The following is a 57671-nucleotide window of genomic DNA, read 5'->3' as shown; positions in this document are numbered from 1 at the left end:
TCGACACCTCGCTTTACTCTTATCATAACACATACCCCAATAAACAAGAAAATATTCCATCTAAACCTTGATTCTTTAAAAACAGTTTGTGGCAAATTGATGAAACCTGAACTACACCTGCATCCATTGCAGAATGTCAGGCATAGTCCATTCACGCAAGCTCAAGTAATCAACTTCAGACTTAAACGCCCGCTTGGCTGCTGACAAGCTGTTCAACGAGCGCTAATGCATCCTGCAGCTTATCTGCATTTTTGCCCCCAGCTTGTGCCATATCCGGTCGTCCGCCCCCGCCTCCGCCAGCGACTGCGGCAATCTCTTTAATCATTTTACCAGCATGGAATCCTTGCTTCACTAGCTCAGGCGCTACAGATACTACAAAGTTAACTTTGTCTTCATGAGCCGCACCTAATACCACAATTGAATTAGGAAGCTTAGACTTTAATTCATCTGCAGTTGTCCGCAGCGCGTCCATGCTATTCGCATTAACAGCTGCTGTTAATACAGATACACCTGCAACAGTTCGAATCTGATCTGTCAATTGACCTGCTTCAATGCTGGACAACTTGGCATTCAAAGATTCATTCTCACGTGCTAATTCTTTCTCGCGTGTGAACATCGCTTCCACACGTTTAGGTACATCGTTGATGTTGGACTTTAACAATGCTGCCGCTTGTTTGAGCACATCTAATTGCTGCTCCATATATTCATACGCATGACGACCGGTTACGGCTTCAATTCTTCTTACGCCAGAACCAATTCCGCTTTCGCTAACCAATTTAAACAATCCAATTTCGGAAGTGTTAGACACATGACATCCACCACAAAGCTCAATGCTGTATCCTCCCACTTGTACGACACGCACCACATCGCCGTATTTTTCACCGAAGAGAGCCATCGCCCCCATCGCCTTAGCATCGTCGATAGACTTTTGCTCAATAACGACAGGCGTACCTTTCCAGATCTGTTCATTTACGCGGCGTTCAATATCTGCCAGTTCTTCTGGCTGTATGCTGCCAAGCTGTGTAAAGTCAAAGCGCAAGCGCTCAGACTCCACCAGAGAGCCCGCTTGGTTGACATGCTCTCCCAGCACGTCTTTTAACGCACGATGCAGCAAATGGGTTGCTGTATGGTTCTTGATAAGTTCCTCGCGTTCAGAACGATTAACAGCAGCCTCAAGCATGCTGCCCGAACGAAGTGTTCCAGCTTCTACTTTAACAATGTGAACATGCTGCCCATGAGGTGCTTTTTTCACACCAGTCACAACCGCCTGCAAATCTGACGCTGTTAGTGTACCATTGTCACTTACTTGACCGCCGCTTTCCGCATAAAAAGGAGTGCGATCTAAAATGACTTGAACCGTTGTTCCAGCAACAGCTTCCTCAACAAGCTCATCATCCAAAATAAGCGCCAATACATGGGCGTTGGTTACCAATTCATTGTATCCAACAAACTCACTTTTAGTCGTAAATTCTGCCAACGGGCCGCCTTGTACTTTCATGCTCTCCGACTCTTGACGAGCCGCGCGAGCGCGATCACGCTGCTCCTGCATCGAAGCGTCAAAACCCTCGCGATCCACAGTTAGACCATGCTCACTTGCATAATCTTCTGTCAGATCAAGCGGGAAACCGTACGTATCGTACAACTTAAACGCTTCTGGTCCGCTAATTTGGGAGCGACCTTCCTTATTCGCTGCCGCTGCCATCTCGGACAAAATCGACAACCCATCTGTTAACGTCTCATGAAAACGTTCTTCTTCGTTTTTAATTACTTTCTCGATAAATTCACGTTTTTCAACGACTTCCGGGTAGTACACACCCATCACATCGCCTACCGTTTTGACGAGTTCTACCATAAATGGGCGTTCAATACCTAGCATTTTACCGTAGCGTACTGCGCGGCGAAGTAAGCGACGAATAACATAACCACGACCTTCATTAGACGGCAGTACGCCATCGCCTACTGCAAATGCAACCGTACGAACATGATCCGAAATAACCTTAAAGGCAACGTCCAATTCCGGATTTGACTTGTATGCGATACCCGCAATTCGGCTCGTTTCTTCAATAATCGGCATAAAAAGATCCGTATCGAAGTTTGACTCTACATTTTGCAAAATGGAGGCAAAACGTTCTAAGCCCGCACCTGTATCAATATTTTTGTTCGGAAGTGGTGTGTAACTTCCATCTTTATTATGATTATATTGTGAAAATACTAAGTTCCACACTTCCAAATAACGTTCGTTTTCTCCACTTGGATAATTTTCAGGATCGTTAGGGTCACCATACGATTCTCCACGATCATAGAAAATCTCTGTACAAGGTCCACATGGCCCTTCACCGATATCCCAGAAATTGTCCTCTGTTTTTACGATATGATCAGCAGGTACGCCAATCTTCTCATTCCATAGACGGTATGCTTCTTCATCATCAGGATGTACAGTAACATACAACAAACTTGGATCAAAGCCGATCCATTCTTTGCTCGTCAAAAACTCCCATGCCCAAGTAATCACTTCTTCTTTAAAATAATCACCGATCGAGAAGTTACCTAGCATCTCGAAAAATGTATGGTGACGTCTTGTCTTGCCTACATTTTCGATATCATTGGTACGGATGCACTTCTGTGAATTCGCAATCCGAGGATTGTCAGGCTTAACACGTCCGTCAAAATAAGGCTTCAACGGAGCCATTCCGGCATTAATCCAGAGCAAGGAAGGATCATTATGGGGAACAAGCGACGCGCTTGGTTCAACATGATGCCCCTTGCCTTCAAAAAACGCTAACCATTTAGCACGAATTTCACTAGCTTTCATTTGGAATTCCTCCTATGTGAGCAAAAAATAAAAAACGCCCCTGTATATACAGGGACGATGTGTAATCGCGGTACCACCCTGGTTATCGCTGTGACTCACCATAAATGGTGTGTCTCCTCCTGTCATTGCAGTAGGGTCTCCAGATCGAATCCGACTGGAGAATAATGAGCGATCGCCTCAGCGTTAATAACGGAACGACCCGGTGAAGTCCATTCACTCTCCGAAACTAGCCTTCGGCTGCTCTTCATGGCAAGGATTCTCTCAGCCTGGCAGTTGATGACGTTCCACTTACTCGCACGCCTACATACGTATGAATACGTATTACTGCTTAGGAATCCCCTCTCTGATGTCAGGGCTGCTGCCTACTCGGTTTCTTCAACGATTTTGCATGTTGTATTCAAAATAATAGTATATCCAATCATGTTAGCTTGTCAAATATTCTGTTTACTTATTCCATACTTTCAAAGCCTATCGTTCTGAACATATGTAAGCCATTACATTAGACATCTATTTTACAAAATAAGAAGCCGTGTTACACAGGCAGGTTCAACCACCAAATACCCGCACATTCCGGTACCTGTTTTATTTGTTTCCGCAAGATCTCATCTGCCGTTGCATCTCCAAAAAACCATCGTGCTAGCCGCTCTGCTTGCTCCGTGCTTTCAAACGTATAATCTAATCGTATCCATTTATGAAAGAAACCATACTTCTCTACTAACTGCTCATAATAAGCGCTCAAAAATGTAGGCGGAGAAGGAACTTCAGTTCCTGTTCCCATCGTTTCCATAATGATGATAGTACCCCCTGGACGCACAACACGACGCAATTCCTCCATAACCTGCTGTAATTTCTCCTCCCAACAACTCTTTTGACAGTTGGAGTTTGCTATATAACATAAGCTCCAGCCTGCTACAATAAGATCTGCACTATCATCCTCAAGCGGCATCGATACATAATCTGATTGAACTATACGCCAGTTGGTCAATTCTAGTCTGCACAACTTAGATGAAGTAATCTGTAGCATGGCTTCAGAGGCATCAAGTGCTACAATAGTCTTTGCTTCAGGGGCCATCACCGTCGTTAATCGGCCTGTACCTGCCCCTACATCAATCACATCAAGACCTGCAAATGATCTAATTTCGCGGATAACTGAACCCACCTCGGGCTGTTTAGAAATCATAAGGTCATATTGAGCTGCATCAAACTTGTAAATATAATCATGCTCTGCCACTTCATTGCCTCCTCATCATCCTTATGGTTAGAACATAATAAGCATAAAGATTTACACTGCGTAAAGGTCAAGTATTGGATCTGCACGGTTTCCATCGATGTGTCCATGTTTTTAGCTTTATGTATACATGTCGTTGCATGGTCTTTATATAGGTGTGATTCAATCCTTCTTTACAGCCATATAAGCCATTTTAGCTTTAAAGCAGCTATAAGTAGCTGTTCTCTTTAATCTTCCTTAGCAACACTATCCCAATAACTCAGAACATCCAAATAGATTCGATACGAACACAATCCGTTTACATGAACTCACAAATCCTGTTACGCACGATCCGTTTATTCAAATTTATAAAACTGACTAAATAAGAATCGTTCGATCACCAAACATTCCTTGTTATGCAAATAGTTTAGTGAGACATCTTAGGTATGCACATTCTAACGTTTCACTAGACAAAAGAACGTATGTTCTGTATAATTCATTAGTAGGAACATACATTCTCATGATTGTTGTTATGTCACGCAAGGAGGCGACATTCAGTTGAAGGCACTCCATACATATGCTTCACTTGAACATTTCCTGCAGCACTTTCATAGTGAAGATGCTTGCATTCAGTACTTATTTCATCAGAAGTGGCCTGATGGTTATAGTTGTCCACGGTGCCAACACACAGATTGTTATACTATTGCCTCCCGCCGAATCCCTCTATATGAATGTCAATCTTGCTCACATCAGACTTCTCTCACCGTTTCAACAGTGATGGAGCGGAGCAGAACAACACTGCGCAAGTGGTTTACTGCTATCTGGTTCGTTTCTCGCAGCGATAAAGGTGTTAATGCTGTGGAGTTAAGTTCACTCCTTCACGTGACTTACAAGACCGCATGGTCTATGCTACACAAGATTAGACGTGTAATTTCCCAACATGACACCCAACATACACTGAACGGGCATATAGATGCTGCATTTACTTTGTATGGTCAATCACATCGGCATGTAGCCAGCACCGCCATATCCTCCAAACAACATCCCTTCATTACTGCTGTCAGTCATCCATTAGAGCGGAATAGTAATACTATGGTCAAAATGAAGTTAGTTTGTCGCGAATTGATTACGGGGAGACGATTATCCCCTATTGCTTATGAGCAGTTCGACACGCAGCATTCTTCCGCCAACAAGATTCGCTTTATTCCGTTAACTTCTTATCATCAGCGTACTCAAGCTGTCCCTATACAGAATTTAGCTAAGCACATGTCAACATGGCTAAACAATACTTTTCATGGTGTTGGTGCATTACATCTACAAATGTACCTAGATGAGTATTGCTATCGTTTGAACTTAGAAGCGCATCATATATCCACCTGGAGACATCTTTCCATGCTCTGTTGCCAAATTTGTTAAGTCAACACTTCACTTCAACATGCATCTAGCTCGAACGAAATGACTTATTTAGTTTTGGCGTTAAATATATTTTCTCGGTTATTTTCATTTTATGAGCCACTATGAAGTGCCTGTCGCTTGGTCTTTTGAGTAAATTAATTCGCTTATGATGGATCAAATCTGCCAATCCTGTAATATTCTTTAAATTTTGTCAGTCCATTTTGTATGTTCAGTTTGTCTGTCCCGTCTTTTTGATGCTGTTTTGTTTGCTCTGTTTTGTTTGCTCTGTTTTGTTTGCTCAGTTTTGTATGTGCAATGCTTTCTGATCAGCTCTGGCGATCCGGTTACATTTGTTCAGCTATGATGGATGGGGTTGCTCTGTTTATTCATATCCGCTTATTCATTCCTATTTAATCAACTATGGTAGATAGTTTCTATTTGTAAAGCGGGGCATTGATGGTGGATTAGTTTTATTAGGTCAGTTCCGACTGGTCAGTCTGTTAATTTATTTTTGTTAATTCCGCTTTGGTGGTTCGGTTATGTTTGCTCAGTTTACTTGGCACAGTATTATTTGCATTGGTTGTAAAAAACGTCATTTACAGCACTGTCTTAGCTTTTTTATGTGTGCTGATTTTACGATTTTACGTTTGTATGGTTGTGTGTTTATGTGGTTGTGCCTCTATGCGAATTTATGTTTGTATTTATCTATATTTCTACGTCTACATGTCTGAGATATTCACTCACGTGATAGACGGCCATCATATTCATCTCCTGAGCAAAAGGGATAGTGGAACTAAGATCACGAAACGGCACATACTTTACCATGGGAGAAAATCAAAGAAGTTCAAAACCAGTAACTAGGCTCTCAAATATAACTTACTCCCTTTATAAAGATCACCATAACCACAAAAAAAGAAGCCCCCATCATAATTGGAGCTTCTTCATCAATGAAATGAACTTTAAGTAGTTTTTCGCCTCACATAATAAGTAAACACATGTTGCAGTACTACCTTCATAGCCGCAAAGAACGGAACTGCCAATATTAAACCTGCTACTCCCGCTACTTCCCCCCCCACCAGCAAAGCAAATATGATGGCCAGTGGATGCATATGCAGTGTACGACCAACAACCTGTGGTGAAATGATATTTCCCTCGAGGATTTGGCATATGGTGTTTACAACAGCAACCATAATCATCATCTTGATTGATATTGTAGATGCCGCAATTAACGCTGGAGCAGCACCAAAATATGGCCCTAAATATGGAATAATGTTAAATACCGCAACAAACAGCGCCAACAGCAAAGCGTACGGCATTCCAATAATCAAATAACCGATATATGCCAACACCCCAATAATAACACATACGATAAATTGTCCTCGTATATAGTTTCCAAGCGCTGTATCAATGTCCTTAAACATCATAACCATATGCTTCCGATGACTTTTAGGCACATACGCAATCACAGTCCGTTCAAACACATCAAAATCTTTTAATATATAAAAAATCAGGAATGGAACAATTAGGGCTATAAAAAGCATGTTTAGTGTAGCGCCAATGTTGTCCATAAATTCAGATATACCCTTAGCCAACCTTTCCTCCAGAGCGTACATCCATGTGTTAACTCCCGAACGCACGGACGGTGGAAGCAGCGATGAACGATTTAAGCCGTTCATTAAATTTTCTGCTTTGGCGTTAATATGAGGCATTTGGGTATTTAATTCTTCCAATTGCTTCAACAACATCGGTATAACATTCATAAGTATAACGGTCACTGAAATAATAAACACCGCATATATAAGCAGTACAGCCATCGTACGTGGCACTTTGCGCTCGTTTAACAGTGTAACCACTGGGTTTAGCACATACGCTATAATCATCGCCAAAAAGAAAGGCGCAAGTATCGCCTTCAGAAAGTCATAAACTTCCCCGATCATTGGTCTTAACAAATAGAGCATATATAAAATGATAAGACCAAGCAGCACGTATATACCGCTGACAAACAATTTATTTTTCCATAATCGCTCCACTGCGCCTTCACACCCCGCTTCGGACATGCTCATACAGTAGAGTATATGTAGACTAGGGAAAAATTAACCCGATTGGTTCCCCATTCTTCAATTGCCAGATGCGTTGGTTTGCACTACCTCTATACATAAGCCCTGCTCGTTTTTTATCTAATTCGAACGGACCATCTACAAGCACATCAATTTCTCGTAGCAATTCGATCTTATCACGACTTGCGCCTTGCAACTGTTCAATGGTATACCCTGTATATGCCCAAATATGCTTACCTGCCGCACGAAGCTTGCGCGCCAATAGCTTCACTTCCTTCGCCTGCACAAACGGCTCGCCTCCAGATAACGTCACATCTGTTATAGGGTTAGAAAGAAGTTCATTTGCAATTTCATCTACTGACATCGGGGTCCCACCCATTAAAGCCCAGGACTGAGGATTATGACAACCTAGACATTGGTGGGGACAGCCACTAAAAAAAACAACAGACCGCAAACCGTCTCCATCCACCACGCTGTCATGAATAATATTCATCACATATAAGCTCATCTGTGCTTCACTCGTTGCGATTCTTCGGCACGTTTAGCTGAGTTCCATTTGTTCATATCACCAACCAAATATCCTGTAATACGTCGTATACGTTCAATATCGTGATCCGGTGCACCACATACCGGACAATCCGTTTCAATGATGGCTTGATGACCACAAGATCGGCAGCGGTCAATTGGGTGGTTGATTGAACCGTACCCTACGCCGTTTTCAGCCATTGCCCGAACCAGCTTATCTAAAGCTCTCGGATTTGCACGCGCACTTCCATCTAGTTCCACATACGTAATGTGTCCTGCATTACACAACTCGTGAAAAGGCCCTTCAATAGCGATCTTATCATACGCCTTCATCGAATAATAAACAGGAACGTGAAACGAGTTCGTATAATAATCACGATCTGTAATTCCTGGAATCAAGCCGTAATCCAGACGGTCCTTACGTGTAAATTTGCCTGACAGGCCTTCAGCAGGTGTGGCAATTAATGAGAAATTGTATCCCGTACGCAATATAGCTTCATCCATACGTTGACGCATATGGCGAACAATGCGCATACCCAACTGACGTGAATCCTCTGATTCGCCATGATGTGAACCCGTTAACTGAACGAGGGCTTCAGCAAGTCCGATAAAACCAATGCTAAGCGTCCCTTGTTTTAATACATCATGGAGTTTGTCCTGTGGAGCAAGGTTTTCACTCCCTCGCCACACCCCTTGTTGCATCAAGAAGGTAAAATCCTGTACCAGCTTTTCACCTTGGTACTTTAAACGATCCAACAGTTGACGTTCAGCAATATCAATTAAATCATCCAAGTGAGTCATAAATTCAGAGACATTATTCGACATCAAGGCTATCCGCACAAGATTAATAGAGGTAAAAGAAAGGTTGCCTCTTCCGATAGCTGTCTCTTGACCATTTACATTGCCCATCACACGTGTGCGGCATCCCATATAACAAGCTTCGCTCTCGGGAGTACCATCCTGATACTGAGCGTTAAACGGTGCGTCTAAAAACGCAAAGTTAGGAAATAAACGCTGAGCCGTCGTTTCCAGTGCAAGTTCATACAGATCATAGTTCGGATCATCTGATTGAAAATTAACACCCGACTTTACTTTAAAAATTTGAATCGGGAATATTGGGGTTTCTCCTTTCCCTAATCCTGCTTGCGTAGCCAACAGAAGTTGCCTTACTAGCATTCTGCCTGCGCGACTAGTATCCGTCCCGTAATTAATTGAAATAAATGGAACCTGACCACCACCGCGAGAATGCATCGAGTTGGCATTATGGATAAATGCCTCACATGCTTGGAAAGTATCTCGTTCCGTTAATTTCCATGCCTCCTGATCAATGTCAAACCCCGTTTGGAACGGAAGTGTACTTAAATATTTTAAATGTCTATCATGTGTTCGCGTAATGTATGGAGCAAGGTCGTAATCAAATAACGGGTACGCTTGACCTCCATGCTGCTGATTTTGATTAGCTTGCAATATAATAGAAGCCAGTGCCAAAGCACTCTTAATATCTTGTGGTTCCCGCATATGCCCATGTCCCGTGTTAAAACCACCTTTAAGCAGCTTTCCTAAAGGCACCTGACAACACGTTGTTGTACCTGTAGAATAAAAATCAAGGTCATGTGGATACAACAAATTTGCTGCGATCGCTTCTTTAGTCTCATCACTCAGAAGGTGCTGCATGACGTACCATCTCGAGCTTTCACTTGCCATTTTCCCCATAACTCCCATCGGAGAACGCCCATCTACATTTGCATTTTCCTGCATTAAATCGCGGTCTGAACCTTCCAATATACGGTCAATGGAAGATACAAGATCCAGTTCGTTCTCCGTAAACTTTACTATGCTCTGAACTCGTTGTTTGGAATTTGATTGTATATGTAGCATTCTTTGTTTGTCATGTGAAGTTATAATAGGAGCTAATGTCACTTTTATCGCCACCCTTTCGTTATAAACACAATATATAGTATGCATAATATTAAAAACATACAATATGTATAATGTCACACTTTTAATTTTAAACTTCAGCACAACAAAAAAACGCCTTATCCGGGCGAAAACAACCCAGACAGGCGCTAAACAACACTACGATATATTAACAACCATGTGACCATTTATGATGATGCATGTGTCTCAGGATAAGCAGAAGCACCCCAGTCATCACCAAAAAACAAATCATCCAGTGAACTCAATGTCCCGTCTTCTTCTACCTGATATACATTCATCTTATCACCGTTCACCGTTAATTCAATAAAACAACCCCAACAATAAAATTGATGGGAACCGATCTTGCCTATATCCTTGGAATTGCAGTTCGGGCATCGCAACATATTATTCACCATTCCGTCCATTAACAGATTTGATATACCGATCCAAGTAACCTTAAAGGTGACTTCCTGTGGGGTTAGCCAGATCAGACACTACAACAGTGTCTTGTCCTAATCGCATATGACGATTTGCCTCGTCCAACTGCCGTCTGCCTTCAAGCAGGTCTGCAAGCAATCCGTCTGAAATTTCCAGTCCTGTTATTGTATTGCCCAAATTTGGCTGAAAATAAACATCTGCTACCCATCCAAGTTGGTTTCCTTCTTGTGTTACGACCGGCAAATCTTTAACCCGTTCTGGACCTGTAAGAAAAGCGCGTGCCCGTTCTATGTGGACAGCTTCCGCTTCGCGGACCGCAAGACTATTCTCGATCATAATCGCGTCTTCACCACATGCCTTAATATCCTGCCAAGAAATAATGTGTCTAACACGTGAAAAACGCGTAGGTTCTTCTAGTTCCACATGTGTCATCAGCCAATCATCTGTAATCCAGACATCTTTGATCTTCGATACACGCTTCCCTGTAGCAATGTCATAAACAGGTAATCCTATCAATTCAAGCACTTTCATGAAAGAGCCTCCTTCGAGCGTCAGGCACTGCATCGCTCTCGGTTCTCTTTCCGTTCCTATGGAGACCCTACTGTCTACTACGGATACGGTGAACGATGGTTGCAATTCGCGTAACAACTTCCTGCGCTTCATTGATAGTATTGCCCAATCCGAAGCTAAATCGAACAGCAGTCTGTTGTCTTTCCTCCGAAAGTTGCATGGCACGCAGTACATGCGATACTTCCAATGAACCAGAAGTACAGGCAGAACCACTTGCCGCCATCACACCAAGCATATCTAAATTCATGAGCAGCTTTTCAGTAGGTATGTCCAAAAAGCTAACATTTAAAATATGCGGCAGCCTGACGTCCGGGTGTCCGTTCACAACTACCCGTTCACCTAATTCACGTTGCAATCCTTCCAATAGTAAAGTTCTTACTTGATGAATCTGCTGCAACTTTGCTTCACGGTGCTGCGATGCTTGAACTAACGCCTCACAAAATCCGACAATACCTGCTATATTCTCCGTCCCTGCGCGACGCTTGCGCTCTTGATTACCGCCATAAATAAGCGGTTGCCATGCACTGCCATGCCTTGCATACAAAAGCCCTATCCCTTTAGGCCCATTTATTTTATGGGCTGAGAAGCTGACCAAGTCTAAAGGAAGCTCTTGTAGCTTTATATCAATCATACCCAAGGCCTGAACTGCATCCGAGTGCATTAATATGCTGCGTTCACGAGCTAGAAGGCCAATCTCCTCAATCGGTTGCAAAGTGCCAACCTCGTTATTCCCGTACATCACACTAATCAGACAAGTGTTAGGCTGAATGGCTTGCTCTATCTGAGTAGTGGACACCATTCCATACTCATCAGGCTGGACAATAGTAACTTCAAATCCAAGCGATTGCAAATGCTCAGCAGCATGAAGAACAGCATGATGTTCAATTGCAGTCGTAATCAGATGCGGCATCCCTGAATGTCCCTGCTTATCCATACGCTGCTTTGCTGCCCACATCGCTCCAAATAAAGCTGTATTATCGCTCTCACTGCCTCCGCTAGTAAATATTAACTCTTGCGGAGAACAACCTAACTCTTGGGCTATCCTATCCCTCGCTTGCTGTACAACCGCCTTAGACTCACGCCCAAATGCATGGATGCTGGACGGGTTGCCATACACCATTTGCATGTTGGCAGACATTATTTCCCATACCGCCGGATGCAACGGTGTTGTAGCCGCATGGTCCATATAGATTCTTTCCATCTATGCCCCTCGTCTCTTCTCTGGATGATCCCATACTCGCCACAGTGATATTAGATGTAAAACATATAACTGTCTTGGCTTCCTTCATCCTTGTATTGAATAAGATCGTGTAATGTTGTGGAATCCAATACAGATGCAATACTATCTCTTATACGTATCCATAAATCTCGTTTCGCAGGATCATCTTCTTCCGTAAAATCAACCGGAGAGATTGGTCCTTCCAGCACACGAATAATTTCACCTGCGCTTAACGTCTCAGGCTCACGCGACAACACATACCCGCCATATGCGCCACGAACACTTTTAACAAGACCCGCGTTACGCAAAGGAGCAATAAGCTGCTCTAAATAATGTTCAGACAGTTGATTTTTTTCCGCAATACTTTTTAAGGATGTTGGCCCCTCACCAAAACTTCTCCCAAGCTCCATCATAATCGTTAGGCCATAACGTCCTTTAGTAGATATCTTCATATAAGCACCTCTAAAATGTTTGTTTTCATAAATTCATTGTATTCCTATATGCCACCCTGTATATCGTATCACAACTATCCACGTTATGGACAATTTTCTCCTTATCTATTCATAACAATCCTTGACAAGATTCAGACATTTCGGTATAAAAGGGCGATGTGTTACAATAAGGATAATTTTCAACGAAGAAAGGTACAACGGTGATGATGATGACAACAACTCCAGCTTCGACACGTGTCGTTGTCGGTATGTCCGGAGGTGTCGATTCGTCAGTGACAGCTTTGCTATTAAAGCAGCAGGGCTATGACGTAGTCGGCATCTTTATGAAAAATTGGGACGACACGGATGAATTTGGACAGTGCACAGCAGAAGATGACGCGGAGGATGTCCGCCGTGTCTGTGAACATATTGGCATTCCTTACTACACTGTCAACTTTGAAAAGCAATATTTTGATAAAGTATTTACTTATTTTCTTGACGAGTATCGAAATGGGCGCACACCAAATCCAGACGTAATGTGCAATCGTGAGATTAAGTTTGGCGAGTTCTTACAAACTGCTCTTGACCTCGGTGCAGATTATGTAGCTACAGGACACTATGCAAGAGTAGTGAATGACGAAGGTCAGTTTAAGCTGCTTCGCGGTGTAGACAATAATAAAGATCAGACTTACTTCCTTAATGCACTAAGTCAGCAGCAATTATCACGGGCGATGTTCCCCATCGGTCACCTGCCGAAGCCTGAAGTACGCCGCATCGCGGAAGAAGCAGGGCTTGCAACTGCAAAGAAGAAAGACAGTACAGGAGTCTGCTTTATCGGTGAACGTAACTTCAAACAGTTTCTAAGTCAATTTCTTCCTGCTCAACCAGGCGATATGATCGACATTCGCACAGGTGACGTTAAAGGAAGACATGATGGCCTTATGTATTATACATTTGGTCAGCGGCAAGGACTAGGCATCGGCGGTTCTGGATCAGGCGAACCTTGGTTCGTAGCGGATAAAGACTTAACCAACAACGTTTTGTATGTTGTCCAAGGCGATATCCACCCTAGTCTGTATTCTACAGGACTGACGGCAACAGGTGTTAATTGGATTGCCGGCAATATGCCGGAAGGTTCCATCCGGTGTACGGCGAAGTTCCGTTATCGTCAGCCAGACCAAGGCGTTACTTTAACATATTTGCCAGACGGGCAAGTGGATGTTCAATTCGACGTCCACCAACGTGCAATTACGCCTGGACAAGCCGTTGTATTCTACGACGGAGAAGTATGTCTCGGTGGCGGAACGATTGATAAAATACACAAACTACAAGCTGTTAACCAATAAACAACAAAGTGGCATCACTAAATAAAGGGACCCTGCTACCAGTTAGCGGGCCCCTTTTATTGTGTATAAGTGCTGTATACTGTGACAACAATAATGAAGTATTAAGAAGCTTCAACTGGAATATCTTCAGATAACGTCAGCTTACGAACAAGCAGGCGTGTAATACGAAGCTGTTGTGCTTCTTCCACAATAAATTCCAATTGATTGTCATAATCAATACGTTGACCTTTCTTAGGTGGTATCTCAACTTGTGAATACACCCAGCCACCAATAGTATCAAAGTCTTCAGATGAAATATCACTTCCAAAATGATCGTTAATCTCTTCAATTAACATCTTTCCATCTACAGAAAATGAATAGTCGTCATGCTTTACGATCTCAGGTAACTCTTCATCAAATTCATCCTGGATCTCGCCTACGATCTCCTCCATAATGTCCTCAAGCGTAACGAGGCCTGCCGTGCCTCCATATTCATCAATCAGCAGTGCAATTTGCGTCTTGTTCTTCTGCAACATCTTCATAAGTGCACTAATGGACATCGATTCTGGCACACTTAGGATCGGCCGCAATATATCACGTAAATCAGCATCATCCGAATTAATCTTGACCAAATCTTTAATGTGCACAAATCCTAGAATGTTATCTTTATCGGGATCACATACAGGATAACGGGTATGCATCTCGCTATAAGCGGTCTGCCTATTGTCCGCAAATGAATCATTCGTATAAAGGCAAATCATCTCTGTACGGGGTATCATAATTTCACGTGCATGTGTCTCTGAAAATTCAAATATATTGTCCATCAATGTCAATTCCGTATTATTAATTAGACCGCTCTTATGGCTTTCCTTCATCAGAATCCGAATCTCTTCTTCCGTATGAGCCGAATCATGTTCAGAAGCTGGTTCCACATGAAACCACTTCAATAACGTATTCGCCATACCGTTAAGGAGCCAAATAAACGGATACATCACCTTATGAAAAACCATTAAAGGCATTGCTGTCAGTAATGTAACACTTTCCGCCTTGCGAATCGCTACTGTCTTAGGTGCTAACTCACCTAATACAATATGCATCATCGTAATGACGATAAATGCGACAACTGTTGCAATCGTATGAATAAGAGCGGGTCCAGCCCCAAGTGCCGCCAATGGATCATGGAGCAATTGAGCAATCGTAGACTCTCCAATCCAGCCCAAGCCGAGTGATGCTAATGTAATACCTAGCTGACATGCCGATAAATAAGCATCTAAGTTGTTGGTCAAATTCCTCGCGAATTTGGCTTTGGCGTTCCCTTCTTGTACGAGTGTGTCGATTCGGCTGCCTCGTACTTTTACCATGGCAAACTCTGCCGCCACAAAGAACCCGTTCAAAAACACAAGTAAAATGACTAACAACAATCCCCATACTATCGGTAACGGATCACTATCCAATAGAATCCCTATCCGCCTCCCATAAAGCGGACAGGTACACCTCCCCATTGTTCAATTTAAACTTAAAAAGAATGACGCTTATTAATCATTATATACCTTCTTACATAACCGTCAAATCCTTGCCTAGGAAATTGCTCATCGCAGGCCGCAGCACCTCCGGTATTGGGGATTGACTATATATATTCAAACACGTCATCGTCCTATCACCATCGGTTAAGCCTAAAATATACAATTTAGGCTTGCTCGCTCGAAGCGTAGCGAACCGCTTCATTCAGGAGACCTATAATATGAGCATCATCGCAGGAATACAGCATATTTTGCCCCTCACGGCGATAACGCACAAATCTGTATGCACGCAGCGTCTTTAACTGATGGGACACAGCTGATTGTGATAATTGAAGCGCATCTGCGATTTGATTAACCGCACATTCCTCTCGTGCTAACAACGTCAAAATCCGTATTCGTGTCGGGTCCCCTAGAGCTTTAAATGTCTGTGATACACGTTCTAGCACTTCTGATTCCCATTCTTTCCCTTCTAATACATCCATTGCATCCGACTCCTTATCGTACATTCCATACGCCTTGTCACTATGCTTAGCTAAGACAGTGGTTCGTAACGAGTATACTCCTTACGTACATGTTTCCCCCTTAGCTTGTCCTCCACCGTCTGAACATAACCACATATGAGGGGAGAATTTATTCCAGTAGGATGCAACATTGACCCGAAAAATAAACATCAATCATCAGAAAAATGTCCCCCTAATAGCTTGAAGGACAGAATCGGATTAGGTGTGCATACAGTCCCCCGTTACACGCTACCCCAAATTTACATGGTTGGCATCGTTGTTGGTGTCGGTGCTGCATACCCTTCACGATATTTATCATCTATTACCTTCCGTACAGCATCAAGCGATTTCCCCTCTTGTTGCAACTTGACCGCCTCCACGGCGATCCGTTGACATACACCGCATCGAGTTCCGTGATCATCCCACTGAACACTGCCGTCCTCAAGCCTCTCATGAACGAAGCAATCCAAATTACTTCGATGGTTTGCGCTGTCCCCACAGCCACAATAACAAGGCATCCATTGCAACAAGTGCTCGTTTTCAGCAGCAAGCTTGTATACAAGTCGAAGTTCCTCTTCTCCATTATCCAGAAATGGAGGCAGTTCATTCACCGATGAGGTGCATTGGCGCAAATCCCCATTTGGCAGCAAATGATCCTGCTTATGTTGCACAGTTCCTTGCCCCTCACTTACTGTTGTAGCACCGCAGGCTGATAACAGCATGAGCATAAGAAGAACCATTACAATTTGCACCAGTCCTATTCGACGTTCGGGCTTACTAGCCATTCCGCTTTCATTTGTATGTAGCATGTCATCACAGTCCCCTCTGCTCACCTCTAACATGTACGCCACCACGAGTTACTCGGAATCACTTGTTTTATTGAGAAGCATCACCATTCAATTAGCCAAAACATTATTACCCTTATCCCTGCCATGTTAAACGAAAAACATATAACCCAATGGCGGCCACAGCTATATTAATCAACGCGGTACTACCGATATAAGTAAGTGCCGTTACGATCCGCCGCTGCTGAATAAGGAGCCATGACTCAACCGTAAATGTAGAAAACGTTGTAAAGGCTCCGCAAAATCCAATCCCTAACCATGCATAAACATAATCAGGCATTGCAGTATGGAGCCCCGCCAACACTCCGAGCAGCATCGATCCCATCAAATTAATAACCCACGTCCCCCACGGATAAGAGGTGGAATGTTTGGCCATTACACTGGTGATGATATACCTTAGCCACGCTCCTCCAGCTCCCCCAATGCTGACTAGCCAGATATTCATCACATGAAGCCCCTTTCCGTTCGTTCAGCACGCTGTCCAAGCTTATAGCCAGCGTATGCGCTTACGAGACCGCCCACAAGGCTGAGAATCTGATAGCTAATTGCCGTACCAATTCGATTAATTTCCAGCAATCGAACCGTTTCCAGCGCAAAAGTAGAGTAAGTCGTCAGCGCTCCTGCCATCCCCGTACCAAACGTTAACTTCCACAAGGGGGAACAATTCAGCCTAGTCGCTACAAATGAAGTTAGCCAGCCTAAAAAGCAAGCGCCCGTTATATTAACGAGCAACGTAGCCACCGGGAAGCCACCTACCGTGTCAAACGGGAAGATTAGACTGCATCCATATCTAATATTCGCGCCTATCATTCCTCCTATCGCTACGGCGAGTCCATGCCGTGGATTCCAATAACTGCTTGACATTGCCACTCTACCTCTCTGCTTGAAAATGGATACTTGTTGCTGCATCAGATATGCTATTTGTGAAAAGGAAACGGTTAACGCCCCTTCTGCCGCCGAAGCTCCTGATTCACCTTCATCTTCGCCTCCATGCCTTGCTCGTTTGCCATAAAGAACACACGGTTCTGAATAGCATCCGGCAAATACTGCTGTGCCACATAGTGGCCAGCATAATCATGAGGATACTGATAGCCCTTATGGCCCAACTTGTCGGCCCCTTTGTAATGCGTGTCCCGCAGATGAAGCGGAACTTCAGCAGATCGAATATCATCCATCGCCTGCATCGCACGTTGTATAGCAAGCGGGATTGAATTGGATTTCGGACTCTCTACCGCAAACAAAATTGCCTGGGCAATAATGTATTGCGATTCCGGCCATCCGATGCGATGATAAGCTTCTAGCGCACTGACAGCCTGTACCATGGCTTGCGGATTGGCCAAGCCGATATCTTCACTGCACGCAACCGTTAGACGGCGTATAAACGTCATCGGGTCCATTCCAAGCTTATCTACCGCATAAAAAAACCAGAACAACGCTGCATCACTCGATCCGCGAATACTTTTATGAAAGGCGGATAGTACGTCATATTGGGTCGATTCATCAGCACGGACGATAGGTCTGCGAACAGACTCTTCTGCTTCTGTCATGGTGACAATGACTTGGCCATCTGACTGTGGCATGGTCGTCATCGCAGCTAGCTCAAGCGCATTCAGTGCACGGCGTATATCACCATTCGCCATCTCGGCAATATGCAAGAGCGCATCCTCGTTCACTTGAAGCGGCATAAAGCCCAAGCCACGTTCCTTATCAGCCATCGCACGCTGCATCGCAATCAGGCAATGTTCTGATGTTAATGCCTTTAGCTGAAATAAGGTGGACCGGCTAATTAAAGCTCCATTCACATGATGAAATGGATTCTCCGTAGTTGCGCCGATAAAAATAATCGTTCCTTTCTCAACCGCAGGCAGCAACGCATCCTGCTGTGACTTGTTAAACCGATGCACCTCATCCAAGAACAGAATCGTCTTGGCTGCGTACATATTTTTGCGATTCTCCGCTTGTTCTATAACGGCCCGAACGTCTTTAACGGATGCGTCTACCGCATTTAGCCGTACGAATTCCCCTTGCGTGCGCTCCGCAATGATGTTGGCAAGCGTTGTCTTGCCACAACCAGGTGGTCCGTACAACAAAATTGAGGATACACGGTCTGACTCTATCGCCCTCCTTAATAGACGCTGCGGCCCCACAATATGTTCCTGTCCTACATATTCATCCAATGTGCGTGGACGCATGCGATCAGCAAGCAACCTCATCTCAGGTTCCTGATCCGATTGATACGAAAATAAATCCATTTCTTATCACCACTCTAGTTGATTCGAACTTTGGTTTCCTGTATTCTAGCTGACACCCCTAGTTAGTACATCCAGCATGTCCTCGTGATCGACATTTCCATGATCCCTAATTGTCATCTTATCATCATGTCTTATCATTTATAAAGATAACGTAACGTCACACTTCTCACGACGTTTCATATATCTTCTATTAACAATCATTTTATCATACGTATATACAACCTGCATATCCATTAGGAACATACGTTCTTTTTTTCGCACTAAAAAAAGACTGCATCACCATGAGGTTTTGCAGCCTTCTCCCCTATTATGTTACGGGTTGCATCCATCTTTAAAGTCTTTATTTCTGCTCTAGCTGCTTTAACAAATCTTTGACGGCCACACTAACCATAATCAGTCCTGCTACAGGCGGAACAAACGCATTACTCGCAGGAGGCTGTTGTACTTTGCGTCGATCTGGTGCGTTCTCTGGCACAATCTTCTCGGTCACATCTACACGTGGCTTCATCGGTTCCTCAGTGGAAAACACTACTTTAACACCCTTTTTGATCCCTTGCTTACGCAGCTTCTGACGAATGACACGGGCAATCGGATCTACCGTCGTCTTAGAAATATCAGCGACCTGGAAACGAGTTGGATCCATCTTGTTAGCAGCACCCATGCTTGAAATCATCGGGATACCACGCTTTAAACATTCTTTAATAAGATGAATCTTATAAGAAACGGTATCTGATGCATCCAATACATAATCGAGTTTATATTTGAACAACTCTTCATACGTCTCTTCTGTGTAAAACATATTAAGAGTAATTGCATTACATTCTGGATTGATGAGCTTAATTCGCTCTTTCATCAATTCGGTTTTCTGTTGACCTACCGTAGTCGTTAGGGCGTGAATTTGACGGTTCACATTTGTAATGTCCACAACGTCCTTATCGATCAAAATGATCGTCCCGACACCTGTTCTTGCCAGTGCCTCGGCAGCAATCGAGCCTACTCCTCCGATGCCGAGTACCGCAACCGTACTATTTTTCATCAGTTCCAAGCCTTCTGGCCCAATGGCAAGCTCTGTTCTTGAAAATTGATTGAGCATAAAGTACCTCCTTCATTCATAGTTGCTTTGTATGTTTGAGTTAACATAACATGTACCCACTTACAATACTTGCACGCTGCCGCTTATTAAGTAACCATAAAACACCCTCGCCCCATAGCCAACTGGCTGAGACGAGGGATGCATTTACCTTTGGCGGTGAAGAAAGACTTCGGCTTATTCGCCTTGCTTCTCTTCTTTCTTCTCTTTTTTCTTCGTTTTGATATGCAGTTGATCCAGCTGAGCTGTGTCCACCACATTCGGTGCGCCAACCATCAGATCTGTTGCACTTGCCGTTTTAGGGAATGCAATCGTTTCGCGCAAGTTGGTGCTGCCTGCAAGCAGCATCACCAGTCTGTCGAAGCCAAACGCAATTCCGCCATGCGGAGGCGTGCCATATTCGAATGCGTTTAACAGGAAACCAAATTTCTCTTGTGCTTCCTCTGGAGAGAAGCCAAGTGCGTTGAACATTTTCTCCTGAACTTCACGCTTGTAAATACGCATCGAGCCTCCACCTACTTCGTAGCCGTTCAGCACGATATCGTAGGCTTGTGCACGAATCTGACCAGGATCGGTATCAAACAATGCCAAATCCTCATCTTTCGGGCGTGTGAACGGATGGTGCTCCGCCACATAACGTTTTGCTTCTTCATCATATCCAAGCAATGGGAAGTCAACTACCCATGCAAACTTATATTCATTATCGTTAATCAAGTTCAAACGGCGGCCAACGAGCAAACGCAAGTTGCCAAGTACATCAGCCACGACTTTTTTCGTGTCCGCGGAGAACAAGAGAAGATCGCCTTCTTCAGCTCCGAGACGATCACGCAAAGCCGCAATTTCTTCCTCGTTGAAGAACTTCACGATCGGCCCTTTAAATTCGCCATCCTTCACTTGAATCCACGCCAAGCCCTTAGCACCATAACGTGCAGCGAATGGTGCAAGATCGTCAATTTCTTTCCGACTCCACGTACCACAGCCTTTTGCGTTTAAGCATTTGACGACGCCACCCTTCTCGATGACCGACGCAAATACTTTAACACCAGAGGAAGCTACAATGTCACATACATCAACCAGTTCCAGACCAAAGCGAAGATCTGGCTTGTCAGAACCATACTTGTTCATTGCATCTTGATAAGTGATACGTTGGAACGGTGTAGAGAGCTCAATTCCTTTCGTTTCTTGGAACAATCGAACCATTAGCTCTTCCATCATTCCAAACAATTCCTCTTGCGATAAGAACGACGTCTCAATATCGACTTGGGTAAATTCAGGCTGTCTATCAGCACGCAAATCTTCGTCACGGAAACAACGTGCTATTTGATAATAACGCTCCATGCCAGATACCATTAGCAATTGCTTAAAGATTTGTGGGGATTGTGGCAACGCATAAAATTCACCTGGATGTACACGGCTAGGCACAAGATAATCACGAGCACCTTCTGGCGTGCTGTTTACCAGAATAGGCGTTTCCACCTCAATAAACTCCTTGTTGTCCAAATAATCACGGAACACTTTGGCCGCTTTGGAACGCATCATTAAAGTTTGTTGCATCTCTGGACGACGAAGGTCCAAATAACGATACTTGAGACGAAGCGTCTCATCAATCTCAATGCCATCCTCAATAAAAAATGGCGGGTTTTTCGCTGCGTTCAGCACCTCAATCTCAGTTACACGCACTTCGATTTGGCCTGTAGGCAAATTCGGGTTAACTGTCTCCGCATCACGCTCGACTACTGTACCACGTACAGCAACTACATACTCGTTGCGGACACGATCCGCAATATCATGTGCTGCTTGTGAGAACTCCGGATTAAATACGGCTTGCATAAGTCCACTGCGGTCACGCAGGTCAACGAACAATACTCCACCCAGATCGCGGCGTCGTTGTACCCAACCATTTAATGTGACCGTTTCACCAATATTGGCCGTTGTAAGCTTTCCACAGTGATGCGTCTTGTACATCATAAAAGGCACTCCCCATCTTCTACTAGATCTTTTTTTCAATTCGAATTCAAACTCAATTTAAGACGACTGTTGAATCGTTTGGATCAGCTCATCCAGCTTCACCATACGCTGTTCGCCAGTCGATAATTGCTTTAATGCGATTTCTCCGCGAGACCATTCATCCTCGCCCAAAATAGCTGCAAACCGCGCCTGCATCCGTTCAGCCGACTTCATCTGTGCCTTCATTTTTCGGCCCTGATAGTCCTTCTCGGCTGCGATGCCAGCTACCCGCAATTGATTCAGCAGCTTAGCCACTTCATCCTCTGCCTGCTCACCCAAGCCAACTAAATACACATCAAGCGGAGCTTGCTCATTACACGAAATGCCCTGGTGCTCCAGCAATAAAGCAATCCGCTCCATCCCCAAGCCAAAGCCGATGCCTGGCTGATCCGGTCCGCCTATACTCGCAACCAGACCGTTATATCGACCACCACCGCCAACTGTATCAATAGCGCCAATCCCTTGCGCTTTGTACTCAAATGCGGTGTGCGTGTAGTAATCGAGTCCACGTACAAGCCGGTGGTTAATCCGATATTCCACACCCATAGCACTTAAAAGCTGCTTCACCTTTTCAAAATGAGTCGCACATTCCTCATCCAAGCTGTCCAAGATGGACGGCGCGTCACCAAACTTCTCTTGATCTACCTTACAATCCAGCACACGCAGCGGATTACGCTCCATGCGTGATTGACAGTCTTTACACAGCGTCTCTTTCATAGGTGTCAAGAAATCAAGCAACGTTTGGCGGTATGCTGCGCGACTATCTGCATTGCCTACAGAGTTAATCTCCACAAGAACACCAGACAAGCCGATTTCTTTCATAAAGTGATACCCGAGCGAAATAATTTCCGCATCCAAACTTGGGTCCACTGCGCCTAACGCCTCCACACCGAATTGGTGAAACTGACGGTAGCGTCCCGCTTGCGGACGCTCGTAACGGAACATAGGCCCAATGTAATACAGCTTCGTGACGTCAGGGTCCCCATACAGCTTGTTCTCTACGTAGGAACGAACAGCACCTGCTGTTCCTTCAGGACGCAAAGTCATGCTGCGATTTCCTTTGTCACTAAAGGTGTACATTTCTTTTTCCACTACATCCGTCGTCTCGCCTACTCCACGCTCAAACAATTCAGTTGATTCGAAAATAGGTGTACGAATTTCCTTGTAATTAAATCTGCGGCACATCTCACGCGCCTTTTGCTCAACGGTTTGCCAAATCTCAACCGTTCCTGGCAAAAAGTCTTGTGTACCTTTCGGCTTCTGGAATGCCATCTACAAAACCTCCTATACTTATGAGATAAGCCTTGATTCATAAACTCCGTCATCCCAAGCTAGAACATAGGCTCCGATTCTCGTCTTCATCTCGCCTTAACTATCAGAAAACAAAAAAACTCCCGTCCCGCGTTAAAATAACGCAAAGGGACGAGAGATTGGTTGTTGTTCCATTCACCCGTGGTGCCACCCACATTCCGGACATGTCAGCAACTTGCTTGACTACAGGCATCTGAGGAAAAAATATCCTACCGAATACCATACATGTTCCGCTTCATTCGCGTATAACGTCCGCGCTACGCCTAACGTCTACTGCTATGGCAAATATCGCCAAGTCTCGCCGCAGGTTCTCGGGGGTGTCATTCGTTCGTCCTTCATAAAGACCCTTCCAGCCAAGGGGCCTCTCTCTGAGTAAGAGGGTTCGAAGTACTTGTTCCCGTCATCAAATCAAATATCATAAAAAGATTATATGAAGAACATTGTAATAATTTACTCCATTAAAGTCAAGAGGCATCACAAAAAAAGAAAAAAACCTACATCATCAAATGTAGGTTTGTCAAAAGTATATATTCTTAAAAGGGGGTCATGTCACTTATTATAGGGATTGATTGTTAAAGGAACATGAAACGCAGGTTACAGAAAGATTACAAATAAGAAAACGCTTCATTTACCTATTTATGATGGTGATTGCATCGGAAACAATTTCTCCATCATTTCGATCTTCTTCCGTGTCACTTCTACGTAGTTGTCGTTGTATACTTTAGGTTCTTTCGGGTTCGCGAATCGAGAAATGGCCCCTGTCTCCGGATGCACCCACTTTGTTGTTGCCCCACAGCCTAGCCCCAAAATCGTTTGAATTTCTTCGATAATTAAAATGTTATATAAACTTTCAGTGCCTGGAATGGAATAACCGACATTTTCAAGGTTGCCTAAAATATTTTTTTGACGGTACAAATAATATGGAACGTATCCATGAGCATCTGTCCATTCGCTTGCAGCGGTCATCATCTGCGCGATCTCATGTCGATCGGCAACTTTAAACTTTTCTTCGCCACGGTGCTGTGTCATTTCAGATGCTCTTTTAAAGGACAAGGTATGAACCGTTAGTGATTCTGGCATCAGCTTCTCTGTCTCACGTAAAGTATGGGCGAACTCCTCGACACCTTCACCTGGCAAACCAATGATGAGATCCATATTGATGTTGTTCATGCCCATTTCGCGTGCAAGTTTATACTTATCAATCGTTTCCTCCACAGTATGATGTCGGCCGATAATATCCAACGTTTCTTGAATGTATGATTGTGGATTAATGCTGATCCGGTCGATATTCCATTTGCGCAGCACATCCAGCTTCTCTGGTGTAATCGTATCAGGCCGACCCGCTTCGACTGTAATTTCTCGCACCATTCCTACGTCTGGAAATGATTCATACATTTCCTCATACAGCATATCCATTTCTTCTGCCGTAATGCTTGTTGGTGTGCCGCCACCATAATAAATGGTCGTAATTCGTACCCCCCGCTCCTTCAAAAAGCGACCTATCTCGCGTATTTCATAATGAAGCCCACCTAAAAAGGAGTTCACAGATCCTTGGCGCCCATTAATATCATACGCAGGGAACGTACAATAAGCACACTTTGTCGGACAAAAAGGAATGCCAATATAAATACTAATTTCCTTTTGCAAGTGATCCAAGTCTGGTAGAGCCGTTAACTGACGCTCCACGATCCGCTCCATTAAAGCTACTTTTTGATCCGTAACCAAGTAGTCTTCCTTTAATTCCTTACGTGCGGCATCCGCAGCCAAACCCCTTCTACGGGCATCATGCATCAGCTTAGTCGGACGCACTCCTGTTAGAATCCCCCATGGCTGCTCGATCCCTGTCCACTCTGTTAATACACGCAGCAGCGCATGGCAAAGACCGTTTTTAACCTGCTTGCGAAATTGTTCATGTGTTGCATCAGCCGCTACAGCTCTTGTATGCTCAGCTTCATACCATTTTACACTGCCATCCTCCAGCCTAATCTGCAAGGAGCCATAGGACCGTAAACTACAAGGCGCACTGTTCTGGCACTCTGCTCTTGTACTGCTATCCGTACGCAGCGTTAACACAGCATCAAACGTCTCCCACTCCGTTTCCTCGACGCCCGCCATCCCATCTGTAACTACATACGTCACTTCGGGTTGTTCGACATATAATTGAATAATATGAACAAGCGAGCGCTCAAACGCTGCTTCATTAGCATTTAATTGAATACGCATCAGTAAATCCTCCTACCGTTACACCTGACAGTAAAATAAACAAAAATAAAAGCCCCTAATCGGAGCTTTATCACTTCTTGATGAATTGTAACATAGGTCACAGGGAGAATAAAGAAATCTGTAGTCAACCTCGTTTAACGGTGCCGTTTATCTGCGGTGGGTTGGATACACTCGTCTCATGCTGCGCTCCTCCGCATGCTCCTGACTCATATTGGCTGATGTTTCACGCATAGACTGCGTCAAAGCTATATGTCCATACTGAATAGCTAGCTGCTGCAACGATTGACGCATAATTGGCACTCCTTCATGTTGAGATGCCCATAGTATGCGTGATATCTATCCTTGTCTATTCATCCTATTGCATGACCTTTTGCATGACGCAAATGCACAACCAATTCATTCATGGATGACTTAACGTGACTGGCTGTCCAGTATTAACGTCACCGGCCCCCAATTCGTAAATTGCACATCCATCATCGCACCAAAAGTGCCTGTCGACACGGGCAAGTTATGCTTGCGCAAACATTCATTAAAGAAGGTATACAATTGCTCTGCCTGCTCAGGACGTGCAGCTGCCATAAAGTTAGGACGTCTGCCTTTTCGACAATCACCAAACAATGTAAACTGAGATACAGATAAAATAGCACCACCAATGTCTTGTACAGAGAAATTCATCTTCTCGTGCTCATCCTCAAATATACGAAGGCCCGCGATTTTATCTGCTAACCACTGCGCATCCTGCTCTGTATCCTCGTGTGTGACGCCAACCAGCAGCACCAGTCCTTTATTAATTTCACCTACTGTCTCCTGATTGACAATAACTTTTGCAGCTTTAGACCGCTGTACGACTATTTTCACGTGCGTAACTCCTCTCCCAATTAAGCATCTCCATTATTTGCGGCACTCATATGACAACAGCCGCCTCGCGGGCGGCTGCTCTGGCTATTGCATAATGCGTTGTACTGTATATACATCCTTCACACGCTTAATCTTCTCGACAACGGAATGCAAATGCTCCGTATTTCGGATTAGTACCGTCATATGAATAAGCGCTAGCTTGTTTTTGTCGGAACGTCCTGAGACTGCCGCAATATTTGTCTTGCTCTCTGACACGACTTGCAGCACTTCATTCAAAAATCCGCGTCGATCCATGCCCGTAATCTCGATATCTACGCTATAGTTCGCCTCAATCGACTCTTCCCACTCGACCTCGATAATACGTTCAGCTTCCTCGCCTTCAATCTCCTTCGGCAGGTTCAGGCAATCTGAGCGGTGCACAGATACGCCTCGACCACGTGTAACATATCCAACGATGTCGTCTCCTGGCACTGGATTACAGCAGCGCGCAAAACGCACGAGTAAATTATCGATTCCTTTCACACGAACACCATTGGTCGGCCGTGATTTCCGCTCATTGGAATCTTTCTTCATCTCTTTGATCTCGTTTGTAAGCTCAAGATGTGCTGCCTGCGCCTCTTCTGCTTCCTTACGGAGCTTTTCGGTCAAGCGTGTACAAACTTGTGCTGCTGTAAGGCCTCCAAAACCAATCGCGGACATCATATCCTCAACGTCGTTAAAGTTAAACTTCTTGGCCACTTCCATTAGCTTATCTTCCGACATCCAGCCTTGCGGATCAATACCTAGTCGTTTTAGTTCACGCTCAATCGAGTCTCGACCCTTTTGAACGTTCTCTTCTCGCTTCTCCTTCTTGAACCACTGTTTAATTTTGGAGCGAGCATGCGAAGACTGAGCAATCTTAATCCAGTCTGCGCTAGGACCATACGAATGTTTAGAGGTCAATATTTCTACAATATCGCCCGTTTTTAACTTGTGATCAAGCGGCACGATGCGACCGTTCACTTTAGCACCAATAGTGCGGTTTCCGACCTCCGTATGAATCCGGTACGCAAAGTCAAGTGGAACGGAGCCTGCCGGAAGCTCGATTACTTCCCCTTTTGGCGTAAATACAAATACAAGATCGGAGAAGAAATCCATTTTAAGTGATTCGACAAATTCGCTAGCATCTTTGGTCTCCTGCTGGAGATCCAAAATCTCACGCAAAAAGGTCATCTTCTCTTCAAAGCTGCCGCCTATAAGGCTCTGATTACCTTCCTTATAAGCCCAGTGCGCAGCAATACCGTACTCGGCTGTACGATGCATGTCCCAGGTGCGAATCTGCACCTCGGTCGGCTCGCCTGTCGGACCGATCACCGTCGTATGGAGCGACTGATACATATTCGCCTTCGGCATTGCAATATAATCTTTAAACCTGCCAGGCATCGGTTTCCATAAAGTGTGAATAATGCCTAAAGTGGCATAACAGTCTTTGATGTTGTCTACTAAAATGCGGATCGCGAGCAGATCGTAAATCTCATTAAACTGCTTATTTTTCACCGTCATTTTCTTATACACGCTGTATATATGCTTAGGTCTGCCGGACAAGTCCGCTTCGATGCCCATCTCGTCCAGCTTCTCGTTAATCCGTAAGATAACGTCAGAAATAAATTGCTCCCGCTCAGCCCGCTTCTTATGCATCAAATTAGCAATGCGATAATACTGCTGCGGGTTCAAGTAACGAAGTGCAATATCCTCCATCTCCCACTTGATTGCGGATATACCTAGACGATGCGCAATCGGACAAAAGATTTCGAGCGTCTCATAGGCTATCCGGCGCTGACTCTCCTCCGATTGGAACTTCAACGTACGCATATTGTGCAGACGGTCCGCAAGCTTGATCACGATAACACGTATATCATTTGCCATCGCGACAAACATCTTACGATAATTCTCATTCTGCTGTTCTTCCTTTGAGCGAAACTGAATACGTTCAAGCTTCGTCAAGCCATCGACCAGCATTGCACATGTCTCGCCGAACTTCGCGCGAATCTCATCAAGTGAAACAGAGGTATCCTCCACGACATCATGAAGCAGAGCTGCGACGATGGACGTTGGATCCATCTGCATGCCCACAACAATGTCTGCTACAGCCAAAGGATGTAAAATATAAGGTTCTCCAGATTTCCTGATTTGCCCGTAATGGGCTTTGTCCGCGAATTCGTAAGCTTCACGTATGCGGTTCAAGTCTGGCTCTTTCATATAAGTAGAAGCTTTAGTTATCAATTGGTCGATGCCCATTGGACTCGTCTCGATTCCTTTCTATCCGGGTCGTTCGTCGTCCCTCTTTACAGATTATCCTATAATTATGCCTTTGAACCGTATTGCCGTCAATGGCTATCGCTGTTATTCCACGGATATGTCTGTCGGTTGTTGTCGAATATAAGAGAATAATTACAAAAACAGGGGGTCATGTTATCTTTTTTAACACGATTATGAAAAAAGTTGTTGTCATTCGGCGCTAGTTCGATGTAGATTATATAGTTAGGTTTACAATTAAATATGAATTAAAGGAGTGCATCTGCATTGCAACGCGAAATCCAAGTGCTTGAAAAGCCCGCTCTCATGCCCGGTCTGCTGCTGAGCATTCAACATCTGTTCGCTATGTTCGGCTCCACGGTACTCGTGCCGAATCTGTTTCAGGTCGATCCGGGTATTGTCCTATTGATGAACGGGATCGGAACGTTATTTTACCTCATCTTATGCCGGGGATTGATTCCAGCGTACCTAGGCTCCAGCTTCGCATTTATTTCACCTGTACTCGTTGTGCTAGCTGGCAAAACGGATAATTATCCGCAAGCATTAGGTGCTTTTATCATATGCGGTGTTGTCTTTATTATAGTCGCTCTAATCGTAAAGTGGGCAGGTACACGGTGGCTTGACGTACTATTTCCACCGGCCGCTATGGGCGCAATCGTAGCTGTTATCGGTTTAGAGCTTGTTCCAGTAGCTTCTAACATGTCAGGATTTATACCTGACGCAAATGGCAATTTGAATTATACGAACATCACACTGGCAATTATTACGTTAGCCGTCACGGTTATCGGTAATGTCATGTTTCGTGGGTTCTTTAAAATTATACCTATACTCATTGGAATCGTTGTCGGTTATGTGTCCGCCTACTTTATGAATGCTGTTGATATGAGCAAAGTAACATCAGCTGCATTTCTGAAGCTGCCTACGATTACATATCCTGAATTTAATTGGACAGCAATCTCCATCATTTTACCAGCAGCATTAGTCGTTGTTGTAGAACACGTTGGTCATTTGATGGTAACGAGCAATATTGTGGGCAAGGACCTGTCGAAAGATCCTGGACTTCACCGCTCTTTGCTTGGCAACGGCATATCAACTGTTTTTTCTGGGTTTTTCGGTTCAACACCAAACACAACATATGGCGAAAACATCGGTGTAATGGCGCTTACTCGCGTATATTCTGTGTACGTCATCGGCGGAGCAGCCGTCATTGCCATTATTATGTCTTTCTTTGGTAATGTGTCCGCGCTAATCGCTAACATTCCTGTGCCAGTCATGGGTGGCGTCTCGCTGCTCCTGTTCGGGGTCATCGCAGCGTCAGGTCTGCGCATTCTGGTTGATTCAAAAGTCGATTTCAGCAAGCCTAAAAACCTGCTCCTGACTACACTTGTTATCGTGATCGGAATTAGCAATGCCTCTTTAAAGCTTGGCGATGTGGAGTTAAAAGGGATGGCACTTGCGACGGTGCTGGCTATCGTCTTGAACCTGTTCTTTATATTGATTGACAAGCTTGGGTTATCCAATGATCATGAGAGTTCAGTTCCTGACAAGTCAGCTCATTAAATGAATGAATAATCCCCCATTCCAACCTCTTTTCAAAGTTAGTCAAAAGAGCGTTTTATGGGGGATTATTGTTCTTATTGTGCTATTGTTCGTTCATCACTTTAAATTCAGGATCTGTTATGTTCAGCTTTCCTTTTAATCCATCCGTCACATAAATATGTTTGTTATTCGTAATAAAAAACGCCTCCATCCCCTCTACACGGTTCATATGTGCAAGACCTGCCTTCAGGCCCTCCAGAAATACAGCGGTTGACAGTGCATCAGAGTCTGTAGCGTTGTCTGCAATAATGGTAACACTCATCAATTCATTCTGCTCGGGGTAACCTGTCTTGGGGTTGAGCAAATGGTGGTATCTAACTCCATCCTTCATAAAGAATCGTTCATATACACCCGAGGCGTCAATCGTTTCTCCCTTTAGCTTAATCGTACCTATCTGGGTACCCCGACTTTTGTCCGGATTTTGGATGCCGATCACCCAAGCACTTCCATTTGGCTTCTCGCCGATGGTCACAATGGAGCTGCCTCCCAGATTAACGAGGGCATGCTTAATCCCTTGTTTCTTTAAATAATCAGCTACTCTGTCAGCCGCATATCCTTTTCCAATTCCCCCTAAATCCAGTACCATGCCCGACTTTGTTAGGCGTACCGATCTGTCCCCTTTGTTTAATTCAATATTGTTGTAGTTTACGTTTGAAATAGCAGCCTGTAGTTCTGCTTTAGCTGGAACCTCGGCATTATCATGTCCGATATTCCACAGATTAACGAGTGGTCCTATACTGGGATCAAATAATCCATCGGTCTCTTTCCCGTACTGGACAGCCAGCTCAATAGCTTCAAAAGTATCCGCAGACACACGTACCGCTGACCTGCCAGCCGCTTCATTAACAAGTGCTAATTCACTGTTATCCTTCGTACGGCTCATGTGGCTGTCTATACTTTTCATAATGCGATCGATTTCCTGAAAGTGCTGCTTATGATCTCCCTGATCATAAATTTTAATGTTAACGACGGTACCAAAAATAAAATAACTTTTATCTTGATAGGCTGGAGGAGGCGGCGCCGCTTCAGGCGCTTTCACTTCTTTAGTGTTCCATTTCACTGCAAACAATGCCCCAACGACAAGAATAATTACTCCAAGTCCAATTATCGTCGTATTTTTGTTCATGGCCGTCCCTCGCTCTTTGCTTTATGTATGCCCTGAAATCAAAATTAAGCTGATACCTCCCTAAGAGAGATATCAGCTCGTCGTAAAGCACATCTGTCATGTGCTAATCATGTGCTTAATAGGTCATCAACGAACGAACTTCAATACCTTGAAGCTTCTCGCGTCCATTTAAATAACCAAGCTCGATCAAAAATACCGCACCAACAACTTCTCCGCCCAATTGGCGAATCAGCTCGATCGTTGTGGAAATCGTCCCGCCTGTCGCAAGCAGATCATCGGCAATCAGAACTTTCTGTCCTGGCTGAATCGCGTCACGGTGCATCGCAAGCTTATCTTTGCCGTACTCCAAATCGTATCCTGCCTCAATTGTATCTCCTGGCAGCTTTCCGCTCTTACGAATAGGTACAAAGCCTGCACCAATCGCCAATGCCAAAGGTGCGCCTACAACAAAACCACGCGCCTCTGGGCCTGCTACCAAGTCAACCTCCATACCTTTAACTAAATCATGCATGGCGTTAATGGATTCACGATAGGCAGCTCCGTCTTTAAGCAGCGTTGTAATGTCCTTAAAGCGGATGCCTGGCTGGGGAAAATCAGGAATAACACGAATATAAGACTTAAAATCCATAAGTCAATTCCTCCTCGAACGTGATCGTCTCTACGATCATTTAGAAATATAATAAATTTCATAAATGCCTTGCTTTAGTCTGTCTGCTTATTTAACGGCTTGTCCCATGCGGCAAGCAGCAGCTGCCTGAGCGCATCGGTCGAACCGTCATACCATGCAGATTCCCACTCACTTACCTGTTCCCACTCTCTGTACTTTGGGGAAGCATCTAAAGATGTCTTCCTCGGCTCTTCAACCATAAAATAAGTAGCACCTGCTGCGCTAGCTTCTACGGTCACAAATTCCAGATCGCGAAATACATCCAGCAGCACCGATAGTTCGCGCACCGTTAGGCCTGTCCGGCTCGACAATGACATCAACGTCCCTTTGTTGTCCTGCCAAGTCCGCAAACGCTTGAGCTCTGCAAAGGCAGGTACAATTCTGCTGCGATCTGGTGAGCGCAGCACCCCTTCCTCTGGCTTGCGTGGCAAAAACAGATGCACACGTTCCACATGGGGATAGTATTGACCTAGAAGCGACCAACTCGCCGCGGACTCCATTGGGATGCAGCTCAATATAATGTCACGGACCTGCTCTCCCGCCGTAGACTGACTGTGTTTGAGACTGTCTGCGTCCGTCAATTGCACATAAGGCTCTGCCGCGTATATGCCCGCTTCCTGACGTGAAGTGAGCCAAATGGCTTCACCTGCACGACTTGCATTCAGCTTCCGAGTCAGTTCAACAGCAGCGCTAATCGGGTCACGCGTTCCACGTAAATCAAATAGCTGTCGTTCCCGAATACGAATATCCTGCAACATAAGCTGTGGTTTACGTGAACCATTCCATTCATTGATAGACAATTCACCGAGCACATCGGTCACTACATTAGGCGAAATTCGATCTGCTAACGTACCTTTATGAAAGGCCACAGCATCCAATGTAGCACGGTCTTGCTTCAACATCAACTTTAAATGTTGAGCCTCTTTCCCCATCGTGCGTTTTTCTTGTACACGTGCATCTGTAATGATGATTTTTGGCGTGGAATTCCCCATGCCATACGGCTCCAGACAGCGCAGTTCATCAATGACCTGAAGCGGAATGTCATGCAGGCTGCAAGCAGCGTCTGCATCCGTACAAGGCACATAATGCTCCGCGGTTAATTGTTCATCAGCGATGCGCTGTAGAGCTTGCTCCAGCTGAGGCAGCTTCTCATACGCAATCGTCATACCGGCTGCTGCCTGGTGACCACCATAATGCTCAAACCATTCGCCAAGCTGCGACATCGCACCGTACAAGTCAAAGCCGTCAATTGAACGTGCAGAGCCTTTACACATGCCAGTATCTTCATCATGCCCCAGTACGAATGTAGGGCGATAATAACGCTCCACAATTTTGGAGGCGACAATGCCGATAACACCTACATTCCAGCCCGCCTTTGCCAACACGATAACGTTAGGTACTTTACCCGCAGCCTCGATCTTGTCAGCAAGCTGCTGCTCCGCTTCCTTAACGATCTGCTCGACAATCTTCTGTCGTTCCTTATTCAGTCGATCCAGTTCCTCCGCACATGCAAGCGCTTCATCCAGTTTATCAGTCGTTAGCAACTGAACCGCAATGTTTGCATGATCTAGCCTGCCGCTTGCATTAATACGCGGTGCCATTGAAAATGCAATATGAGTTGAAGTTAAGGTGCTTGCATCCACATTACCGATCTGTAGCAGCGCCTGAATACCTGGATAAGCAGAATTGCGCATACGCATAAGCGCATGCTTGACGATGATGCGATTCTCACCTGTTAGCGGCATTAAATCGGCTACCGTCCCAATAGCTGCTAGATCAAGCAAGTGCTCCGGTACGCGGTCTAACAGCGCATGAGCCAGCTTAAAAGCTACGCCTACACCTGCCAAGCCCTTGAAAGGATAAGGGCAATAATCAAGCTTAGGGTTAACAAGTGCATAGGCATTAGGCAGCACTTCAGGCGGCTCATGATGGTCTGTCACCACAACATCGATCCCGCAGCTAGCTGCATGTGCAATTTGATCCACAGCGCTAATTCCAGTATCCACGGTGACAATGAGGGTCACACCCTGTTCCTTTGCCTGATCAATTGCCGTCGTATTCAGTCCATATCCTTCATTCGTGCGATGTGGAATATAGTAGTCAAAGTCAGCATCTAACTCACGCATCAGATGGATCATTAACGAAGTACTAGATACGCCATCCGCATCATAGTCACCATATATCCATATTCGTTCGTTATTAGCAATCGCTCGGCGGATACGTTCTACAGCCTGAGACATTCCTGCCAACTGATACGGATCCAGCATATCTTCAATCGTATCATTTAAGAAATGACCAACAAGTTGTGCATCGTCTATGCCGCGGACGATAAGAAGCTTCGCCAGAAGAGGTGAAATGCTTACTTCGGCCGCCAGCTTCGCCACACGTTCTTCTGACACTTCAGCACAACGCCATCTTGTTCGTGGTTGAAGCATTACAGCCTCCTTCTTTTAGAAAAAGTTATTTCGTATTCCAATACGTTTGTTGCTATTATTGCAGCCACTTTGGCGAACGATCTCTAACGTCTTGCTGCTGTCCTTGAATCGGATAACCAGGGTCAAAAGGATTAATATGCACAAACACATCCGCAACGTGCAAAAACTGCTGTAACAAATGCTGTTTGACCCGTTTACCGACACTGTGCCCCTCCGCAACAGTTAGCACAGGATTAACACTAATCTTAATATCCACGATCACATAATGACCGTGCTCACGAGCCCGAAGCTCATCCACCAGTATGACCCCATCCACCGTCTGCACTGCCTTTATAAGCGGGTTCGCTTCTTCATCATGAAGAACATGATCCATTGTAGAATGGATGGAGTCCATCACCAGTGTATAGCCCATCTTAAGAACTAACAAGGCTACCACCAGCCCTGCCACCGGGTCTAGGTACAAAAGCCAACTCATTCTGAACTTGCCGCCAAGCATGGCAGCCCCTACACCGATTAAAGCGGCAATCGAAGAATAGACATCGGAACGATGCTCCCATGCATTGGCAATTAGCGCTTGTGAAGATAATCGCTTTCCTAAACGAAATTTGTATTGAAACATGCCTTCCTTCACTACAATGGACAATAGCAACACCGCAAGCGCATACCATTCAGGTATATCCACATGACCACCATAGATCGCTTTAATAGCTGAAATCAGGAGTTCCAGACCTACTACAAGCAGAAGCACGGATACAATGATTGCTGCAATAGATTCTGCTTTTCCATGTCCATAAGGGTGATCCCGATCAGGAGGACGTTTCGCAGCTTTAATACCTACAAGGACGGCAAAAGAGCCAGCTACGTCGGAAGCAGAATGAAACGCATCCGCAATCAGCGCATGGCTTCCTGAGAAAAATCCAGCAACCCCTTTAAGACCTGCTAATAAAATGTTACCGATTATGCCCACCCATGCACCAGTCTCGGCTTGTGCAAAACGGTCAGTTGCCATACTACATCCCTCGTTTACTCAACAATTCGACTCTACTCGCACATCGACAGGCCTAACACGCTAAAACCGCGTCGCAACGGACGCGGCTTCAACGAATAAACAGGCCAAGCGCTTAGAGCAACAATGGACATTTATTCCTGCTATATCAGTTTACGCAGCAAGCACGCAAACTATCATAAAAAACAAAATTAAGCTTGTTGAGGCTTTTTAGCCGTGCTTGTCTTCTTTTCCTTATTCTTAAGTACAGCCCACAACGGGCTAGCAATAAAGATAGAAGAGTACGCACCAAAGGCCAGACCGATAATAATTGCAAGCGAGAACATCCGAATAGATTCACTACCGAATATAAACAAGCACACAGCTGCCACAAGCACCGTTAACACGGTATTGATGGAACGTGTAAGTGTCTGATACACACTGTCATTAACGAGATGTGCAAGATCATTCCAGTTGCGTAATTTAGCAAATCGAAGATTCTCACGGATACGGTCAAAAATAACGATTGTATCATTGATGGAATAACCGATAATCGTCAAAATTGCAATAATAAACGGCAGGTTGACTTCGAGTCGGAAAATTGAAAATACGCTTATTACCATAAAGGCATCATGTAATAAGGCAATAACCGCAGCAATTGCAAAACGCCACTCAAAGCGAATACTGACATAAATAATAATCCCGATCGAGGACAGCAATACAGCCCAAATCGCATTACGTTGCAATTCCTTCGCAATCTCCACATCAACCGTGTTCACTTCGAACGAAGAACCTGGAGACACTTTGCTAAAGTCATCCTTTAGCTGCTTCTCCATCTTATCGGTGAGCACTTCGTTAAAGCGAATATTGATTCGCTCGCTGCCCATCGTAACTTGAGGAGCCTTGGACATTTCGTACTTGCTAAGCAGCTTGTCTACTTCTGTTTTCTCCACTTGTTTCTTAATGGTAATATCGACATTTGTACCGGAGCTAAAATCAACCCCGTAGTTTAATCCGAAAATGCTAAGTGTTGCAACACCTAGTATCGTTACTACAATCGAGAAAATAAAGAAATATTTACTGCTGTGTACAAAGTTAAACGTTCCCTTAAAGCGCACGGATATCACGCTCCTTCACACCGTAATACCCAGGCTTGTTCCAAATATTAGCCTTGATGACCAATTGAAGCAACAGGCGCGAAATGTACACGTTCGTAATTATCGTACAAGCTACCGTCATCATCAAAATAAGCGCAAAGCCTTTAACTTGGCTCTCACCAAGGAAGTACATGACAACAGCAGCGATAACCGTCGTCACGTTGGCATCGATAATGGTACGGAATGAATTCTTCGAACCAGCTCGTAGTGCCGACATAACCGATTTGCCGCTCTTCATCTCGTCTTTAATACGTTCATACGTAATGATGTTGGCATCAACTGCCATCCCTAATCCTAGTACAAAGGCTGCTATCCCCGGTAAGGTAAGCGTTATATCGGACATCCAGAATACAAGGAGCAACAACCATGTAAATAGAATGAGACAGAAGCTCGCAATAATACCTGGCAAACGGTAAATGGCCAACATAAAGATCAAAATTAGCACAGTGCCGATAACGCCTGCTTTAACAGTCTGATCCAATGACAATTTACCAAGCGTAGCAGCTACACTTTGTGTGTACTTCTCGGTCAGCTTCAGCGGAAGCGAGCCCAAGTTGATCGTATCACGCAGCTCATTAGCCTCAGCGTTTGTACGTTGTCCAGTAATCGTTGCTTCGCCGCCGGAAATCTCAAAGTTAACCGCCGGGTCCGATATCATCTTCTCGTCCATATAGATAGCCAAGTGATTGCGTCCATCGCTTACTTTAGAAGCAAGACGCTTCGTAATCTCAGCAAATTTGTTCGCATCCTTTAGCTTGATGGAAACGACAGGGCTCTTTAGCTCGTCATATACGACCTTCGCGCCACCCTCTACAAAGTCCGTTCCTTTTAGTTCAACCTTACAATAATCCGTGGCAGTCTTACAGCCATCTGAGCTTCGGAACGTTAACACCGATGGTTCCTTCAACTTCTCGCGTACAGCCTGTTCATCACCAACAGCCGCAATCTTCACTCGAATGCGGTTAGTTCCTTCTGTCGTAATTTCAGGCTCGCTAGTACCTTGAGCGTTAATCCGTTTTTCCAAACTCTTCGCAGTCTGTGTTAAGGTTTCAGAAGTAATCTTTCCACCCGGCTCAAGAGGTGATGCTTCATAAAGAATTTCGAAGCCGCCTTGTAAGTCCAGACCGAGACGAATGTTGTTCAGTATCGAAGGGCTAGTCCAAACCATAACACCTAACGATACAACAACGATGAGCAAAAATGCCATCATCCGTTTCATTTCGTCCCATTCCCCTTTCATATTCAATATTCCTATTATAATAGCCGTCAAAAAACGAGTCAATTTGCATATTAAACATAGGAAAGCATTTACACAACCATTATAACAACATCTAACCTCTTTAAATCCGTGAAAAAAGTCTCACCTTAGGAAAAGGGAGACCCGCGATAAGCTGACATCGTCATGTAATTCATAAACTTGGTCACTTTTAACGACAAAATATCATTGACCACTTCATGAAGTGCTGGTTCGCCACTTTTCTTATACTTCTCACTGACACACTCCCATATTTCAGCTGCCGTCACATATTCATAGCCAATTAAGTGAAACTCCTCCGCTTTGCTCTTGCATAACAACTCTACATCTTCATCCTTCAACTTATCGATCTCTGCTGTTAACTCCAGTTCAACCCCCAGCTGTTCCACCATAACGGCCTCTCCCTTCCGTTCACTCTTCTTTCATTCGCGCCTCACAGCACCTGTTCCTGCTTACTAACAGCCTAGAAGTAAAAAAGTGCGGCATGTAATGTGGACAACCGCATATGAATGAAGTAATGACAATAGGTACAAGTTACCTCAAGCGAGGGATCGTCGGTGAAAAAACAATCCTTTATCCAAGGCACTCTTATACTGCTAGCTGCCGGTATCGTCAATCGTATACTCGGCTTCATCCCGCGCATCACACTGCCTAGAATCATCGGTGCGGAAGGAGTCGGCATTTACCAGCTTGGCTACCCTTTCCTTATCGTTATGATTACCATCATTACAGGTGGCGTACCACTGGCCGTCTCCAAGCTAGTGGCCGAAGCAGAGTCAAGAGGTGATAGGCCGCGCACCTATCGGATTCTGCGAACCGCCCTCTTGTTGACGTCTACCGTTGGTATTGTACTCTCCATTATTAGCTTGCTGCTAGCCCCGTGGATTACGTCACATCTGTTAACGGACAAGCGTGTCTATTTCACTTTTCTTATTATGACACCAATTATCGTTCTTGTCGCTGTATCTTCTGTGCTTCGCGGTTATTTTCAAGGGAAGCACAATATGATTCCTACCGCAGTGTCCCAAGTGACGGAGACGATTATACGTATTATCGCCGTCATCGCCTGCGCCTATGTATTGCTGCCTTACGGGCTGGAATGGGCAGCCGCTGGCGCCATGCTCGGCACCGTCATTGGCGAGTTAGGCGGGCTATTGGTACTCGCTTACGAGCTTTACGCCTCCCGCAGGCGAGAGCGAATGGAAATCGACCAAGCGGATGAGCAGCCTACTTTCACATTAGAGCAAGGTGTGCCCTCTCCTACGCAAAGAGGCGTATGGCGCAGCATGATGAGAATTGCGCTCCCCGTAACGGGCGGAAAGCTCATCGGCTCCCTCTCCTACCTCGTGGAGTCGATTACAATTGCTCGCAGCCTTGCCGTAGCTGGCATAGCTACAGCAGTCGCTACAGCGCAATACGGTGCGCTGCAAGGGATGATTATTCCTATCTTGCTGCTGCCCGGAGCGCTTACTTATTCCCTTGCCGTATCGTTGGTACCATCCTTATCCGAAGCATACGGCCGCAATGACATGAAAACGATCCATAAGCGGCTGCATCAAGCGATACGCCTTGCCCTCGTATGTGGGGCACCATTTGCGGTCGTTATGTTTGTGCTGGCTCTACCGTTGTGTGTGCTGCTCTATAACGACCCCACTGTCGCGCCTATGCTGCGATGGATGGCACCTATTGCCGTATTTATTTACATTCAAGCTCCATTGCAAGCCGCACTGCAAGCACTTGATCGACCTGGGACCGCGCTGACAAATACACTAATTGGCGCCACACTGAAGTTGATTCTTATTATACAGCTTGCTTCCATGCCCGCCTTGGGCATTATGGGGGCAGTAATCGCTATTAGTGCTAATACAGTCATAGTAACTCTGCTGCATGCGTGGAGTGTCATCCGATCGTTGCAGCTAAAGCTCCCTTGGCTCGACTTCGCTAAAGTAACTGCGGCAATGGTCATCATGGCGGGAGTCGTACAATATATTTACGTACACGCCCCTCTTGGCGAGGGCCATGCGCTTTTTCGCTTTATAGCCGGCTGTCTTGGCGGCATTGCGACTTATATTTGCTTACTTATTGCAATGAAATTAATTGATCGCAGCGATATGAGCCGTGTGCCGATTGTGGGCCGTTGGTTTTCCCCAAAACGAACAACCTGATCTTAAAAAAGATGCGATCCGTTATTTAACGAATCGCATCTTTTTTGTCGAGAAACAACTCCCCTTTATGATCAATACTACAAAAGAAAACGTCTTTAAAATCTTTTACGCCTCGCAGCTTCATTTCAGCTTTTAGCCAAAATCGTGTCTTGTCGATCTGTTCAAGACTATCATCCATCACCTTGCCATCCATTATAAGCGGGAGCGGCAGAGTTACAAACTTTATTGTGTCAGCCTGTATTACAGGCTTGCTTCCTGTGCTCCCTGAACCTTCTGCTGCATAATTGGAAGCTCCCCCCTTATCAGAACCACCAGAGGAGCTAGCCGAACCTCTGCTTTTTGTCTGATCTGCCTTGGATGAGCTTGACCCCGCCTCGGTGCCAGAAGAGCTGTTTAAGCGGTCGCCTGGACGGTTACCAATTTGTTGACTACTGCCTGACTCCAGTTCATCTGTAAACCCACCGGACTGGCCTCCGCTTTGCACAGCTGTATCCTTCATAAAGATGGTCAGTTTCCCTGTCGCTTCCAAAATAGCATACTCAACATCCTGAACAGAATCCACACCTTGCTCCCGTAATTGCAGCATAAGATCGTCTAAATTGTAACGCTGCTTTCGCATCTCCTCACGGTTCAGATTGCCTCGACTAATAATGATGCTTGGTTTGCCGTCAAATATTTCCCGGAGGCGTCTGCTCTTTAAAGTTAAAAATGCAAGTGTCACCTGTACAACAACTAACACAATCATCGGCGTAATGCTTTCGAGTAAAGGTCTTTCTGTATTTTCAATGCTAAATACCGCAATCTCAGCTATCATAATGGAAATGACCAGATCAAATACGGACAATTTGCCGATTTCTCGTTTACCCATGACACGAAGTACAATAAACACCAGAAAATACATCAAAATGGTATGCCAAATATGGGGCCACACGTTCATTGTGCATTGTCCTCCGTTTCCACAAGATGTGAGTGATCACGCCAACTACTGTAATGGTATTCTGACCGCTCACATGGAAAGACATGCAACATGTTGATATGTGTTTATTGCCATGATCTGATTCGTGGGCATGAGGTATACTTCAGCCGCTATAAGATAAACAACAACAAATAACCTGTAGAGATGACTAATGACAATAACGTAAGGGGTGCGCCAATTTTTAAAAATTCCCAGTAACTAAATCCGTGACCCTCTTTTTTGGCCATACCTGATACAATTACGTTAGCGGAGGCACCAATAATCGTACCATTTCCCCCTAGGCAAGCTCCCAACGCCAAAGCCCACCAAATAGGATTCAAATCATGTGGACTCGTAATTCCCATCTGATTACCCAAGTCTTGAATTAACGGGATCATCGTCGCTACAAAAGGAATGTTGTCAATCGTAGCAGAGGCGAAGCCGGAAACCCACAAAATCAGCATCGCTGTCTTTGTCATGTCCCCCTCGGTTAGATCCAAGGTCATTTGTGCCAATTGGCCGATAATGCCAGCCTCAATTAAACCACCAACTAGAATAAACAAGCCAATGAAGAACAGAATCGTAACCCATTCCACCTGATGTAACGCTTCTTCAATCTCATGCTCACCGCGTGTCCCAATCAGCATTAGCAAGGTAGCGCCCGCCATTGCCACGACAGAAGCTTCAACATGAATGACAGAATGCAGTGCAAATCCTGCAATTGTAAGTACAAGCACAACTAACGATTTACGCACAAGGCGCTTGTCCTTAATATACGCATCGGCAGATAATTCCATCAAAGCAGCACGCTGCTGGTCACTGACTTGAAGCTGTTTTCTGTAGATGAGAACAAGAACTCCAATCATGACGAGCATGATCACGATCACGACCGGTGCAAGATACTGCAAAAACATATTAAAAGTCAAATGCTTATTTGCAGAGCCGATCATAATGTTAGGTGGGTCACCAATCAACGTAGCTGTTCCGCCTACGTTAGCCGCAATAATTTCGGAAATGAGATACGGAACAGGATTCACTTTTAACATTCGGGTAATGGAAAATGTAATAGGTACAATAAGCAGTACGGTAGTCACATTGTCCAGAAAAGCAGACCCGAAAGCGGTAAGCAAGGACATGATGACGAGTATAAGCACAGGCCTGCCTTCTGCTTTCTGGGCAGCTTTAACTGCAATGAATTGAAACACTCCGCTCTTATTTGTAATTCCAACTAATATCATCATCCCTACAAGCAGGAAGATCGTATTCCACTCGATATAATTCGTAAAAGCTACATGTGCATCAACGATTTGTAATATGAGCATAATTACCGCACCTAACAATGCTATAACTGCGCGGTTTAATTTCTCAGAAATAATAATTGCATATGTAACCAAAAATACGATAACTGCTGCTGTAATTTGCCAACTCTCCATATGATGCTCCACTATTTCCATCCCTTTCTATGTCTGCACAAGTAGTTCGATCCATTTATCGAGAACATACTTTGGCTTATCCTTCAAGATTATAACGCTGTCCTTTTTTTTCGTCTATGTTTGCATTTCTCCATCACCAACCTTTGGTAATCTTTCCGTATCGACTTGTACTATTTCTTATAGCTTGCCCATACGATGAATACAAATAGCTTGTTCAAGGAGGGAATCTGATGAATGCGATTCAAAAAGTAAGTAATTGGAAATTAAATCCGATAGTTGCAGGCATTTGTTATGGCTTTGTATGGTTAGCTTTAGGTGCGCTTGCCCTTTCTGTTCTGCTTGCAGCCAGCTCTGCAAGTGAAGATAATTTGAAAAGCTACACTTATATGACGCATGGATTTGCTTTGCTTGTAGCTGGGTGGACCGCTGGACGTCGCAGCGGCAAGAAGGGCTGGTATTATGGGGGGATAACAGGACTACTATATTTATTAATAGTTTTTATTATCGGATTTTTAGCTATGGACGTGTCATTTAATTGGAATAAATTACTTTATATTTTACTCTCCTTTGGTGTAGCCGCGCTAGGTGGAATAGCAGGTGTTAATACTAAAAAAGATAAGAAATAACCTCCATGATTGAAAGTTACGGGTAAAAAAGGGACTTTCCGTCCGCTGATGTTCCTCTCTCTTTGTGATATACTATGTAAGTTAATACTTGGTGAATAGGCATAATAGGGGGAGCATAATGATTCAATTCCATTCCATGCAGACTATCACGATCTGGACGATCGTAGTTGTGATAGCTCTCGTCTGGTTCGGTTCTCGCAAGCAGCCACTTGCTGTTTTTGCGTCTATATTCCGAGCACTTTGGCAATCCAAACCATTTCTTATCGCATTTATTTCACTGCTGTTGATTCTTTTCGTTAATAAGTATGAGTTAGATATTGAGCAGCTTATGAATATTTCTTGGGACTTTACTCCTGTTATTCATCAGTTGGAAGGGCAATTCGTAAATAGCTTCCAGCAGCTGTTTAATCATCCGTTTCTAACCCAATTTTTGGCATTTTTTTATTTAATCGTATTTCAAGGTTTGATTGTATCTTCTATCGGGGTTTATACAGCATCTGGAAAAATAAAGATGGCTATTGCTGTCTGTTATGCGATCACGATCAATTATGTGATTGCAATTCCGTTCTACTTGTTCTTCCCTGTAAATGAAGTATGGTCATACCCGCCAGCAGGGGTAGAATTTGTTATGCTGCAAGTGTTTCCGACATTCGAAGAGCACTATCGTCAGTTCTCAGGACTTGATAACTGTTTCCCAAGTTTGCATACTTCGATCTCTGTTACGGTTGCCTTAATAGCAGCCAGATCAGGCATTCGTCGCTGGTCCATCTTCACTGGCATTAGCGCACTTATAATCATTTTCTCCATCTTCTATATGGGCATTCATTGGCTGCTGGATATGGTGGCAGGGGTGGCATTAGCCACATTCGCTAGCTGGTTGGGCATGAAGCTTGCTGGTGTTGAGCCATCTATAAAAGCGATGTTAAGTGAAAGACAACAGCCGTTGAGACCGACACATAAACACAATGTTACGGGATCAAACCAAACTGCTGAGTAGAGGTTCGGATACAATGTGAGATTTGCTATACAATGTTTGAAAGTGGAAGCTCTCCGTCACCATATAGTGCTCGGAGAGCTTCCTTGTATCAATTAGTACCTGTATGAAACTATATCAGCTAGAAAGAGTACCTCAATTGTTTACATTCAAATAAACATAAAAGCAGGCTGTTGAGTTATACTCAACAGCCTGCTTTACCGATGTGATCGGCATAACTACAATATGACCTGAAACCATGCGTCTCAATATTACGCAGAAGCACTCTCTTCAGAACTTGAAGAGACATGACTGATCGCACTACGATCAAATGTCAGCTTCGTTACATCATTCACACGCAACACAACCGTATCGTCAGTGATCTCCACAATAGTACCGTGAAGTCCACCAATCGTTACGATCTTATCATTCTTCTTCAAAGCGCTAAGCATTGAATTACGAGTCTTAGACTTCTTCTGTTGCGGACGGATGAGCAAAAAGTAAAATACAGCAAACATTAATACAAACGGAAGAAGCAAGGACCATATGCTAGATCCGCCTGCTCCTCCTGCTGCACCAGCAATCTCGATAGACATCTTGTTACTCCCCCTTTCATTTACATATTCTATGTACGGATATCAAGCTCCCCTGACTGTATGTGCGGAAAGCTTGTCCACCCAAAAATTAGAAGCCGCTTTCGTTGCGATCCATGCCGTAACGTTCAAAGAACTCATCTCGGAAGTCACGCAAACGATCTTCACGAATCGCTTCCCGTACTTGACTCATCATATTCACAAGGAAGTACAAATTATGATAAGTCGTTAAGCGTAATCCGAACGTCTCATCTGCCTTAATCAGATGACGCAGATACGCACGCGAGTAGTTGCGGCAAGTGTAGCAATCACAATTCGGATCAAGCGGGCCAAAATCACGCGCATACTTCGCATTACGCACAACCAACCGACCTTGACTGGTCATAGTTGTGCCATTACGAGCAATCCGTGTTGGAAGCACGCAGTCGAACATATCAACGCCGCGCATTGCTCCTTCAATCAGCGCATCCGGAGAACCAACCCCCATCAAGTAACGTGGTTTATTGTCCGGCAAATAAGGCATTGTAGTGTCCAGCACCTCATACATCAGATGCTTAGGCTCACCTACACTGAGTCCCCCAATAGCATACCCCGGGAAATCCATCGAAGTCAAATCCTTAGCACTCTGAATACGCAAATCCTCATACATGCCGCCTTGAACGATAGCAAACAAAGCCTGATCATGTGGGCGAGCATGACTCTCCAAACAACGCTCTGCCCAGCGTGTTGTCCGCTCCAAGGAATGCTTGACATAAGCATGCTCAGCTGGAAATGGTGCACACTCGTCAAAAGCCATCATAATATCAGAGCCGAGCGCATTTTGAATCTCCATCGCCTTCTCAGGTGACAAGAACAACTTGTCGCCGTTCAAATGAGAGCGGAAATGAACGCCCTCTTCTTCGATCTTACGCATGTCACTCAAACTAAACACTTGGAAGCCGCCACTATCCGTCAGGATGGCACGGTCCCAATTCATAAACTTATGCAGTCCACCTGCTTCTCGTACTATTTCGTGTCCTGGGCGTAAAAACAGATGATACGTATTACTTAAAATAATACGTGCTTCCATTTCCTTTAGCTCTTCCGGACTCATTGTCTTTACTGTAGCCAATGTGCCCACCGGCATAAAGATCGGTGTCTCAAAGGAACCGTGTGGTGTATGCACGATACCAAGACGCGCGCCTGTTTGCTTGCACGTCTTTATATGTTCGTAAGTCACTGCTGCCATGATAGTGATCATCCTTATCGTAGATTCGTCTAGTCTGTTCTTATTCACGTTATGAGCAATTAATTTTAAAGTGACAGTATAGCGGAATTATAGCTCTTTGACAACATTCTGTTGTAGTTCGTCTACACTACCCATGAATGAACATCGCATCACCAAAGCTAAAGAAACGATATTCGTTGGCAACAGCTTCTTCATAAGCATGCATAATGTGTTCACGCCCTGCTAAAGCACTAACTAACATTACTAGCGTAGACTTCGGCAAGTGGAAATTCGTAAGCAATGCGTCTACTACAAGAAATTGGTAGCCTGGATACATAAAAATATCGGTCCAGCCTGAGCAAGCTTGAATCGGCTGGTCTGCAAATCGTTGAGCTACCGTCTCCAACGTTCTCGCTGACGTTGTCCCTACCGCAATCACCCGACCGCCATTCGCTTTCGTAGCTCGAATGAGACTCGCTGTTTCCTCAGGCATCTCATAGTACTCTGCATGCATCACATGTTCTTCCACCCGTTCCGCTGACATCGGTCGGAACGTACCAAGTCCGACATGGAGCGTTACAGAAGCAATATTAATTCCTTTGGCCTTAATCCGCTCCAACAGTTCCGTTGTAAAATGCAGCCCCGCAGTCGGTGCAGCAGCCGAACCTTCGTGCTTTGCATACACAGTCTGGTAACGCTCACGGTCACTCAACTGTTCTTTAATATATGGCGGCAGCGGCATTTCTCCAAGTCGATCTAAAATTTCTTGGAAAATACCATCGTATTCAAAACGAAGCAATCTTCCGCCCATATCCCGCTCTTCCACCACCACAGCACGCAGTTCCTCGCCAAAGGTAACTACAGCGCCAAGCTTCAGACGCTTAGCAGGCTTAACAAGCGCCTCCCAAACATCGCCTTCTTCCTGCTTGAGCAGCAGAACTTCCATCTTAGCTCCTGTGTCAGGCTTAACCCCGAACAATCGGGCAGGAATGACACGAGTATCGTTAAGGACAAGCAGATCACCGGGTTGCAAATAATGAATAATATCGGTAAACGTATGGTGCTCTATATGCCCTGAATGGCGATCCAGCGTCAACAAGCGCGATGCGGTACGATCTTGCAAAGGGGTTTGTGCAATTAGCTGTTCTGGTAAATGAAAATCAAATAAGTTCACATTCATCGTCTGTTCATCCTAACGCTTTACGAGTTCAACATTTTTATAATAGTATTTCAAAATCTTTTGGTAGTCATACCCTTGGTCAGCCAATCCTTTGGCCCCCCATTGGGATAAGCCGACACCATGACCATATCCCTTACCTTTAAAGAAATAGGTTGGCTGTGAATTAATTGCCTTAGCCTCACCTTTACCGTTGATGGCAATGGCACCATCCTTCAGGTTCTGTGGCGTAGAGGACTTGCCATCAATAGCGTTACCACCGCTGATGCCGTTCTTGTCAGTCGATTTGCCGCCTGCTGCGGCTACCGTATAGTTGCTGCTTGATACAACCTCAAACAATGTGCTTGGCAGTCCACCAAATACACTGCGGAAGCTATCAGGATAGCTGACTTGAATCGGCACACCGTTTACTTCCATTTTGGTCACCCGCCCAGAAGGACCACGGCTTGTCACAGCCAATTTCTGCACTGTACCGCTAAAAGTTGTTTTCGTAGCGGACTTAATCATATTAGTAACCTCTTGTGCCGTATAAGGTCCACGCATCCATGCATACTCTGTGGATTCCGGCACGGTATTTAGCACAATCAATCCCGTTCCTTTATCCGCTTGGGCCACAGGATTTACATTGGATTGAATGGCCGGTATCGGTCGAATGTTCGTACCATTCTCCTTCGGATATGCCATTTGAAGTCCGGCTTTGTTTCGGCTTGGTTCCTTCGTCACCACGTCTTCGCGAACATAACCGAGTGCCCCGCTAGGAAGAGCGACATAGTACCAGTTTTTCTTGCCTGCTTGAATGACGTCATCTGGACTATCTACGACTTGAAAATAGCTATAGCTGCCACCCCATACTTCGCTTGGATCAGCTGTCTTACCACCCGCATTTGAGTTAAAAATCGCCTCGATTAACTTACCGTTTTGCATGAGCACTTCTCCAGCAGTCGCTTCAACTGCTGACTTGACGTTAGGGTGCTCCTTATCTATTCCATAATAAGCTTGGCTCAACGTCGTATCCACTACATTGGCAATTTCGAACTTGCCGTTTTGGTACAAAGCAAATGTGCGAGCAGCTACTGCCTGCGCCTTTAATGTCTCTGCTGGCCAACTGGAATAAACCTCGCCGCCAACAACGGACACTAAATACTGTTCAAGCGGCAGCTCATTTACAAGCGCCAACTCTTTGTTATGTACACTCACTTCCATCATTCCACGGTAGGTGCGTTGCGATCGTTCCGTAACTTTGATGGTGGAGTCCTTTGCAGGTTCAATGCCCCATTTCTCATTGCCATACACACGGTAATGAGAAATCGTGCCGGAACCAGTATCCTCTAACGACTGCACCAATGCACCGCCCGTTTGTACCGGACGAACAGAAACCGCAGGCAACGCTTGCCCAATCGCAGCTTGTACAAGATCCAATGCCGCTTGAGAGCCCGCATGACCAACCCAGACCGCAGCTGCTGTCTTGCCGCTGCTCTGCATAATGACAGCATTGGCATCAAAGTTCGCATCAAGCAGCAGTTGCATTGTTGCCTTAGCCTCAGCCAAGCTGCCATAAGTCCCCGCTTGCAAATAATGAGGTCCCGCTATCGTTGATCGCGCGCCTTGTAAAGACGCTTGTATCGAAGCATCTCCTTCATACCGTTTAAGGGCTTGGGATGCTTCAGTTGCCGTACTATAGTAACCAGCATATACAGCATAAAAAGTTGTGCCTCTACGCGGGATATGTATCAATCTGGCGGAATCAGAAGCCTGAACTTTTTTCAGAACCGCTTGTGCTGTCGCCTTGTCTTTTGTTTCAATGACTTTAATTTGATACTGATCCATACTGTACCGTGCTTGCGAAATGCCCAGCGCCAGCTCATTCTGTGACGATTGAGCTTGTACGGTAAGTGTTTCCGGTGAAGTTAGAGTCACCTGCTGTGTATGTCCCGGCGACTTGTTACCCAAATTCGCGAACAACGCGGCGCGGATCGTTTCCCCCGCCGTTAATTTAGCTTTATTGGCAGCGGCTTGGCTGTTGACCTTTGTCGCCGTAGCTGCCGCTGCTTGTGCATGATCATGAAGCAGCGGGCTCCCCAATAGCAAGGTACTCGCTGCTATACATAACAATGTGCGTCTTACTCGAATCATCTAACAACATCTCCTTCTCTCCGTTAAAACAAGGTGTATACTCCTATACGCTATTTGCGTATATTAGTTCTTGTCTGGCATCGGAATGCCTAGATGGGCATAAGCCTGCGGCGTTGCAACACGTCCGCGCGGAGTACGCTGGAGAAAGCCGATTTGTAACAAATAAGGTTCGTATACATCTTCAATCGTCTGACTTTCTTCTCCAATCGTTGCCGCAATCGTATCCAGACCAACCGGACCACCACGAAAGTTCATGATCATCGCCTGCAGCATCTTATGATCGATCTGATCGAGGCCCAACTGGTCAACCTGAATGGACTTTAGCGCCTCATTCGCCAATTCAGTCGTAATAATACCGTCGCCGCGGACCTGTGCAAAGTCACGTACACGCTTCAACAGCCGGTTCGCAATTCGTGGCGTCCCCCGTGACCGAATGGCAATCTCGTCAGAAGCATCTCCCAACACCTCAACACCAAGAATATCAGCCGCACGCGAGACGATGTAGCTAAGCTCATCTGTCTTGTAGTACTCCAAACGGCTGACGACTCCAAAGCGATCACGCAGCGGAGCCGACAACAATCCAGCACGTGTTGTGGCGCCTATCAGCGTAAACTTGGGCAAATCAAGCCGTACGGATCGAGCGCTTGGACCTTTGCCGATAATAATATCAAGTGCAAAGTCCTCCATTGCAGGATATAGCACTTCCTCCACTGTCCGATGCAGACGATGAATCTCATCAATAAACAGAACATCGCCTTCCTGAAGATTGGTGAGCAGTGCTGCAAGGTCTCCTGGCCGTTCAATCGCTGGACCTGAAGTTGTGCGTATACTGACACCAAGTTCATTTGCAATAATATTGGACAAAGTAGTCTTACCAAGTCCCGGCGGTCCGTATAGCAATACGTGGTCAAGTGCTTCCTTTCTCATCTTGGCAGCCTCAATGAACACCTTGAGATTGTCCTTCACCTGCGCTTGCCCAATATATTCATTTAAATAACGCGGCCGCAGACTAAGTTCAACCGCTTGATCCTCCATCATGAAGTTGGCCGAAATAATACGCTCGTCCATTCGTCAACCGCCTTTCTTTCCTCTAAAAACGTTCTCATCTGGCAAAATGCCAAGTCAAAGGCGAAGTTAGCACTCAGTCAAACCTCTTACTAAAATTAATCTGAATCCAGATCAAATTAAGCCTTAAATAGCTGCTGCAATGCCTTTTTCATTAAGGAATCCACACTTTCATCCGCATAGACACGATGTTGCAATTCATGCCACGCATGATCCAACTCGTTATCCCTGTACCCTAACGCCTTCAGCGCTTCGCGTGCTTCGCTCCATGCAGGGTGTTCCTCATCGCTTACAACTGTCGGTGTATCCAAGAATAAAGATTGTACCGTTATATTTAAGTCGAGACCAATCGAATCCAGCTTGTCTTTCAGATCAAGCACGAGCCGCTGTGCCGTCTTCTTACCAATACCCGGCAGCTTCGTAAGAAACGCAAGGTTCTCCTGCTGAATCGCGATCACAACCGCCTCCGGCTTGCCCCCCGCTAGCATACCAAGCGCTACCTTGGGTCCGATGCCGTTCACATCAATCAAACGTCTAAACAGCTTCTGCTCTTGACGACTGCTGAACCCGTATAACAATATCGCATCTTCTCGAACATGATGATGCGTATACACTGTAACAGGCTCATTTGACTTGGCAAACACATACGGATTAGGGCAATACACTCGATACCCGATTCCATTCACATCAATGATCACGTACTCCGTCTCTAAATGGGCAACTTGCCCTCTCAAAAAATCTATCATCGTCGCAATACCCCGTTCAATTGGTCTTGTAATCCACTCGAGTGCGCATGGCAAATCGCGATGGCCAGCGCATCCGCCACGTCGTCAGGCTTAGGAACTGTCTTCAGCTTCAAAAATAGCTTTACCATCTCTTGCACCTGCTTCTTCTCTGCCTTGCCATAACCGACAATTGCTTGTTTCACTTGCATTGGCGTATACTCCGCGATAGGAATACCACGCTTGGCCGCAGCCAGTATCGTAACACCCCGCGCTTGACCTACCGAGAAGGCCGTCGTCACGTTGCGATTAAAAAACAACTTCTCCACCGCCATAGCATCAGGCTTGAATTGATCCAGCAACTGCTCCGTCGCCTCAAACACTTGCAGCAGCCTCACCTCGGGAGCGGTAGTAGATTCTGTCTGGATTGATCCGAACTGCACAGGCGTAATTCTGCTGCCCTGCTTATCCACAAATCCGAATCCAACTATAGCAATTCCCGGGTCGATCCCCAAAATACGCAAAAAAATCTCTCCCTTACCGAACCATGTCACAAGCGAACATATGTGTTCTCTTATTATAACATAGATCAGCAGGAAGAGAATGAGACTTAAAATGATCCTATTGATTCAATTTTCCATTCAATTTCCCACCAAAAACAGACGTTACCAGCTATGATCAGCCTTCAATTTCAAGCCCTTCATCTTTTGCTTTGGCGGGATGAATCCCTTTAAATGCCACTTTTAGCATTGGTGGTGTCACCAACGTCGTTAAAATAACTACAATGACGATCGGGGTAAAATACTGAACGTCAAACAAATTGCCTGCAAGTCCCGTCGTAGCAATAATGAGCGCTACTTCACCACGGGATACCATACCAGCACCGATACCGATCGCACTTTTACGATTGAAGCCCGTTAATCTCGCACCGAAACCACATCCGATTAACTTCGTTAAAATGGCAATCACCGTGAACACAACCACAAACCAAATATGCTCACCCAAACCTTCGAATGACACTTTTAATCCTACACTCACAAAGAAAATAGGGACAAATATCGCATACGCAATCGGTTCAATCTTATGCTCAACCTCATGCTTAAATTTGGTTTGGGAGATCGCAATTCCGGCTGCAAAAGCTCCGATAATTCCCGCTACACCAAGCCATTCAGCACCGTAAGAGAAGAAGAAGCAAATAATAAGCGCCGCACTAATGACAGCTTCTGACACTTGTAGTGGAGCGAGCCATTTCATTACACGCGGCACGACAAGCCAGCCAAGCAATATTGCACCAACAAAGAACAGCACCTTTTTCCCGATAACTAAGCCTATAGACACATCGGTACTGCCGCCTAACAAGCTCAACATAAAAGCTAGCATAATAACAACTAATACGTCATCAACTACTGCCGCTCCTAAAATGGTAGTCCCTTCACGTGAACTGAGTTGGTTCATATCCTTTAACGTCTGGACCGAAATACTAACTGACGTCGCACATAACAGCAGCCCGATAAACATCGACTGTGTATTATCCAGTCCAAAGGCGACACCTCCGGCATAACCCCCTATAAACGGCAAAATAATACCACCTACTGCAACGGCAAACGCAGACTTCCAGTTTTTCTTTAACTGGTCCATATCTGTTTCTAAACCAGCAATAAACATTAATAAAATGACCCCTACCTCAGCCATTTCAGAAATCAAGTGACCTTCATTCACCCAGCCCAACACGGCTGGACCGATCAAAATACCTACGAGCAGCTTCCCTAATACACTTGGTTGTCCAAGTCGCACAGACAAGTCACCGGCAAGCTTGGTCGCTACCAAGATAATAAGTAACATCAGCATAAGTTCCATACACATTCCCCTTTCAGCAAGCCTTAGTATAACCGTAAACCGACTTTATCTTTAATCGAATTCTCCAGCATGGATACGCCTATTTCAGTACGCTTTGCGCATACCTGTAATTAAAATTTGGCGAAACTCATACAACAGTGCTGTAAAGCATGGAAGCAGCACCGTATATTGGCAAAAAAAGAAGGACGTCGGTTACGGCGTCCTGTTTGGGTTTCCCTCTTCTATTTTATTACGTTAGGGCAACGTAGTCGGTTTCATCACTTTTTTGGTATCTTCTACCGCATAATCACTAAATGTAGAAAGCACACTGTTATATTCATCTATATCTGTAATTTTAATTCCATCCTTGAGCTGTTTGATCACTTGAGGCGGCAAAGCACTCTCAACCGACTCCACATCCAATTGGAAAAACGTTCGAATCACTTTTTCCTTCTCAGGAGTGCCTTCGTACAAAGTTAATTTACCGTCACGATCGACACCGATATACGCATTCCGTTTGCATGTCTCCGACAAATCATCAATTGTCTGCTCCAATACAACACGGCCATGTTCATCAAAAGAAGCGACCCAATCTGGATGGTCAATCAAAGAACGTACTATTTCAGCAGCAGGTTTAGAGCCGAGTATATCGTCTGTCTGACCACATATATACTTCATACGATGTACAACGTTGTAACGTGTATTTCGATCGGCCAGCCGCTTCATCACCTGTTCTGTCAACGTATCCTTATAGTTAGTCGACTCGTGCAGCGGAGCAAATGTTGCTGCAACGGCACTCATATGTGTCTCACTTGCGTCCGTTTTCCCTCGTGTATCGTCGGTGAGTTTTGCCCCAATAACAAGCGCCACAACAAATAAAAGCAATGTAGCCAACGACCAAAGCGGCCGTTTCCAGCGCTTGAGGCGCTTTTTGAGCTGATTCATGCGAAAAGAGAACCATGTTTTGGAACGATGCTCCCCTGTCATAACAATCCCCTTCATTTCCACTTTTTTTATAGTGTGGCCAAACGAAGGGGAACTCTATACTTATGATATTTCATTCATTAATCAGGTTATGCTGTGCCTATTACTCATTCGCTGCTGGCAGCCATGTGCTGCGCTGCATGTTACGCATAACGGCAATGACCATCAGTGCCAACGTTAAAGTGAGCGCACTCAGTGCTGCAATTGGCCAATGGAACGGCAATGCCTTATCCATCAATACGAGTTGGGCTCCTTGCAGCAGCTTGGCAGGCAGCCATCCACTAGATGATGGAAGCAAGCCCGCCAGCATACTTGTGATCAAGGCAGCAGCCAGCGCAGCAAAAGCTGACCCACCTGCATGATTCAGCAATGAGCTCATCGCCACCGTAATACTGGCTATCCATAAAAACCATCCTAATGCGAGGCAAGCCGCTGCTGCACCGGCTAATATATCGATATGACCAATTAATTGCGCGGTGTAATACCACGAACATAAATAACCAAGCAAGACGGAGGGAATCGTCAACGAGACTGCTCCCGCCCATTTTGCCATCAAGTAGCTGACATGAGATACCGGCTTAATCAACAACGCAGCAGCGGTTCCTGACTTCACCTCACCTGATACGGCCCCCATCAAGGCAAGTACAAGCACCAATAAACCAACAGTATTAAATTGACTAAGTGTTTGACCAAGCACCTCACCTGGAACAGGGGGTGGAATTGTGATGATCGTGCCCTCAGGGAGACTCCCAGCCATCGACAAAATGTCAGGCATAAATTTCATCGTGATCGGCTGAGCAATACCTAGAGCAGCAAACACTAACGGCACCCAAACCCATTTATAATTACGCAGCATTTCCTTACATTCTTTCTGGTAAAGAACAAACCACGTTCTCATGACCCCACCGCCTTCAAAAACAACTGCTCTAATGTGTTAACTCCGGCCTCAAAGCGAACGAGCGGAATTTGTTGTTCATACATTTGACGTAACAAATAATCTCTTGCTTCATCATAATCCCTTACAGTTAGTTCGGCTCGCGTAAAGCGTATTTCTGCTGCTTTAACAAAAGGAAGCTCGCCCAATTGTTGCAGCCAGAGAAGGGCAGTTGGATGCTGCTCAACCTCTATCGAAAACAGAGGATCGATGGATTGTTTGCGCAGTGTATCCCATTGGCCCTGCATCAATATACTTCCTTGCTTCAAAATAATAAGCTCATCACACAAATCTTCAGCATCATGCAGCACGTGAGTGGAAAACAAAATCGTTGTACGACGCTTCAAGGATTGCAGCAGTGCCATAACCTCACGCCTGCCAATCGGATCAAGCGCAGATACTGGCTCATCAAGCACAAGCAGCTCTGGCTGTGCAATCATCGCTTGGGCAAGCCCTAACCGCTGCTTCATCCCGCCCGAATATCCACCGATGCTGCGCTGTCCCGCGTCTTCCAGACCTACTATTTCTAGCCACTCATCTGCGGCGATTCGGGCTTGGCGCTTGCTGCTGCCGGTTAATTGGGCCATCAATTGCAACCATTCCTTGCCGGTCATCCAATGATGGAAGCTTGGTGACTGTGGCATAAATCCAATCCAACGCCTCAAATCCCCCTGATGCTTCTTGTCCGTCTTGTCAATCATCACAACCGAGCCTGAACTTGGCTTGGTTATGCCTGTCAGCATATGAAGTGTCGTCGTTTTCCCTGCTCCATTCGGGCCAAGCAGTGCGGTACATCTGCCGCTAGGTATGTTAAAGTTTACGGCATTTACTGCTTTATGACTGCCATATTCTTTACTTAGTTCTGTAATGACAAACTGGCTCATCTATGCTCCTTTCTGCCTATTATAAAATAAGCAATGCATCCCGGAATGTTTAACAATATAATAATAGCCAACCAAAGCCCTTTAGGCCCGTTAGTTACCTCAGTCTTATTTAGTGATATTAGGGCCACCACCATTAAAATAAGCTGTACGATCAGCAGCGGCATAATGATATTCCACGGTATATCGGACCAAGACATATTCATAATGGACTCTCCTTTATTTTAGTCCTCTATTTAGCTGCTTTTCTCCACGGCCTAACGACAAATAGTACGTATAGGATAGTAGGCAAGGGGATACTTATAAATCCCCACAGTGCCCATAACCACGGATAATAGCCATGCTTGCGCGCATGTAGATACAAGCCTGTGCCTTGTGTAATCAGCAGCGGAACGAGCACAAACAATACCCATAGTGGAATGTCACTCCAGCTAGTCATGAGACGCACCTCTTCTTTGTCGCTTGAGTTTATATTCGCGCATAAGCAATCCGCCCAAAGCACCGATCAATAATACGAATTGCAGCATAACATATACCGATATATCGGTCATCGCTACAGCCAATCCGCCTGCCAGCACGACAACAGCGACTAGCCACAGCATTCTTAACTCACGCCAAAGTGCCTGTTTTTGCTTTTGTTTATGCTCCGTGAGCATAGTAATTAGATACGTTTGATCGGGTATTGACTCCTCATTACTGAGGACGTCCACTTTGCCAAGCTCTTCCTTGAAAAGAGCTGACCACTCTACATCTGTCTCTGGCAGCTTGTTATGCTTCATGTCTTATTTCAGCTCCTTTCTAATGTGCTCTATCCCATAAAAGACACGGGACTTAGCGGTGCCTTCGCTCATATCAAGCATTTCTGCTATTTCCGGATAGGTGTAGCCGTAATAATGCTTTAATAAGATCGCAGCCCGCTGCTCGGGCGGAAGTTTACCCAAACAATCAAGCACATCCGTCCATTCTTCCTTATGACTCTCGATCTGGAAACGCAATGAGCGAACAGCCTGCTCTTGCCAACGCTTCTCGACTTTTTGTCTTCTGATTATATCCACATAAATTCGAGTAGCTATCGTAATCAGCCAGGATGAGAATTTGGAGGAACCGTTATACAGATGCAGTTTCTCCATACTTTTAAGCATCGTATCCTGCACAATATCATCTGTTAACGCTGGATTCATCGTCAGCTTTAACACATAGTTCCGCACAAAGATATAATTTTGCTGTAACAGGAGGGCGAATGCAGCCGTATCCCCCGCTTGTGCAAGGTCAATAGTATGCTGTTCAGTAATCGCTCTCACACCCTTTGTATTTTAAGTTGTATCGACTATAGTCCTTAGTAGTACGATTAAGACTATTCATTCGTTCAAAACATCATTAAAAAATATAGGCTGCATATGCTGGGAATCGATTATGTATATAAAATCAAGTAAAACTAGCTGGTCAAATTGAAAATGAAGTGCTGTAGTGTTGTTATATAAAGAGGATATTGCAGCTCGAGGCCACATTTACATGAAGTGTTCTAAGAAGAGTAATATCCGATTTAGATCATCATCCGATCGGAACAATATCAGAAAAAGCAAAAACCGTCGGCATATAACCGACGGTTTTTCATATTAATGGTCGGGACGACACGATTTGAACATGCGACCCCTTGGTCCCAAACCAAGTGCTCTACCAAGCTGAGCTACGTCCCGAACTTACATTATGGTGCCGGTGAGAGGACTCGAACCTCCACGGTTTCCCTCACGATTTTGAGTCGCGCGCGTCTGCCATTCCGCCACACCGGCATATGAAGTTGTAAAGATGGCGCGCCCTGAGAGATTCGAACTCCCGACCTTTTGATTCGTAGTCAAACACTCTATCCAGCTGAGCTAAGGGCGCATATAATGGAGCGGACAACGGGATTCGAACCCGCGACCCTCGCCTTGGCAAGGCGATACTCTACCACTGAGCTATGTCCGCA

At 45.1% G+C, this 57671-nt stretch carries 53 protein-coding genes, 4 tRNA genes and 1 pseudogene; 7 read left to right on the top strand and 51 right to left on the bottom strand.

Going from position 1 to position 57671, the window contains the following annotated elements; translation table 11 throughout:
• Positions 1 to 181: 181 nt before the first annotated feature.
• The 3 genes from alaS to H509_RS0109065 form a co-directional block, all read right to left on the bottom strand.
• Complete coding sequence (gene alaS, locus H509_RS0109070) at positions 182 to 2812, bottom strand: alanine--tRNA ligase (protein ID WP_028544808.1); 2631 nt, start codon at positions 2810 to 2812, stop codon at positions 182 to 184.
• Positions 2813 to 2934: 122 nt separating this feature from the next.
• A complete protein-coding gene (locus H509_RS28545) occupies positions 2935 to 3060 on the bottom strand; it encodes a hypothetical protein (RefSeq protein WP_281169722.1) in 126 nt (41 codons plus the stop codon).
• A 284-nt stretch (positions 3061 to 3344) separates the two neighbouring features.
• A complete protein-coding gene (locus H509_RS0109065; protein ID WP_028544807.1) occupies positions 3345 to 4043 on the bottom strand; it encodes a class I SAM-dependent methyltransferase in 699 nt (232 codons plus the stop codon).
• A 534-nt stretch (positions 4044 to 4577) separates the two neighbouring features.
• Here H509_RS0109065 and H509_RS28745 point away from each other — a divergent pair.
• Both H509_RS28745 and H509_RS27180 read left to right on the top strand, forming a co-directional pair.
• Positions 4578 to 4760 (top strand): annotated as a pseudogene (locus tag H509_RS28745) (transposase); the annotation flags it as partial.
• A 36-nt stretch (positions 4761 to 4796) separates the two neighbouring features.
• The gene (locus H509_RS27180; protein WP_245596011.1) at positions 4797 to 5435 is read left to right on the top strand and encodes a hypothetical protein; all 639 of its coding nucleotides are present in this window, start codon (positions 4797 to 4799) and stop codon (positions 5433 to 5435) included.
• A gap of 938 nt (positions 5436 to 6373) precedes the next feature.
• Here H509_RS27180 and H509_RS0109055 read toward each other — a convergent pair.
• The 7 genes from H509_RS0109055 to cymR form a co-directional block, all read right to left on the bottom strand.
• Entirely contained in the window at positions 6374 to 7444 is a 1071-nt protein-coding gene (locus tag H509_RS0109055) for an AI-2E family transporter (RefSeq protein ID WP_028544805.1), read from the bottom strand.
• A gap of 52 nt (positions 7445 to 7496) precedes the next feature.
• The gene (gene nrdG, locus H509_RS0109050) at positions 7497 to 7979 is read right to left on the bottom strand and encodes an anaerobic ribonucleoside-triphosphate reductase activating protein (RefSeq protein ID WP_036696872.1); all 483 of its coding nucleotides are present in this window, start codon (positions 7977 to 7979) and stop codon (positions 7497 to 7499) included.
• Positions 7976 to 9874: an anaerobic ribonucleoside triphosphate reductase gene (locus H509_RS0109045; protein WP_084159189.1), complete on the bottom strand. Its 1899-nt coding sequence runs from the start codon at positions 9872 to 9874 to the stop codon at positions 7976 to 7978. The genes nrdG and H509_RS0109045 overlap by 4 nt, the downstream gene beginning before the upstream one ends.
• Before the next feature lie 227 nt (positions 9875 to 10101).
• A complete protein-coding gene (locus H509_RS0109040) occupies positions 10102 to 10317 on the bottom strand; it encodes a hypothetical protein (RefSeq protein WP_036696865.1) in 216 nt (71 codons plus the stop codon).
• 52 nt (positions 10318 to 10369) lie between these two features.
• Positions 10370 to 10882 (bottom strand): PRC-barrel domain-containing protein, encoded by a 513-nt coding sequence (locus H509_RS0109035; protein ID WP_028544801.1) that lies wholly within the window; start codon positions 10880 to 10882, stop codon positions 10370 to 10372.
• Positions 10883 to 10949: 67 nt separating this feature from the next.
• Positions 10950 to 12122: a cysteine desulfurase family protein gene (locus H509_RS0109030; RefSeq protein ID WP_028544800.1), complete on the bottom strand. Its 1173-nt coding sequence runs from the start codon at positions 12120 to 12122 to the stop codon at positions 10950 to 10952.
• A gap of 50 nt (positions 12123 to 12172) precedes the next feature.
• Positions 12173 to 12592, bottom strand: coding sequence for a cysteine metabolism transcriptional regulator CymR (gene cymR / locus H509_RS0109025; protein WP_028544799.1), 420 nt, complete (start codon positions 12590 to 12592; stop codon positions 12173 to 12175).
• Positions 12593 to 12801: 209 nt separating this feature from the next.
• Here cymR and mnmA point away from each other — a divergent pair, with 209 nt between their 5' ends.
• Positions 12802 to 13917, top strand: coding sequence for a tRNA 2-thiouridine(34) synthase MnmA (gene mnmA, locus H509_RS0109020; protein ID WP_028544798.1), 1116 nt, complete (start codon positions 12802 to 12804; stop codon positions 13915 to 13917).
• 101 nt (positions 13918 to 14018) lie between these two features.
• Here the strand turns inward: mnmA and H509_RS0109015 are convergent, their stop codons facing one another.
• The 13 genes from H509_RS0109015 to H509_RS0108955 all read right to left on the bottom strand — a co-directional run bounded on the left by H509_RS0109015 (position 14019) and on the right by H509_RS0108955 (position 28779).
• The gene (locus tag H509_RS0109015; RefSeq protein WP_028544797.1) at positions 14019 to 15350 is read right to left on the bottom strand and encodes a hemolysin family protein; all 1332 of its coding nucleotides are present in this window, start codon (positions 15348 to 15350) and stop codon (positions 14019 to 14021) included.
• 233 nt (positions 15351 to 15583) lie between these two features.
• The gene (locus H509_RS0109010) at positions 15584 to 15898 is read right to left on the bottom strand and encodes an ArsR/SmtB family transcription factor (protein ID WP_028544796.1); all 315 of its coding nucleotides are present in this window, start codon (positions 15896 to 15898) and stop codon (positions 15584 to 15586) included.
• Between the two features lie 278 nt (positions 15899 to 16176).
• Entirely contained in the window at positions 16177 to 16701 is a 525-nt protein-coding gene (locus tag H509_RS0109005) for a PCYCGC motif-containing (lipo)protein (protein ID WP_051287095.1), read from the bottom strand.
• A gap of 136 nt (positions 16702 to 16837) precedes the next feature.
• Positions 16838 to 17206: a fluoride efflux transporter CrcB gene (crcB, locus tag H509_RS0109000; RefSeq protein WP_028544794.1), complete on the bottom strand. Its 369-nt coding sequence runs from the start codon at positions 17204 to 17206 to the stop codon at positions 16838 to 16840.
• Positions 17206 to 17625, bottom strand: coding sequence for a fluoride efflux transporter CrcB (gene crcB, locus H509_RS27175; protein ID WP_028544793.1), 420 nt, complete (start codon positions 17623 to 17625; stop codon positions 17206 to 17208). Before crcB (H509_RS27175) ends, crcB (H509_RS0109000) begins: the two co-directional genes overlap by 1 nt.
• A gap of 74 nt (positions 17626 to 17699) precedes the next feature.
• On the bottom strand, positions 17700 to 19013 hold the full coding sequence (locus tag H509_RS0108990; protein WP_028544792.1) for a replication-associated recombination protein A: 1314 nt from the start codon (positions 19011 to 19013) through the stop codon (positions 17700 to 17702).
• A 340-nt stretch (positions 19014 to 19353) separates the two neighbouring features.
• A complete protein-coding gene (locus tag H509_RS0108985) occupies positions 19354 to 20106 on the bottom strand; it encodes a tRNA threonylcarbamoyladenosine dehydratase (protein ID WP_028544791.1) in 753 nt (250 codons plus the stop codon).
• A gap of 174 nt (positions 20107 to 20280) precedes the next feature.
• Positions 20281 to 22068, bottom strand: a complete 1788-nt coding sequence (gene aspS / locus H509_RS0108980; RefSeq protein ID WP_028544790.1) for an aspartate--tRNA ligase — start codon at positions 22066 to 22068, stop codon at positions 20281 to 20283.
• Between the two features lie 60 nt (positions 22069 to 22128).
• Positions 22129 to 23382, bottom strand: coding sequence for a histidine--tRNA ligase (hisS, locus tag H509_RS0108975; protein WP_028544789.1), 1254 nt, complete (start codon positions 23380 to 23382; stop codon positions 22129 to 22131).
• A gap of 675 nt (positions 23383 to 24057) precedes the next feature.
• Positions 24058 to 25644, bottom strand: a complete 1587-nt coding sequence (locus H509_RS0108970; protein WP_028544788.1) for a coproporphyrinogen III oxidase — start codon at positions 25642 to 25644, stop codon at positions 24058 to 24060.
• A gap of 147 nt (positions 25645 to 25791) precedes the next feature.
• Positions 25792 to 25935: a hypothetical protein gene (locus H509_RS27960; RefSeq protein ID WP_169450879.1), complete on the bottom strand. Its 144-nt coding sequence runs from the start codon at positions 25933 to 25935 to the stop codon at positions 25792 to 25794.
• Between the two features lie 120 nt (positions 25936 to 26055).
• Positions 26056 to 26502: a D-aminoacyl-tRNA deacylase gene (dtd, locus tag H509_RS0108960; protein WP_028544787.1), complete on the bottom strand. Its 447-nt coding sequence runs from the start codon at positions 26500 to 26502 to the stop codon at positions 26056 to 26058.
• A gap of 84 nt (positions 26503 to 26586) precedes the next feature.
• Positions 26587 to 28779, bottom strand: coding sequence for a RelA/SpoT family protein (locus H509_RS0108955; RefSeq protein WP_028544786.1), 2193 nt, complete (start codon positions 28777 to 28779; stop codon positions 26587 to 26589).
• Positions 28780 to 29064: 285 nt separating this feature from the next.
• On the opposite strand from H509_RS0108955, the gene uraA reads away from it, so the two are divergent.
• Entirely contained in the window at positions 29065 to 30357 is a 1293-nt protein-coding gene (uraA, locus tag H509_RS0108950) for a uracil permease (RefSeq protein ID WP_028544785.1), read from the top strand.
• An 82-nt stretch (positions 30358 to 30439) separates the two neighbouring features.
• Here the strand turns inward: uraA and H509_RS0108945 are convergent, their stop codons facing one another.
• The 7 genes from H509_RS0108945 to H509_RS0108920 form a co-directional block, all read right to left on the bottom strand.
• Positions 30440 to 31522 (bottom strand): FAD:protein FMN transferase, encoded by a 1083-nt coding sequence (locus tag H509_RS0108945; RefSeq protein ID WP_028544784.1) that lies wholly within the window; start codon positions 31520 to 31522, stop codon positions 30440 to 30442.
• A gap of 115 nt (positions 31523 to 31637) precedes the next feature.
• Positions 31638 to 32150: an adenine phosphoribosyltransferase gene (locus H509_RS0108940; protein ID WP_028544783.1), complete on the bottom strand. Its 513-nt coding sequence runs from the start codon at positions 32148 to 32150 to the stop codon at positions 31638 to 31640.
• A gap of 74 nt (positions 32151 to 32224) precedes the next feature.
• The gene (gene recJ / locus H509_RS0108935) at positions 32225 to 34624 is read right to left on the bottom strand and encodes a single-stranded-DNA-specific exonuclease RecJ (RefSeq protein WP_028544782.1); all 2400 of its coding nucleotides are present in this window, start codon (positions 34622 to 34624) and stop codon (positions 32225 to 32227) included.
• A gap of 55 nt (positions 34625 to 34679) precedes the next feature.
• Positions 34680 to 35633: a cation diffusion facilitator family transporter gene (locus H509_RS24760; RefSeq protein WP_036696857.1), complete on the bottom strand. Its 954-nt coding sequence runs from the start codon at positions 35631 to 35633 to the stop codon at positions 34680 to 34682.
• 188 nt (positions 35634 to 35821) lie between these two features.
• On the bottom strand, positions 35822 to 36727 hold the full coding sequence (secF, locus tag H509_RS27170) for a protein translocase subunit SecF (protein WP_084159131.1): 906 nt from the start codon (positions 36725 to 36727) through the stop codon (positions 35822 to 35824).
• A complete protein-coding gene (gene secD / locus H509_RS27165; RefSeq protein ID WP_084159188.1) occupies positions 36717 to 37985 on the bottom strand; it encodes a protein translocase subunit SecD in 1269 nt (422 codons plus the stop codon). Before secD ends, secF begins: the two co-directional genes overlap by 11 nt.
• A gap of 146 nt (positions 37986 to 38131) precedes the next feature.
• The gene (locus H509_RS0108920) at positions 38132 to 38413 is read right to left on the bottom strand and encodes a post-transcriptional regulator (RefSeq protein WP_051286912.1); all 282 of its coding nucleotides are present in this window, start codon (positions 38411 to 38413) and stop codon (positions 38132 to 38134) included.
• A gap of 165 nt (positions 38414 to 38578) precedes the next feature.
• Here H509_RS0108920 and spoVB point away from each other — a divergent pair, with 165 nt between their 5' ends.
• Entirely contained in the window at positions 38579 to 40186 is a 1608-nt protein-coding gene (gene spoVB / locus H509_RS0108915) for a stage V sporulation protein B (RefSeq protein WP_028544780.1), read from the top strand.
• A 25-nt stretch (positions 40187 to 40211) separates the two neighbouring features.
• On the opposite strand, the gene H509_RS0108910 is transcribed toward spoVB, so the two are convergent.
• Positions 40212 to 41123, bottom strand: a complete 912-nt coding sequence (locus H509_RS0108910; RefSeq protein ID WP_028544779.1) for a DUF421 domain-containing protein — start codon at positions 41121 to 41123, stop codon at positions 40212 to 40214.
• Between the two features lie 149 nt (positions 41124 to 41272).
• On the bottom strand, positions 41273 to 42595 hold the full coding sequence (locus H509_RS0108905) for an ArsB/NhaD family transporter (RefSeq protein ID WP_028544778.1): 1323 nt from the start codon (positions 42593 to 42595) through the stop codon (positions 41273 to 41275).
• Between the two features lie 209 nt (positions 42596 to 42804).
• On the opposite strand from H509_RS0108905, the gene H509_RS0108900 reads away from it, so the two are divergent.
• Both H509_RS0108900 and H509_RS24750 read left to right on the top strand, forming a co-directional pair.
• Entirely contained in the window at positions 42805 to 43200 is a 396-nt protein-coding gene (locus tag H509_RS0108900) for a TIGR04086 family membrane protein (protein ID WP_028544777.1), read from the top strand.
• 118 nt (positions 43201 to 43318) lie between these two features.
• Complete coding sequence (locus tag H509_RS24750; protein ID WP_051286911.1) at positions 43319 to 44197, top strand: phosphatase PAP2 family protein; 879 nt, start codon at positions 43319 to 43321, stop codon at positions 44195 to 44197.
• A gap of 248 nt (positions 44198 to 44445) precedes the next feature.
• Here the strand turns inward: H509_RS24750 and yajC are convergent, their stop codons facing one another.
• The 19 genes from yajC to H509_RS0108800 form a co-directional block, all read right to left on the bottom strand.
• Positions 44446 to 44769 (bottom strand): preprotein translocase subunit YajC, encoded by a 324-nt coding sequence (yajC, locus tag H509_RS0108890; RefSeq protein WP_028544776.1) that lies wholly within the window; start codon positions 44767 to 44769, stop codon positions 44446 to 44448.
• A gap of 88 nt (positions 44770 to 44857) precedes the next feature.
• Entirely contained in the window at positions 44858 to 45994 is a 1137-nt protein-coding gene (gene tgt / locus H509_RS0108885; RefSeq protein WP_036696854.1) for a tRNA guanosine(34) transglycosylase Tgt, read from the bottom strand.
• A gap of 127 nt (positions 45995 to 46121) precedes the next feature.
• A complete protein-coding gene (gene queA, locus H509_RS0108880; protein WP_028544774.1) occupies positions 46122 to 47153 on the bottom strand; it encodes a tRNA preQ1(34) S-adenosylmethionine ribosyltransferase-isomerase QueA in 1032 nt (343 codons plus the stop codon).
• A gap of 12 nt (positions 47154 to 47165) precedes the next feature.
• Positions 47166 to 49283, bottom strand: coding sequence for a SpoIID/LytB domain-containing protein (locus H509_RS0108875; protein WP_028544773.1), 2118 nt, complete (start codon positions 49281 to 49283; stop codon positions 47166 to 47168).
• Positions 49284 to 49346: 63 nt separating this feature from the next.
• Positions 49347 to 50351, bottom strand: a complete 1005-nt coding sequence (gene ruvB / locus H509_RS0108870) for a Holliday junction branch migration DNA helicase RuvB (RefSeq protein WP_028544772.1) — start codon at positions 50349 to 50351, stop codon at positions 49347 to 49349.
• Between the two features lie 116 nt (positions 50352 to 50467).
• Complete coding sequence (gene ruvA, locus H509_RS0108865) at positions 50468 to 51094, bottom strand: Holliday junction branch migration protein RuvA (RefSeq protein WP_028544771.1); 627 nt, start codon at positions 51092 to 51094, stop codon at positions 50468 to 50470.
• Entirely contained in the window at positions 51091 to 51594 is a 504-nt protein-coding gene (gene ruvC, locus H509_RS0108860) for a crossover junction endodeoxyribonuclease RuvC (RefSeq protein WP_028544770.1), read from the bottom strand. The genes ruvA and ruvC overlap by 4 nt, the downstream gene beginning before the upstream one ends.
• 154 nt (positions 51595 to 51748) lie before the next feature.
• Complete coding sequence (locus tag H509_RS0108855) at positions 51749 to 52927, bottom strand: cation:proton antiporter (RefSeq protein ID WP_028544769.1); 1179 nt, start codon at positions 52925 to 52927, stop codon at positions 51749 to 51751.
• 234 nt (positions 52928 to 53161) lie between these two features.
• Positions 53162 to 53908: a BofC C-terminal domain-containing protein gene (locus H509_RS0108850; protein ID WP_245596010.1), complete on the bottom strand. Its 747-nt coding sequence runs from the start codon at positions 53906 to 53908 to the stop codon at positions 53162 to 53164.
• An 85-nt stretch (positions 53909 to 53993) separates the two neighbouring features.
• Positions 53994 to 54788: an ABC transporter permease subunit gene (locus H509_RS0108845; protein ID WP_028544767.1), complete on the bottom strand. Its 795-nt coding sequence runs from the start codon at positions 54786 to 54788 to the stop codon at positions 53994 to 53996.
• Positions 54785 to 55708 carry an ABC transporter ATP-binding protein gene (locus H509_RS0108840; RefSeq protein WP_028544766.1) on the bottom strand — a complete coding sequence of 308 codons (924 nt, stop codon included), beginning with the start codon at positions 55706 to 55708 and terminating at the stop codon, positions 54785 to 54787. The genes H509_RS0108845 and H509_RS0108840 overlap by 4 nt, the downstream gene beginning before the upstream one ends.
• Complete coding sequence (locus H509_RS0108835; RefSeq protein ID WP_028544765.1) at positions 55705 to 55911, bottom strand: PLDc N-terminal domain-containing protein; 207 nt, start codon at positions 55909 to 55911, stop codon at positions 55705 to 55707. The genes H509_RS0108840 and H509_RS0108835 overlap by 4 nt, the downstream gene beginning before the upstream one ends.
• 26 nt (positions 55912 to 55937) lie before the next feature.
• Positions 55938 to 56144, bottom strand: coding sequence for a hypothetical protein (locus tag H509_RS0108830; protein WP_028544764.1), 207 nt, complete (start codon positions 56142 to 56144; stop codon positions 55938 to 55940).
• Positions 56137 to 56484, bottom strand: a complete 348-nt coding sequence (locus tag H509_RS0108825) for a YxlC family protein (RefSeq protein WP_028544763.1) — start codon at positions 56482 to 56484, stop codon at positions 56137 to 56139. Before H509_RS0108825 ends, H509_RS0108830 begins: the two co-directional genes overlap by 8 nt.
• Positions 56485 to 56487: 3 nt before the next feature.
• Entirely contained in the window at positions 56488 to 57006 is a 519-nt protein-coding gene (gene sigY / locus H509_RS0108820; protein WP_425414229.1) for an RNA polymerase sigma factor SigY, read from the bottom strand.
• A gap of 319 nt (positions 57007 to 57325) precedes the next feature.
• Positions 57326 to 57402: transfer RNA gene (locus H509_RS0108815), tRNA-Pro, on the bottom strand.
• Positions 57403 to 57413: 11 nt separating this feature from the next.
• Positions 57414 to 57495 (bottom strand) — tRNA-Leu (locus tag H509_RS0108810).
• 17 nt (positions 57496 to 57512) lie between these two features.
• Positions 57513 to 57589, bottom strand: a tRNA-Arg gene (locus H509_RS0108805).
• A 6-nt stretch (positions 57590 to 57595) separates the two neighbouring features.
• Positions 57596 to 57670, bottom strand: a tRNA-Gly gene (locus H509_RS0108800).
• Position 57671 lies beyond the last annotated feature (1 nt).

Source organism: Paenibacillus taiwanensis DSM 18679 (genome assembly GCF_000425125.1).
Lineage (GTDB): Bacteria > Bacillota > Bacilli > Paenibacillales > Paenibacillaceae > Paenibacillus_B > Paenibacillus_B taiwanensis.
The sequence above is the reverse complement of the archived record's forward strand: the minus strand, read 5'-3'. Positions and strand labels throughout refer to the sequence as shown.

Excerpts from the sequence above, each read along its gene's own strand:
- H509_RS0108910 (WP_028544779.1), bottom strand. The coding sequence starts at position 41,123 with ATGAACGTGTGGCCCCATATTTGGCATACCATTTTGATGTATTTTCTG.
- H509_RS0109035 (WP_028544801.1), bottom strand. The coding sequence starts at position 10,882 with ATGAAAGTGCTTGAATTGATAGGATTACCTGTTTATGACATTGCTACA.
- H509_RS0108850 (WP_245596010.1), bottom strand. The coding sequence starts at position 53,908 with ATGAAGGGGATTGTTATGACAGGGGAGCATCGTTCCAAAACATGGTTC.
- H509_RS24760 (WP_036696857.1), bottom strand. The coding sequence starts at position 35,633 with ATGGCAACTGACCGTTTTGCACAAGCCGAGACTGGTGCATGGGTGGGC.
- mnmA (WP_028544798.1), top strand. The coding sequence starts at position 12,802 with ATGACAACAACTCCAGCTTCGACACGTGTCGTTGTCGGTATGTCCGGA.
- H509_RS0109040 (WP_036696865.1), bottom strand. The coding sequence starts at position 10,317 with ATGTTGCGATGCCCGAACTGCAATTCCAAGGATATAGGCAAGATCGGT.
- crcB (WP_028544793.1), bottom strand. The coding sequence starts at position 17,625 with ATGTCAAGCAGTTATTGGAATCCACGGCATGGACTCGCCGTAGCGATA.
- H509_RS0109010 (WP_028544796.1), bottom strand. The coding sequence starts at position 15,898 with ATGGATGTATTAGAAGGGAAAGAATGGGAATCAGAAGTGCTAGAACGT.
- H509_RS0108845 (WP_028544767.1), bottom strand. The coding sequence starts at position 54,788 with ATGAGAACGTGGTTTGTTCTTTACCAGAAAGAATGTAAGGAAATGCTG.
- H509_RS0108905 (WP_028544778.1), bottom strand. The coding sequence starts at position 42,595 with ATGGAAATAGTGGAGCATCATATGGAGAGTTGGCAAATTACAGCAGCA.
- secD (WP_084159188.1), bottom strand. The coding sequence starts at position 37,985 with ATGAAACGGATGATGGCATTTTTGCTCATCGTTGTTGTATCGTTAGGT.
- H509_RS0108970 (WP_028544788.1), bottom strand. The coding sequence starts at position 25,644 with ATGCGTATTCAATTAAATGCTAATGAAGCAGCGTTTGAGCGCTCGCTT.
- alaS (WP_028544808.1), bottom strand. The coding sequence starts at position 2,812 with ATGAAAGCTAGTGAAATTCGTGCTAAATGGTTAGCGTTTTTTGAAGGC.
- H509_RS0108835 (WP_028544765.1), bottom strand. The coding sequence starts at position 55,911 with ATGAATATGTCTTGGTCCGATATACCGTGGAATATCATTATGCCGCTG.
- recJ (WP_028544782.1), bottom strand. The coding sequence starts at position 34,624 with ATGCTTCAACCACGAACAAGATGGCGTTGTGCTGAAGTGTCAGAAGAA.
- H509_RS0108855 (WP_028544769.1), bottom strand. The coding sequence starts at position 52,927 with ATGGAACTTATGCTGATGTTACTTATTATCTTGGTAGCGACCAAGCTT.
- queA (WP_028544774.1), bottom strand. The coding sequence starts at position 47,153 with ATGAATGTGAACTTATTTGATTTTCATTTACCAGAACAGCTAATTGCA.
- H509_RS0108840 (WP_028544766.1), bottom strand. The coding sequence starts at position 55,708 with ATGAGCCAGTTTGTCATTACAGAACTAAGTAAAGAATATGGCAGTCAT.
- H509_RS0108875 (WP_028544773.1), bottom strand. The coding sequence starts at position 49,283 with ATGATTCGAGTAAGACGCACATTGTTATGTATAGCAGCGAGTACCTTG.
- H509_RS0108990 (WP_028544792.1), bottom strand. The coding sequence starts at position 19,013 with ATGGATTTATTTTCGTATCAATCGGATCAGGAACCTGAGATGAGGTTG.
- ruvB (WP_028544772.1), bottom strand. The coding sequence starts at position 50,351 with ATGGACGAGCGTATTATTTCGGCCAACTTCATGATGGAGGATCAAGCG.
- H509_RS24750 (WP_051286911.1), top strand. The coding sequence starts at position 43,319 with ATGATTCAATTCCATTCCATGCAGACTATCACGATCTGGACGATCGTA.
- H509_RS0108940 (WP_028544783.1), bottom strand. The coding sequence starts at position 32,150 with ATGGATTTTAAGTCTTATATTCGTGTTATTCCTGATTTTCCCCAGCCA.
- H509_RS0108985 (WP_028544791.1), bottom strand. The coding sequence starts at position 20,106 with ATGCTCAATCAATTTTCAAGAACAGAGCTTGCCATTGGGCCAGAAGGC.
- nrdG (WP_036696872.1), bottom strand. The coding sequence starts at position 7,979 with ATGAGCTTATATGTGATGAATATTATTCATGACAGCGTGGTGGATGGA.
- tgt (WP_036696854.1), bottom strand. The coding sequence starts at position 45,994 with ATGGCAGCAGTGACTTACGAACATATAAAGACGTGCAAGCAAACAGGC.
- H509_RS0108900 (WP_028544777.1), top strand. The coding sequence starts at position 42,805 with ATGAATGCGATTCAAAAAGTAAGTAATTGGAAATTAAATCCGATAGTT.
- cymR (WP_028544799.1), bottom strand. The coding sequence starts at position 12,592 with ATGAAGATATCTACTAAAGGACGTTATGGCCTAACGATTATGATGGAG.
- H509_RS0108945 (WP_028544784.1), bottom strand. The coding sequence starts at position 31,522 with ATGAACAAAAATACGACGATAATTGGACTTGGAGTAATTATTCTTGTC.
- H509_RS0108825 (WP_028544763.1), bottom strand. The coding sequence starts at position 56,484 with ATGAAGCATAACAAGCTGCCAGAGACAGATGTAGAGTGGTCAGCTCTT.
- yajC (WP_028544776.1), bottom strand. The coding sequence starts at position 44,769 with ATGTCTATCGAGATTGCTGGTGCAGCAGGAGGAGCAGGCGGATCTAGC.
- H509_RS0108830 (WP_028544764.1), bottom strand. The coding sequence starts at position 56,144 with ATGACTAGCTGGAGTGACATTCCACTATGGGTATTGTTTGTGCTCGTT.
- H509_RS27180 (WP_245596011.1), top strand. The coding sequence starts at position 4,797 with ATGGAGCGGAGCAGAACAACACTGCGCAAGTGGTTTACTGCTATCTGG.
- H509_RS0109005 (WP_051287095.1), bottom strand. The coding sequence starts at position 16,701 with ATGGCTAGTAAGCCCGAACGTCGAATAGGACTGGTGCAAATTGTAATG.
- H509_RS27960 (WP_169450879.1), bottom strand. The coding sequence starts at position 25,935 with ATGCGTCAATCGTTGCAGCAGCTAGCTATTCAGTATGGACATATAGCT.
- H509_RS0108955 (WP_028544786.1), bottom strand. The coding sequence starts at position 28,779 with ATGGGCATCGACCAATTGATAACTAAAGCTTCTACTTATATGAAAGAG.
- aspS (WP_028544790.1), bottom strand. The coding sequence starts at position 22,068 with ATGTACAAGACGCATCACTGTGGAAAGCTTACAACGGCCAATATTGGT.
- hisS (WP_028544789.1), bottom strand. The coding sequence starts at position 23,382 with ATGGCATTCCAGAAGCCGAAAGGTACACAAGACTTTTTGCCAGGAACG.
- H509_RS0109030 (WP_028544800.1), bottom strand. The coding sequence starts at position 12,122 with ATGGAAAGAATCTATATGGACCATGCGGCTACAACACCGTTGCATCCG.
- ruvA (WP_028544771.1), bottom strand. The coding sequence starts at position 51,094 with ATGATAGATTTTTTGAGAGGGCAAGTTGCCCATTTAGAGACGGAGTAC.
- crcB (WP_028544794.1), bottom strand. The coding sequence starts at position 17,206 with ATGAATATCTGGCTAGTCAGCATTGGGGGAGCTGGAGGAGCGTGGCTA.
- H509_RS0108920 (WP_051286912.1), bottom strand. The coding sequence starts at position 38,413 with ATGGTGGAACAGCTGGGGGTTGAACTGGAGTTAACAGCAGAGATCGAT.
- H509_RS28545 (WP_281169722.1), bottom strand. The coding sequence starts at position 3,060 with ATGAAGAGCAGCCGAAGGCTAGTTTCGGAGAGTGAATGGACTTCACCG.
- H509_RS0109045 (WP_084159189.1), bottom strand. The coding sequence starts at position 9,874 with ATGCTACATATACAATCAAATTCCAAACAACGAGTTCAGAGCATAGTA.